This window comes from Campylobacter sp. US53, assembly GCF_004378995.1.
GTDB classification, from domain to species: Bacteria; Campylobacterota; Campylobacteria; order Campylobacterales; family Campylobacteraceae; genus Campylobacter_D; species Campylobacter_D jejuni.
Genome location: NZ_RYYH01000004.1, coordinates 1 through 56523, shown reverse-complemented (window position 1 = coordinate 56523; position 56523 = coordinate 1). Strand labels below are relative to the sequence as shown.

Here is a 56523-nt window from a genome sequence, read left to right as displayed (position 1 = left end):
CAATAGGTGCAAGAATAATTAAAACCTCAAAAATACTTTTAATCATAATGGCTTGAATAATACGCAAATCAAATTCAACACCAATAAAACTTTGATAGTATCTATATAAATTTACAATTCTCTCGCCCATAAAACTCATCATAAATAAAGTTATAGTTACTCCAATTATCAAAGTTACAATAGCTGCCGCATCTTGAGACTTTGGAACATTACCTTCTTTACGCGCATCTTCTATCTTTTTGGACGTGGGTTCTTCTGTTTTTTCTTGATCTTCGCCTGCCATATTTTAGCCTAAATAAAAATTTTAATATGTGTGTAAAATTATAGTAGAAAATTTATGAATTTCAATTAAAGAATAAAAATGAAGAAAAAGCCTCGTAAAGAGGCTTTATACTAAGAAATTAAAGTTTAGCTTCGTTTTTGCCAAGATATTCAGCCACGCCTTTAGGGTTAGCTTTCATACCTTCATCACCCTTATTCCATCCTGCAGGACAAACTTCACCATGCTCATTTGTAAAAAGCATAGTATCAACCATTCTTAACATTTCATCTATATTTCTACCTAGTGGTAAATCATTAACCACAGCATGGCGAACTGTTCCATCAGCATCAAGCAAGAACGAACCACGAAGGGCAACTGCTTCTGCATAAAGTACATCAAAATTTCTAGCAATCTGCTTAGTTAAGTCAGCAACAAGCGGAAATTTAACCTGACCAATACCACCTTGATTTACTGGAGTATTTTTCCAAGCAAAATGTGAAAATTCATTATCTCCTGAAATTCCAATTACTTCAATGCCACGGTTTTTAAATTCTTGATATCTTTTGTCAAAAGCTATAATTTCTGAAGGACAAACAAAAGTAAAATCTTTTGGATAAAAGAATACTACCGCTCCTTTTGGACCTATATTTTTATAAAGATTAAAATCTTGAACAATTTCATTGTTTCCCAATACTGCTGGAGCAGTAAAATCTAAAGCTTTTTTAGTAACTATCATATTTTCTCCTAAATAATAAATTTTATTGATAACGAAATTATATCGTTTAAATCTTTATTTTTTTTTAAATATCTAAGAATAATATTAAAAATTTAAGAAAGTTATAATTATTATCAAATAATGTAAATTTTTGATTATCAAAATTTACCTTATTTAAGAATTTTATGCTAAAATCTTTTAAATCTTAATATTAAAAAGGAGAAAAAATGGCTGTAAAAATTACAGATATATGTATTGCTTGTGGTTCTTGTATTGATGAGTGTCCAGTGAGTGCTATCGTTGATGATGCTAACAATCCAGAAGGTGAAGATAGATATTATGTTTATGCAAACAAATGCGTTGAATGCGTAGGACATAATGATCAACCAGCTTGTGCCAGTGCTTGCCCAACAGATGGATGTATAGTTTGGAGTGCTGTAGAATCAGGACAACCAAGTCGTGATAATATTGGCGCTGATATGAGAAGTGGGGACACTCCAGTTTTTGCATAATTTTAAAAAATTAAAAAGCTAGAGATTCCTAGCTTTTTCTTTATAATTTAACTTTCTTTAAACAAATTCAAGTATAATTTTAAGCTTTATTAAAATAAGGAGTTATTACAAAGATGGAAAAAACTTTATCTATAATTAAACCTGATGCTGTTAAAAAAGGTGTTATAGGAAAAATTTTAGATCGTTTTGAAAGCAATGGATTAAGAATCGCTGCAATGAAAAAAGTTCAACTTAGTAAAGAGCAAGCTGAAAATTTTTATGCTGTTCATAAAGAAAGACCTTTTTTTAAAGACTTAGTTGAATTTATGATTAGCGGTCCTGTTGTTGTTTCTGTACTAGAAGGAGAAGGTGCTGTATTAAAAAATAGAGATTTAATGGGAGCGACAAATCCTAAAGAAGCTAAAGCAGGAACAATTAGAGCCGATTTTGCTGAGAGTATTGATGCTAATGCTGTTCATGGAAGTGACAGCTTGGAAAATGCAAAAATAGAAATTGATTTTTTCTTTAAACCAAATGAAATTTGCTAAATGAAAATCCCTTTTTCTAAGATTAATACAAAGGAATATCCTTTTAAACTTAATCTTGAAAATATGATTTTTGAGGGAAATTTAGTAAAAATAAATCCTAAGCTTGTTAAAATAAATGCTATTATGCAAGGTTTTATCTATAGACCTTGTGATAGTTGTGGAACTGAGTTAAAACTTGAAATTAAAGAAAATTTAGAACTTTTTGCAAGTGATGGTATTTTTAAAGATGAAGCAAACGAATTGAGCAATACTATAGAATTTTTCGATGGACATATTGATTTAATAGAAGTTGCTATCAGCGAGCTTGAAGCTTATTTAAGTGATTATTTTTATTGCATAAATTGCAATAATTAATTAAATTTTATAAAGGAGAAAAAATGGCAGTACCAAAGAGAAGAGTGAGCAAAACTCGTGCAGCTAAACGCAGAACTCACTATAAAGTTAGTCTTCCTATGCCTATAAAAGACAAAGATGGAAGCTACAAAATGCCTCACCGTGCGAATCCAACAACTAAGGAATATTAAAATCAATGATTAACATTGCCATTGATGCAATGGGTGGTGATTTTGGAGAAAAACCCATTATAGAAGGCGTTTTAAAGGCGCTAGAAGCAAAACCTTTTAACGCTATCTTAGTGGGAAATTCTAAAATTCTAAAACCTTTAATACCAAAAAAATTAGAACAATATATACAATACGAAGAAGCTAGTGAAATTTTTTCGATGAATGAAAATGCCACAGATGCTTTAAAAAATAAAGAAACAACCATATATAAAGCTATTAATTTATTAAAAGAAAAAAAAGTAGATGCTGTAGTTTCAGCGGGTCATAGTGGAGCAAGTATGTCTTTGGCTACCTTAAGGCTTGGAAGACTTAAAGGCATTTCAAGACCTGCTATTGCCACTTTAATGCCAAATATCATTAACAAAACTTTACTTTTGGATGTTGGAGCTAATACAGATTGTAAAGCTGAAAATTTATTTCAATTTGCCATAATGGGTGAAGTTTATGCTAGAGCAATCATGCAAATTCAAAAACCACGCCTTGCTTTACTTTCTAATGGTGAAGAAGAATGCAAAGGTAATGAACTTACCAAAGAAAGTCATCAGCTTATGAAAAAAATTCCAAATTTTATAGGTAATGCTGAAGGTAGAGATATTTTCAATGGTGAAATAGATGTTTTAGTCTGTGATGGTTTTGATGGAAATGTTATCTTAAAGGCTTGTGAAGGTGTGGCAACAGCTATTTTTCAACTTCTAAAAAACGAAGTAAAGCAATCTTTTATTTCTAAAATAGGTGCTTTACTCATGAAGCCATCTTTTAAAAAATTAAAAAAACACACAGATTGGCAAGAATATGGCGGAGCACCCCTTCTTGGAGTTAATGGCTGCGTGATCATAAGTCATGGAAAAAGCGATTCTAGAGCTATTAAAAATGCAATTTTTCAAGCTATAAATTTTAGCCAATCTCATATCAATGAACTTATAGAAAATGAACTTGGGAAATACAATGCTTAAAGCCAGTCTTAAAAGTATAGCTTCTTATATTCCAGAAAAAATTTTAAGCAATGCTGATCTTGAAAAAATGGTAGATACCACCGATGAATGGATCACTAGACGCACAGGTATTAAAGAAAGGCGCATTGCTAGTGAAAATGAAAATACTAGCGATTTGGGCACAAAAGCTGCATTAAAAGCCATAGAAAGAGCAAATTTAAAACCTGAAGATATTGATGCTATTCTTGTAGCCACTTTAAGTCCTGATTATTTTACTATGCCTTCAACCGCTTGTAAAATTGCTTCAAATTTAGGACTTGTAAATATTAGCGCTTTTGATATTTCAGCAGCTTGTTCTGGTTTTATCTATTTGCTTGAACAAGCTAAAGCCTTAGTAGAAAGTGGTTTGAAAAAAAATGTTTTAATCATAGGAGCTGAAAAAACAAGTTCAATTATGGATTACAATGACAGAAGTATTTGCATACTCTTTGGAGACGGTGCAGGTGCTGGAGTTGTAAGTTTGGATAATGAAAATCATATCCTTGATGTACATACTGCAAGCAATGGTAATTATGGAGATCTTTTAATGACTCAAAGATCGCAAAAATCAAGCCTATGTCAAACACTTTCTATGCAAATGAAAGGCAATGAAGTTTTTAAAATAGCAGTAAACACGCTTAGTAATGATGTTGTAGAAATTTTAACCAAAAATAACATTTTAGCACAAGAAATTGATCTTTTTATTCCTCATCAAGCTAATCTACGCATCATTAAAGCCGTCCAAGAAAAACTCAATCTAAGCGATGAAAAATGTGTGATCACTGTACAAAAATATGGCAATACTTCAGCTGCTTCTATACCTATGGCAATGAATGATGCCTATGAAGAAGGTCGGCTTAAAAAAGGGGATCTGATCTTGCTAGATGCTTTTGGCGGTGGTTTTACTTGGGGATCTGCACTTTTAAAATTTGGAGGAGAGAATTTTTAATTCTCTCTTAGCTTTCCAAAAGCTTGAATTTCTACCAAATAACCCTCTGCTAAAGCACTTCCTACACAAGCTCTAACAGGTTTAGGATAATTTTTAATCCAAGCATCATAAATTTCATTCATTGCATCAAAATCTTGCATATTATCTAACCAGATTTGAATTTGAATCAAATCTCCTTTGTTTGCACCTATTTTTTCAAACAAAGCATCAAGTTCTGCAAGCGCTTCTTTAGTTTGTTTTTTAATATCTCCGCTAGGTTCAAAAGCCACTTGTCCTGCAGTCTTAAAATATTTATCAAAAACAATAATTTGCGACATTCTATCGCACTCATCAAAACGCTTTATCATGCATATTTTCCTTGAAATTCTTTCATAAATTCACACAAGGTTTTTACCTGATCCAAATTAAGCGCATTATAAATACTTGCACGAATTCCTCCTAAAATTCTATGTCCTTTAAGTCCTATCATTCCAGCTTCTTCGGCTTCCTTTACAAAAAGAGACTCTAAATCTTTATTTTTAGCAATATTAAAACTCACATTCATTAAAGATCTATCCTTTTTATCTGCATGTCCTTTATAAAATCCATTACTTAAATCAATACACTCATAAAGCATAGCAGCTTTTTGAGAATTTTTCTCATGTGCTTTATCAAGTCCGCCTTGATTTAAAAGCCAATCCATTTCAAGATTAAACATATAAATAGCAAAGGTTGGAGGCGTGTTAAACAAGGACTGATTCTCAGCATGAGTCAAATAATTTAACATGCTAGGAATTTGTTTATTTTTAGATCTTTCTAACATATCTTTACGGATAAAAATACAACTTAAACCCGAAATTCCAGCATTTTTTTGCACTCCGCCATAAAAAAGAGCAATATTTGAAAAATCTACTTTTCTAGAAAAAAAATCACTCGATGCATCCACAATCAAAGGAGTTTTAGTTTTAGGATAATTTTGATATTGAGTGCCGTAAATAGTATTGTTAGAACAAATATAAGCATAATCAGCATTATCGCTAAATTCCACTCTAGGAATATGATTAAAATTACTTTCCTCGCTACTTGCTACGGTTTTAACATTGACACCTAAAATTTGTGCTTCTTTAATCGCTTTTTTTGTCCAAACTCCTGTATTTGCATATTCACAAACCCCATTTAAAGCTAAATTCATAGGAATCATAGCAAATTGCAAACTTGCTCCACCTTGTAAAAATAATACTTCATAATCATCATTTAACCCGTAAAGTTTTTTAGCTTTCTCTTGTGCTCCAAAATGCACTTCTTCAAATACTTTTGTGCGGTGAGAAATTTCCATTATAGAATAACCCCTACCCTGATAATCACAGAGTTCTTTTTGAGCTTGCTCTAAAATTTCTAAAGGTAAAGTCGATGGCCCTGCACTGAAATTAATTTTTCTCATAATTTATCCTTATAAAATTTTTGCTTCTTTTTGAGAAGTTTGAGAACTTAAAATAACGATATCATCACTCTTAAGATCTTCTAAATTTGCTATTTTACCATTTTTTCTGATACAAATAAACTTTTTGCTTTTATTAAAAAAATTCTCATGTTGCAAATAAGCATTTTGCAATTTATCTAATTTTAATTCATTATAACGCATTTGATTTGCCAGTAGATGATTTAATTGCTTTTCTATATTATGGCTTTGTTTTATTTTTTCATCTATTATTTTTGGCAAAGAATTAAATTTGAAAAATTTGCTTAAATTTAAAAGCAAATTTTCATAATTTTGTATTTTATGATTCCAAAGTTGCATTAATTTTTCTTCCATTAAATCCAAACTTTGCTCTATATCCAGCTTAGAATAAAACAAAGTATCTATAGCAGCTGAGGGCGTTGGAGCTCTAAAATCTGCAACAAAATCACTAATAACATAATCAATCTCATGTCCTATGGCTGAAATAATAGGAGTTTTTGCTTTAAAAATCTCTCTTGCTAAATTTTCATCATTAAAACAAAAAAGATCTTCCCTGCTTCCTCCACCACGTGCTATAATAAGAACATCTAAATCCATATCATCGGCTTTTTTTAAAGCTTGTATAAGAGAAAAAGGAGCATTATTTCCTTGAGTTAAAGCATCAAAAATATAAATTTTTGCCAAAAAATATTCTTTTTGATGAATAAGTTTTAGCATATCTTGCAAAGCAGCAGAAGTTTTTGAAGTGATAATGCCTACTTTTTTAGGAAATTTTGGCAAAGATTTTTTAAAGCGTGGATCAAAAAGTCCTTCTTTTTGCAAACGCTCTTTTAAAGCCAAAAACTGTGCCTCCAAATCCCCAAAACCTGCTTTTTTCATACTAGTAGCGATAAATTGATAACGACCGCTTTCAGGATATAAACTCACACTTCCACAAAGCTCTAAAAAATCCCCCACCGCTGGTTTAAACGCGACTTTTAAATTAGCTCCTTTAAACATAGCACAAGCAATGCTTGATCTTTCATCTTTTAAATCAAAATACCAATGCCCTGAACCATGTAAAGTAATTTTTGAAATTTCTCCACTTAAAACTATATCATCAAAATGTGTTTCTAATAAAGCCTTTGCCTTAAGATTTAATTCTGTTGGTGTCATAGTTTTTTTGCTATAAACATTGAACTCACGCCAAAGCTAAAACTTTTATAATCAAGCATTTCAAAACCAGCATTTTTAAGTTCCAAGATGAACTCTTCCTTACTTAAAAATCCCTCAATAGAGTTTGGCAAATACTCATAAGCACTTTTATTTTTACTGATTATCCCACCTATACTTGGTAAAATATTTTTAAGATAAAAATCTCTACAAGCTGCTATAAATCCACCCTTTTCTCTTTTTGTAAATTCCAAAACTACCAAAATACCATCTTTTTGAAGTACTCTAGCAAATTCACTTAAGGCTTTTTGTCTTTCTACAACATTGCGAATGCCATAACTAATGCTTAAAATATCTAAACTTTGACTTTCTAAAGGTAAATTTTGCGCCCCTGCTTCTATAAATTCGACATTTGGAAATTTTTCTTTTGCAACATTTAGCATGCCACTACTTGGATCAATACCTTTAATATTTAAAATATTTTTTTCCATTTTTAAAGCACTCTCTTGCCAAATCTCTATCATATCCCCTGTGCCACAGGCAATATCAGCGATTTTTAAATCTTTTTTTAAATACAAACTCATCACTCTTTGACAAGCTTTTTTGCGCCACGCTACATCAGCTCCAAAGCTTAAAATTCTATTTGCCTTATCATAAGTAGGTGCAATTTGATTAAACATTTCTATAATTTTTTCTTGTTTTTGCATTTTTATCCTTTGTAAATTTTCAAATTTTTACTTGATTTTTTAAGCAATTTGCAAAATTTATTTTTATTATTGATTATTTTCGAAAAAATATTTTTATCCCTATCTTTGCAATATTTTTCATAAAGTTTGTTTAAATTTTTTATCTCTAAAAAACGATAAAAATATTCTAAAAATATTGCCAATTCAAAAAAACTATTTTCAAAAAGCTCTAAATCAAAATTTTTTAGTATATTTTTTCTAAATAAAATAATTTTTTTTCTAAGTTCTAACGCAACAAGTTGTTTAAAAAACCTATCTTTGCAATCGCCTTCATAAAAAGAATTTTCCTTTATGAAAAAATCAAAATCATTAAACAAATCTTGGATTTTTTCATCGCTTAAAAATAGCAATAAATCTTGATTTGAATTTTCACTTGCTAAAATATCTTGAGTTTTTTTCGTTATATCTTTAAACTTTAAAGCCAAAATATTACTCAAATTTTTATCTAAAATAGTATTCATGCTTGATAAAACTATATACAAGCTTCTTGAATAAAATAAAAATTCGCATAAACTTTGCTTATCTTTTCTCTCTAAAGATAAAGTCCAATAAAATTTTAATTTTTTAAATAAATAAAATAAAAAAATTCTAAATCCATCATAAGCATTAATATAATTTGGAAAATCCAAGCTAAAATTCTGATTTTTTTCTATAATTTTAAAACATTTCTCTATATCAAAATTTTGATATTCAAAACCATATAAAACAATATGTTTAGAATTTAAATCATGATGTAATTCTTTTTGAATTTTAAAATCTTTAGGAATTTTAAATTCATTGGAACTATCCAAAGTTGGAAAAAATATTTTTAAAATACAAATTTTAGGCTCTTCATAAATATCAATATAACTTTTTAAAGAGCAAAATTTAAATTCGAAGCGTTCTTTTTTAATACTCTTTCCTATAATCTTTTTTCGAGCTTTTTCAAATTTTTTTTTAGAAATTTTCTCTTCTTGATTCTGTTCTAAAATTGAATTATTAAATTTTGTAATTTTATAAAATTCATTGCAAAAACTTTGAAATTTAACACTATGATTTGAAGTTATTTGAGTATAAAAAGTTTCAAATTTAGAATTTCGAAAAGGTATATTATCTTTTTTTAAATTCTCTAAAAGAGTGCAATCAGATAGTAAAAAGTTTTTTTGAATTTCATAAACCATTAAAATAACCCTTAAAATATATGGGTTATTTTAACCTTATTTTGCTTAATGACACTTTTTGCAACTATCAACATAAGCACAAACAGACAGATGATTGACGAAATTGCCTATCTTTTTTTCTAAATGCTCTTGATATTCATAAAGCTTAGCATCTTTAAAACTTAAATCCTCTATACCACCACATTTGGCGCAAACAACATGAATATGTTCTTCTTCATAAATATCGTAACAAGTTTTTTGATTTAAAACATTGATTTCAACAACTAAACCTTGTTCTTGTAAAGTATTAAGATTTTTATAAACCGTCGCTAAAGAGATTGAAGGGTATTCTTTTTTAATTTCTGTATATAATTCATCAATATTAGGATGCTCATGTCTTTTTAAAATTTTTAAAACACATAGTCTTTGCGGAGTAGCTTTTAACTCATGTTTTTTAAGCATTTGTAGTAATTCCATTTTATTTATTCCTTGCTTTTTTAAGTAAAAATAATAATAAAATTTTTATTAAAAGAAGTTTATATTAAATAATATTTTTTATTATTTAATGATAAAATTTTAAAACTTTCGTCAACAAACTATTGACATCTTTTTCTAGATTTTTTTCCACCTCACTTGTTTTTCCATGTTCAATAAATTTGTCTTCATATTCAAAGCTAACAACTTTTACATGCAAATCATATTTTTGTAAAAAATTATTAATTAAACTTTCTATACCGCCAATTTTAACATTTTCACTAAAAATAAACCAAATTTTACTTTTTTTAGCAAGCTCACACAAAAGCTCTTCATCTAAAGGTTTAGCAAAAATTAAATCAATCAAATTAGCATTATTATTCATTTCTTGCAAGGCTCTTAAGACTTGCCACGCTTTTGCCACACCTTGTCCATAACCTAAAAAAGCAATTTCACTATTATTTTTTACAAGCCATTGTGCCTTACCAAGTTTTATCTCACAAGGATTAAATTCTTTATCCAAAATAAAACTCCCTCTAGGATAACGAAAAGCAATAGGTCCTTGATGTAAATAAGCATACTCCATTATATTTTGCATCATTTGTTCATCTCTTGGGGCTAAAAGAGTGAAATTTGGCAAAGGAGCTAAAAAACTAAGATCAAAAACACCTTGATGCGTCTCCCCATCTTCGCCTACTATCCCTGCTCTATCCATAGCAAAAACCACATTTAAATTCATAATCGCACAATCATGGATCACTTGATCATAAGCACGCTGCAAAAAGGTGCTATATATTGTAATAAAAGGTTTAAATCCTTCTTTTGCCATAGCGGCCATAGAAGTTACTGCATGCTGTTCTGCAATAGCCACATCCCAAAAACGATTTGGATATTTTTCTATAAGCTTATCAAGACCTGTTCCACTTGGCATAGCCGCCGTAACCCCAACAATATTTTCATATTTTGAGGCTAAATCAAGCAAATTCTTAGAAAAAATTTCAGTAGCAGATTTTTTAGTATCACTTTTTTTAACACTCTCTCCACTATCTATATCAAAGGCTCCCACCCCGTGCCATTTAGCATGTTTTCCTTCAGCTAAAGCATAGCCTTTACCCTTTATGGTTTGAGCATGTATCACACAAGGCTTTTGCATAGCTTTTGCTTGTTTTAATGCAGAAATAATTTCACCTAAATTATGTCCATCAATAGGCCCTATATATTCAAGCCCTAATTCTTCAAACAAAAGCCCAGGAGTAATAAGTTTAAAACTCTCTTCAAAACGCTTAGCCATATAAGTAGCACTATCAGGCAATATATCCAACATTTTAGCAATACGCTTTTTAAAACTTTGATAAAACTGCGTTGCCATAGCCTGAGAAAGATACTTTGAAATTGCTCCAATTGGTTTTGAGATACTCATTTCATTATCATTTAAAAGTATTACGCAAGGAAATTTAGAATCACCCAATTCATTTAAAGCCTCATAGGCCATACCCGCACTTAAAGCACCATCTCCAATCAAAGCAACAGGAATACGCTTTTCACCCTTTAAAGCAATGGCCTTACAAGCACCTACTGCCAAAGAAATAGAGGTGCTAGAATGCCCTGCTACAAAATAATCTCCCTCGCTAGGTTTTGTATAACCACTTAGACCATTGATTTGTCTTAAAGTATCAAATATTTCTTCTTTTCCGCTTAAAAGCTTGTGTGTATAAGACTGATGCGACACATCAAAAATAAAAGGATCTTTTTTTGCATCAAAAACCAAATGCATTGCTATACTAAGTTCTACAGCACCCAAATTTGAACTTAAATGCCCACCATTTTTACTCACAACTTGTATGATTTTTTCACGCATAGATACTGCTAAATTTTCTAATTCTTTTAAACTTAGCTTTTCTAACTCTTCTTGAGTATGGGCAAATTTTTTACTCATTATTCACCATTTTTTTAATTTTAGTTAGACGAGAGTTAAGATTGGATTCTATATTGCCTGCGTCACTTATAATAACAACACTTCCTTTGCTAATTGCATCATCAAGACTTATTTTAATATGAGCATTCTGATCAAATTGCTCTTTTAAATACTCATAATCCTCTGCATTAACCTTAAGCTCAATTGCACTAGCACCCTTAAGCTCGCCGATTAAATCTTTGGCCAAAGCATAAGCTATCTTACTTGAATTTAGTTCAAGCTCTTTTAAGATTACTTCTTTAGCGATATCTATAGCAGTATCTGCTAATTCTTTCTCATTTTTTTCTATGAAATTTTCAAGATTTTCGCAAGCATTATCGAGTTTGGCTATACTTTTTAAATACTTATCTTTAAAATCACTCAATTCCTTTTGAAATTCTTCTTTTGCTTTCTCATAACCTTCTTTGGCAAATTTTTCTTTAGCATTTTCAAGTTCTGAATTTAAGCGGTTATTAAATTCATTCTCTTGGCTTTCTATTTGCATTTGAAGTTTAATAATATTGCTTGACATTTCATCTGTTTTTTTAAGCAAATCTTCAACAAAGCTTGGTTGAAATGTTGGAATTTGAGTTTCCATAACAGCTTGCGTAGGGGCAATGGCTTGATTTTCTTCGACTGGTTTTTCATCATTTAAAGATATATTAGCATTTTCTTCATCTGGAGTTTGAGTATGTTTTTTTTCACCTGTATGATTATCAAATTCTGAAATAACTTTAAAACGATATCCTTCAACAACATGCTGATCAGAAGCCCCACCAGAAATTACATTGCTACGATTAACCATCTCTCACCTACTCTATCATTTCATCCGCATCGCCTGTTTGAACAAGACCTTGTTCTGCAAGTTTTTGCACCACTTCAACAACCTTTCTTTGCGCATCTTCAACATCTTTAACACGCACAGCACCCAAAAAACCCATTTCTTCAAGAAAAGCTTCGCTTGCACGCGTAGACATATTGGCTAAGAATTTTTGCTTTAACTCTTCACTTGCACCTTTTAAACCTATCATTAAATCACGCTTATCGGCTACTTTTAAAATTTCTCTTATAGCTTGAGTGCTAAGTTTTTGTATATCATCGAAAGTAAACATAAGCTCTTTAATAGTCTCTGCTAAGCGTTCATCACTTTGTTCAATATAAGTAATGGTTGATTTGCTTGCTTTTTGACCCAAACGATTAAGCACTTCTGCTACCGCTCTTGGGCCGCCCACTTCAACCTTATAAGAGGTAAGACTTTCAAGCTTGCTTTCTAACACTGCAGAAACTCTTTTAATAATACTTGGAGAAATATCGCCAAGATTTGCCATTCTTATAACCACCTCAGCCCTTAATTCATCACTAAAATACTCTAAAGTTTCTGCCGCATGAATAGAATCCATGTGTGCCAAAATAAGAGCGATGGTTTGTGGGTGCTCTTTGGTAATAAAGTCTGCAAGTTGCTGTGGTTTAATTTGTGCCAAATAAGCAAAATTTTGATTATTCTCCATACTTTTAGTAAGTTTTTCAAGAATTTTATTTGCAATCTCTGGCCCAAAAGTACGAAAAAGTATTTCTTTAGCATATTCCAAACCACCACTTTTAATATATTGATTTGATTGAAGCAGAGTGTAAAATTCTTCTAAAACCGCAGTAGCTACAGATCTATCAACATTTTTAGCCATAGCAATATAACGTGAAATTTCTGTAATTACATCAATTTCCATATGTGAAAACACAGAAGTTGTTGCATCTTCGCCAAGTTGTATAAGAAATATCGCTACCTTCTCAGGCATCGATAAATCATCATAGACCATTTTTTGTTCTTCACTTAGCTTTATCATCACATATCCTTTTCGCCAAATTCGCTATCATTTTGAATTAAGTTTTGCAAAAGTGCAGCAATTTCCTCACTTTTATCACTTACCAAACCACGCAATTTTTCAAGTAAAACCTCATACTGGATAGAATCTTCATTGAAGTTATCCCCAAAACCAAGTTGTTCTTCAACTTTCTTCCTTGCTGCATTCATTTTTTCCAAAGTATCTTCAACATCATCTAAAACAGCATTTGGACCTTGCTGCATTTCTTCTTGCGCTGCGACATCTTCAAGCATTTTTTGAGTAAATGGAGCAATGACTTTTTTGTAAAAAATAAAAAGTAAAATCGCTGCAATAAAATACTTAACCGGCGGAATAAATGGCTCAACAAAACGATTGTAAAAAGTTTTAACTTTACTCTCAACTCTAATCGACTCACGATGAAATGGCAAATTTTGCACTACAACACTATCACCTCTAGTAGCGCTAAAATTAATAGTATTTTTAACTATACTCTCAACACTTGCAAGCTCTTCTTTAGTCAATGGGACATATTCACTTTTCACATCCCCATTTTCATCAACCACATCTTGATATTTTCCATCTATAGTAACAGCTGCTGAAGTGCGTAAAACTGTTGCAAATTGTTTTTTGGTATTTGTGATAGTTTTAGAAAGTTCATTATTTGTAGTAACTTGATTTTTTTTATAAGTGTCAATTTGACCTTTATTGTCAAGTCCTTCAACAGGACCTATATTAGAAACAGCACCTGGAACACCCTGAATTTCTGGATCTTTTCTACCTGTTCTTTCTTCGTTTAAAGTCTGCTCACTACGCACTATAGGATTTGGATCATAAATTTCACTTTGAGATTCTTGCTTGGAAAAATCAAAATCTATATTTACACTCACTTTTACTTTATCCATACCACCTGCAAAAGGAGCTAAATTTTCTATAATCTTATCTTCTAAAGCTTTTTCTTGATCACTTTTAAATTTAATTTGCGCACGAACTAAGTCATCTTCATATGCTTCTTGCTCATCTAAAGGCACACCACTTTGATCACTAATCTTAACATTTTCTTTAGTAAGTTTTGGAACTGCCGCTGAAACAATATTTTTTATACCATCAATTTGTTTTCTAGTAAGCTTTAAGCCTTCGCGAACATTAACAACAACTGAAGCTGTAGGCGGAATTTGCCTTTCAGTAAAAACACTATCTTTAGGAAATGCTATGTGTACAACAGCGCTACGAATAGGTTCTAAAGTCTCAATAGTTCTTGCAAGTTCGCCTTCTATGGCTCTTTGGTATTTTACCTTTTGCTCTTCATTTGTAGCTCCAAAAGCTTGAGTATCAAAAGCTTCAAAACCCACGCGACTATCTTTTATAAGACCTTCGCTTGCAATAAACATTCTTTGACGATAAACCTGATCTTGTGGAACTAAAATTTTATTTTCACTTTCTAATTTATAGGGAATATTATTTTGTTCAAGTTTAGCTACAATTGCAGCAGAAGAACTTGGGCTTACATTTTCAACTAAAACTGCATATCCATTATTTGCATTACTACCACTTCCACGAAATAAAGCTAAAAAAACCAAAAACCCAACCACTACTACAATAGATGCAGCAATCACTATACGCTGCTTGCGAGTTAAATTTTGATAAAGTTGCCCAATTTGATGAAGCATATTTTTAAAATCCATTAATTCTCATCCCTTAGTTTAGCGAATTTTGCATATTTTTATTTGATTTATCTATCTTAAAATCTTATCAAATTCTGTAAAAAATTTTTCATTTTCATAAGATGTTCCTATAGTAATGCGTATAGCATTTAAACCATAGCTTTTTAAATTTCTTATTATTATACCCTTTTTAAGCAATTTTTCAGACAAATCTGTACTATTTTTTTCATCAAAAAAATAAGTGATGAAATTTGTATAACTATCAATGATTTTAATATCATATTTTTTAGCAAATTCTTTATAAAGCTCCATTTGAGAAAAATTATTCTCTAAAGTTTTTTTAGTAAATTCATCATCATCTATTGCTGCAACTGCTGCTTTTAAAGCAAGATTACTCACATTAAAAGGCGCACGAAGCTTGTAAAATGCACTAATAATATTAGCATTAGCTATACCATAACCAATGCGTAAGCCTCCTAATCCATAAAGTTTAGAAAAAGTTCCTAAATAAAGTACATTGTCAAATTCTTTAATCAATTCACAAGGTTTTAAATGTTTTTTGCTATCTTTAAAACTTGCAAATTCATTATAAGCTGCATCAATCACAACTAAACAATCCTCATCCACACCTTTAATAAACTTGGTCACTTCACTTGCATCCAAACACTCGCCTAAAGGATTGTTTGGTAAGCATAAGAAAATGAGTTTAATTTCATCTTTGTGTGCTTCATAAAGCTTTTTAAACTCATTTAAATCATGAGTAATGCTTTGAGTTTTATAGCACTTTGCACCGCATTGTTTGGCATAAATTTCATACATAGCAAAGGTAACTCCAGCTTGCAAAAAAGCATTTTTAGAATTTAACTTAGCATGTATAGCAAATTCAATCACTTGATCACTACCTGCACCAATGATAATATTTTCATTTTGAACTTTATATTTTTGAGCCAATGTGCTTTTAAGTTCTATCATACTATCATCAGGGTAAAGATGAGCTTTGTTTGCATTTTGTCTTAAACATTCTATGGCTTTTGGTGGTGTACCAAAAGGATTTTCATTACTTGCTAATTTTATCACTTCTTTAACGCCATATTCTTTAGCAATAACTTCTATATCTTTGCCAGGTTCATAATTGCTTAAATGATTTAAAAATTCATTAAATTTCATCTTTTTCTCCTGATAAATAAGATCCAAGCCAAACAATCTCTTGTATATCTTTTAAGGCTTTTTTTACATTTTCATCATCAATATGCCCTTCAAAATCTATATAAAAACTGTGTAAAAATTCTTTTGATTTTACAGGACGAGATTCAAGCTTAGTAAGATTGATATTTTCTTTTTTAAACTGCTCTAATAAAAAGCTAAGCCCACCAGGTTTATGTGCTGTGTGTGCTAAAATAGAAGTTTTACAATTTGGCATTTTAGGATTTTTAATATCGCTTAAAATTAAAAATCTTGTTTTATTGGCTGCATTATCTTCTATTTTATCAAAAAGTACGGGCACATTATAAAGTTTAGCCGCTATTTTAGAACAAATTGCTGCTGCATATTTATCTTGCGAAGCTAGGTAAGCTGCATTAGCTGTAGATTTTGAAGGAACAAATTCTATAGCACTAAGTTCATGACTTTCTAAAAATTTACGACATTGATTATAACCTTGCGGATGCGAATAAATGCGTTTGATTTCTTTTAAATTTTCATTAATTCCTACAAAAGAATGATGAATATCCATATAAATTTCGCCAAAAATTTTAAGCTCATTATACTTACCTAGACAATCTAAAGTAATGCCCACTGCACCTTCGGTATTATTTTCTATAGGTACAACACCGTATTTTGCTTCTTTGTTACTTAACTCTTTAAAAACATCTTCGATATTGGCCAAGGCTATATAACGACTCATCGCACCAAAACGACTTCTTGCTGCTTGATGCGTATAAGTTCCTTCAGGCCCTAAATAAGCTACAATTTGAGGCATTTCTAAATTTCTTGAAACTGCAAAAATTTCTTGATAAATTGCCTCTATGGCATTTTGATCTAAAAGTCCTAAATTTGCATTTTTTAAACGATTGATAATGGCTCTTTCACGCTCAGGACGATAAATACTTCCCCCACTACTTTGTTTAAGCTCACCTATACTTTTAACATAAGTCATTCTTTCATTTAAAAGATCTAAAATTTTATCATCAACCGCATCGATTTTATTTCTAAATTCTTCTAAATTTGGCATTTTAGATCCTTTAAAAACTCAAAAACACTAGGGTAAACTCCATCAAGCAAATCCGTATCAAGCCCTTTTGTGTCGCTTATCTTGCCGCTTAAAACTAGCAAGGTTTTCATGCCAAGTTCTTTTGCCTTAAGCAAGTCACCCCTAAAATCATCACTAATGATTTTAATATCTTCAAAATCGATTTTTGAATTTTGTCTTCTTATCAAATTTAAAGCTTCTTTATAAAAAACAATGCTAGGCTTACCCACAACCTCGTATTCAAAATCAATAGCATTTTTAAGCATAGCCATAATGCTACCTACACCAGGATAAGGCCTACCATCTTTTTTATAAATACTAGTTTCGTGCATAGCTATAAATCTAACTTCTCTTTTAGCCAATTCTATCATAGTGGCAAAATCTTTAAATTTAAAATCATCATAGCTAGCCACAAGCACAGCACTAGGATTTACAAAATCGAGCTCAAAACCAAGATTTTCAAGACTTTTTACAAACTCATCTGCACCAAAAGCCGCAACTTTACAAGGTCTTAAAAGGTGTTTTAAAACGCTGAAAGGATCAATATAAGCATTTTCTTTTATAGCCAATCCTTTTTGCTGTAATTTTTCTAAAAAATCAAGTTTTTTTGTATTGTTAGTAATGGTAAGATAAGGAAGATTTTTTGCATTTAAAAAATCAATCAATTCTTTAGCACCATGGATTAAAGATTTATCATGATCAGAAATTAAAGTCCCTTGAACATCTAAAAAAAACATTTTAAGCCTTTAAAAATTTCTCTTCTAAAGCGATTTGATCTTCAAAATTTTCTCTTTGACGAATCAATCTTACCTGTCCTTCTTCAAGGGCTAATTCGCAAGCTTTATTACGAGTATTGTAATTACTACTCATACTAAAACCATAAGCTCCAGTATTTTTAATAACCATTATATCACCACTTTGAGTGCTAGGTAAAGACCTTGCTTTAGCAAAAAAGTCTCCACTCTCACAAATTCCACCTACAACATCACATAAACTCTCTTGAGCTTGATTATAAGGTAAGATTATTTCATGATAAGCCTCGTATAAACTTGGGCGTATAAGATCATTCATCGCTCCATCTACTACAACAAAACGCTTGGTTTTATTTTGTTTTTCATAAAGCACTGAACAAACAAATTCTCCACTTTTAGCAACTAAATACCTTCCAGGCTCCATTCCTATGGTTAAATCAAGCCCATGAAGTTGTGCTAATATACCTTGTGCATAATTATAAAGATCAGGTTCACACTCATCTTTTTCATAAGCTACACCCAAACCACCGCCTATATCAAAAAATTTAAGGTCGATTTGCAAGGCTTTTAACTCTCTTACAAGTTTTGCAACAATGCCTGCTGCTTCATGAATGGGAGAAATATCTAAAAGTTGCGAACCTATATGAAAATGCACTCCAACGGGCTCTAAAAAAGATGAATTTTTTGCATAAAGATACATTTTTCTTGCTATATCAATTTCAACACCAAATTTATTTTCATTTAATCCTGTAGAAATATAAGGGTGAGTTTTTGCATCAACATTTGGATTAACACGGATACTGATTCTTGCCTTTAGATTAAGTTCTTTAGCCACACTTTCTAAAAGCATCATTTCAGCTTCGCTTTCAAGGTTAATATATAAAATATCATATTCTAAAGCTTGTCTTAACTCTTCTTTGGTTTTTCCTACTCCACTAAAAATAATCTTATAAGCTTTTGCTCCTGCTTTTAAGGCACGCTTTACCTCGCCTATACTTACACAATCAAATCCACTATCTAAATTTGCAAGCATTTGCAACAAACTTAAATTTGAATTGGCTTTTACAGCGTAAAAAATTTGAGATTTTCTAGCCTTAAAAGCCTCTTTGAGATTTAAAAAACGCTCTTTTATGAAATCAAAATTGTAAATATAAAAAGGAGTATTAAATTCTTGCTTTAATTGTTTATAATCCATATTTAACCTTTAATTTTTATAATTTTACTACACAAAGCTTAATTTATCGATGCTTATAATACATATAAGCACTTAAACAACCCAAAATTATAATAGGCACTACAATGCCAATTTCACTTGCAATCACACTATTTTCGCTTAATCTAGTAAGCAAAAACAAGACTCCCCAAATCATCAAAGTCACTACAAAAGCTATAAAAGTTACAAAAGCAAGATTAAAAAATCTTGCTATTACAGGAAAAAAATAATACATAATAAGCATTAAAAATGGTGCAAAAAAAGGAGTAAAAACAAATTTATAAAGATTGATTTTAAGAGCATCTGTATTGACATTTTGCGCCTTAAAAAGCTCAAAACTTTCAAGTGCGTCAGATATTGAATAATCACTATTACTAGCAACCCCTTCTATAATCTTTGGTTTAAAACCCTCAAGTGATTTAAGCTCGAAGAAATCTTGTATCTTTAAACCATCATTAGCAAGTTCATAATTTTTAGGTAATAATGTAATATTACCATCTCGCAAAATCCAACTTTCACCTTCAAAATGGGCATTTTTAGCACTTACAAAAGAGCTTAAATTTAAATCATTGATATTAAAAATTTTTATATTTTGAGCACTATTTTGTCCATTGTTTATCTTTGAAATATAAACAAAATTATTGTTAAATTTCAAAAACACTTCTCCACTTTGATTCATAATAGTGCCATTTTTTAAAATATTTCTCTTATAATCATTTGCATAAGCAAAAGAAGTAAAATTCAATCCTATATAAATACAACAAAAAAATAAAGCCCATAAAAAAGGAAATAAAATAACATAATTTCTGCTCAGTCCTAACGCATAAAGACTTACAAATTCATTTGCTCTGATCATAGAAATCAAAGAAACTACCAAAGCAAAAATCAAAGAAATGGGTAATACATAAGGCACTGCCGAGAAAGATAAAAACATAACATAAAGCAAATCAAGATTTGCGGCTTTTGGTAGATCTTTAAAATTTAAGAGCAAATCAATACCGCAATAAAAACCAAGCAAAGAAAAAAATATAATAAAAAAATTTTTTAAATAAATCCCTGAAATAAAACGAAAAAATATCCACATCTTAAGCCTTTAGGCTGTATTTGGATGATATAGCAGACAAATCATCATTTTCAATAAGCTCAAGCAAAGCTTTTTTTGTATGCTCTAAAACTTTGCTTAAAGTTATTTCTTCTTCGGATTTAAATTTACCTAAAACATGGGAAATCACATTTTCACCCTTTCCCACTCCTATACGCACTCTTTCATAATCATTTCCACATAAAGTATCTATGCTTTTAAGCCCATTATGTCCACCACTTGAACCACCTTTTTTAAAGCGCAAGGCTCCTAAATTTATATCTATATCATCATGGATAACTATCATTCTTTCGCATTTATAAAAATCATTCACTGCTTTTACACTAAGTCCTGAATTATTCATATAAGTGCTAGGTTTAAGAAGAATTAAAGAAGAACCTATTTTAAAAAGTTCTCCTTTAAATTTAGAGTTTGTAAGATTTGTAAAATTGCTTTCTTTTAAAAGCAAGTCAATTAGCATAAAACCGACATTATGACGGGTATTTTCATACTCTACGCCTATATTGCCAAGCCCTACGACTAAAATCATCTAGCTTTTTCTACACCTACAACCGCTACTCTATCAGCATCAATCATAGTTACTCCCGCAGGAACTACAATATCACGAACTAGTAAAGCATCACCCACATCAAGTTTACTTACATCAAGTTCGAAGAAATTTGGTAAATTTTCAGCTGCACATTTTACTTTTAATCTTCTTTTTGATTGGATTAAAACACCTTTATTTTTAAGACCTATAGCTGTTCCTGTGATTTTAACTGGAACCATGTATTTAGAAATCACACCTTTTTGCGCAACTTTTAAATCCACATGTTTAAGTTCTGCAGTTACAGGATCTTTTTGATAATCCACAACTACAACACTTAAAGTTTGAGAACCTACTTTTACATCAAAAATTAAAGTAGTTTTTTTACGAACTTCCTTAATAAACTCATTTACTTTAAAAGCGGCATTGATGTTTTCTAATCCTTTTCCATAGATGTTTGCGATTAGATAACCATCTCTTTTTAAAGCTTTAGCAGCTTTTCTACCGATACTCTCTCTAACAATACCTTCTAACATCTTTTGTCCTTTCTTAAAAAATGAGCTTTGATTATATCTAATTTTGACTTATGGAAAAGTAAATTTATAGCTTCTTTTAATTTCTTTAAGATATAATTTGTTTTATAAATTATGTTAATTTAAGGCTTCATGTGAATGAAAAATTCAATATCAATATAGCTTGGTTTTTAATAATCTTAGGCGGGATTATAGAATGTTTTTGGGTAAGTGGACTTAAGTATTCTACAGAAATTTGGCACTATATTTTAACAGCCATTGGGGTTTGTATTTCTTTTACTTGTTTTTTAAAAGCTTGTGAAAGACTTGAAGTAAGCATTACTTATAGTGTTTTTGTAGGCATTGGCACTATAGGAGTGGTTTTAAATGAAATGTTTATTTTTAATGAGGCTGTTTCTATAGTTAAACTTGTGCTTATAGCGATTTTACTTTTAAGCATTATAGCCCTTAAATGGGTAAGCAAGGAAGCTTAGTTATGGAATGGTTTTATTTGTTTTTAGCTACTACTTGTGAAATTTTTGGCGTGGCGATCATGAAAGAACTTGTAAATACTAAAAATAAGCTTTATCTTTTGGCTTTGATAGTGTGCTTTGGGTTTTCTTTTACTTTTTTAAGCTTAAGTATGCAAAATATCGCTATGAGTGTTGCTTATGCTATATGGACAGGAGCTGGAACCGCTGGTGGGGTAATGATAGGAGTGCTTTTTTATAAAGAAAGTAAAAGTTTTTTAAAACTTTTTTTAATCGCTGTGATTATTGCTTGTACAGTGGGTTTAAAATTTCTTTCTTGAGGATTTTTTGTGCAAATTTATGTAAGTGGAATACATACTGATGTAGGAAAAACACATTTTAGCGCAGCTTTTTGTGCGAATTTTAACTATGATTATTTTAAACTCATTCAAGCAGGAACTCCAACAGATAGCGAGTTTATTGCAAAATTTAGCCCAAAAACAAAGATTTTTAAAGAAGGTATTTTTTTGCAAACTCCAGCTTCCCCTCATCTTGGAAAAATCAAAGAAAAGCTTGATTATAAAGCCTTAGATATCATTTTACCAAAAAGTGAGAACCTACTTATTGAGCTTGCGGGTGGGCTTTTTTCTCCTATGGATGAAAATTACACTATGATTGATTTTGTGAATATTTTTAAACACCCTACGATTTTAGTAGCAAAATACTATCTTGGAAGTATTAATCATATTTTGCTTAGTATTGAAGCTTTAAAGCAAAGAAATATCAATATTTTAGCCCTTGTGATGATGGGCAAAAAAGATACCTTTCAAGATGATTTTATAAAAAATTATGCAAAAATTCCCATAATTAATCTTGATTTTTTTGATGAAAATAGCATTTTAAATAAAGATTTTAAAGAGCAAATGCAAGAAATTTTGCAACTTAAAATTCCTTAAAAATTTGTTCTAAACTCTCTACTACATAAACGATTTGTTCTTTTGTGATGATGTAAGGAGGCATAAAATAAATCGTATTTGCTAAAGGTCTTAAAAGCAAACCTTTTTCTAAGGCTTTTTGAAATACAAAAAGTCCCACACGTTCGTATTTAGAGCTTAAAATATCAAAAGCACTGATCATTCCACAAGTTCTAAAATTTCCTAAAAAATCAAATTTTTTAAGTTTTGAAAATTCTTGCTGAATAAAGGTGCTTAAAATTTGATTTTTTTCTAAAATATTTTCATTTTCAAAGATATCTAAAACCGCATTAGCTGCTGCACAAGCTAGAGTGTTTCCTGTGTAGCTATGAGAGTGTAAAAAGGCTTTTTGCTCACTATAGGGTGCATAAAAGGCATTGTAAATTTCATCCTTTGTAAGCACTACAGAAAGAGGCATAAATCCTCCTGTAATTCCCTTTGAAAGACAGATAAAATCGGGACTTTGTTTGCATTGATGTAAGGCAAACAAAGTTCCTGTGCGTCCAAAACCCACTGCAATTTCATCAAAAATCACTTGCACATTAAAATCATGGCAAAGCTTGATCGCTTCATCGATAAAACCAGCTTCATACATGTGCATATTTCCCGCACATTGCACCAAAGGTTCAAGTATAAAAGCGCAAATTTCACTCGAGTGTTTTTCTAAAATATCTTTTAAAATTTCAAGCTCTTTAGTATAGTCTTTACCTTGTGGCACAGGAGTGCTTAAACACTCTAAAAGTAAGGCTTTGTAAGTATCTTTATAAAGCGCAACATCGCCCACACTTAAAGCCCCTAAGGTTTCGCCATGATAGGAATTGCTTAGGGATAAAAATTTATTTTTTTTCAAACCTTTATTTAAATGATAATGAAAACTCATCTTAAGTGCTACTTCAATGGCGCTTGAGCCATTATCTGCATAAAAACATTTATTAAAATCACGCCCCACTTTTTTACAAAGTCTAGCTGAAAGTTTGATGATAGGTTCATGTGTAAAACCTGCTAAAATCACATGCTCAAGCTCATCAACTTGTTTTTTGATGGCATTTGCGATTTTTTCATTGCAATGACCAAAAAGATTTACCCACCAAGAACTTACACAATCCATATAAGCCTTATCATCAAAATCATAAAGCCATACGCCTTTTGCTTTTTTTATAGGGATTAAAGGTAGGGTTTCGTGATCTTTCATTTGTGTGCAAGGGTGCCAAATGTGTTTTAAATCGAGATTTTTTAAGATTTGATTTTGCATTATAACTTCTTTTTTAAAAATATTTTGGCAAAATAATACTTTAAATTTTTAAATTTACAGGAAAAAAATGAAGCTTGAAAAAATTTTGCAAGATCTAGAGCAAAATCACAATCTAAGAACTCTAACACCTTTAAAACATGAAAATAAATTTGTTTATAAGCAAGATCACAAACTTTTAAATTTAGCAGGAAATGATTATCTTTATTTGGCGTCTTCTAAAGAGTTAAAAGCTGAGTTTTTAAACACCCTAAAAGAGCAAGATTTGTTTTTTTCAAGTTCGAGTTCAAGAAGTTTGAGTGGAAATTTTGAAATTTATGAAGAATTAGAAAGTTTTTTAAAGACTAAATTTAAAGATAAGCAAATTTTGCATTTTAATAGTGGCTATCATTTAAATATCTCTTGTATAGCAACACTTTCTAGCGTTTATAAGACGCTTTTTTTAGCCGATAAATTTATTCATGCGAGTATGATTGATGGCTTAAAACTTGGTGGGGCTGATTTTTTTCGTTTTCATCATAAGGATATGAATCATTTAGAGGGTTTGATCCAAAAATATTATGAAAATTATGAAAATATCATCGTTTTAAGCGAAGCTTTGTTTAGTATGGATGGGGATTTTAGCGATTTTAAAACTCTGTGTGAGCTTAAAAAGCGTTATAATAAAATCAAGCTTTACATAGATGAAGCACACAGCGTGGGTTGTTTTGATGAGGAGGGTTTGGGGCTTGTTAAAAAATTAGCCTTAGAAAATGAAGTGGATTTTTTGGTTTTTACCTTTGGTAAAGCCCTTGCTTCTATAGGTGCTTGTATGATATGCGAGGAAAAATATAAGAAATTTTTCATCAACAAAGCTAGAGCTTTTATTTATTCTACAGCCTTGCCACCTATTAATATAGCTTGGACGCAATTTATTTTTAAAAAAATGCCTTATTTTAAGAAAGAAAGAGAAAAATTAGAGCTTTTAAGCACTTTTTTTAAAAGTAAATTGCAAGAAAAAAATCACACTGTTTTAGGCGATGCTTATATCATTTGCTTGCTTTTAGGTGAAAATAAAAAAGCCTTAGAAATTTCACAAAAACTTCAAAAAGCTGGATTTTTTGCTCCTGCGATTAAAGAACCTACTGTGCCAAAAAATACAGCTAGAATTCGTTTTTCTTTGCACGCAGGACTTAACACAGAAGAACTTGAAAGGATAATAGAGCTTTTATGAAATATGAATTTTTATGCAAAAATCCTGATTCAAAAAAACTTATAGTGGTATTTGGAGGATTTGCTTCACATCCTAGTCATTTTTCGCATTTAAAAAGCGATAAAAATGTGATTTTATTTTATGATTATGAAAATTTTGATTTAAATTTTAATTTCAAAGCTTTTGATGAGCTTTTTTTAATCGCTTTTTCTATGGGGGTTTGTGTGGCAAATAGACTTTTAAAAGAGCTTAATTTTAAACAAAAAATAGCCATAAATGGCACAAATTTAGGTATAGATAAATCAAAAGGAATTCATCCTACAATTTTCAAAAAAACCCTGCAAAATTTTAAATTAGAACATTTTAAAAAGGCTTTATTTAAAGAACGCAAAAGCTTAGCCAAAGATTTTATTTTTAAAGATGAAAAAGCTTTGAAAATAGAACTTGAAAAACTTTTTGACTTTGCTTTAATAAAACAAGAGGAAAATTTTCTTTGGGATAAGGTTTATTCAAGTAAAGAAGATGAAATTTTTCCGCCAAATACCTTGAAAAATAGTTTTAAAAATTTGATTTTTTTAGATGAACCGCATTTTGCTTTTTTTCATTTTAAAACTTGGGATGAAATTTGAATTTTTTAAAAGCAAAAGATTATGAAAAACATGCAAAAGTGCAAGATTTCATGGGTTTAAAACTTTGTGAAATTTTAAAAGATTTAAAAATTTCACATTTTGAAAAAGTGTTTGAATTTGGTTGTGGCAGGGGTGAATTGAGCAAAAAACTTCAAAATTTCATTACTTTTGATGAGTATTTAAAAAACGATATTTTAGATTTTAAAGAAAATTCTAATATTTTAATTTTTGATATGAATGAAATTGCAAAACAAGATTTAAGTAAAGAGAAATTTGATCTTATCGTTTCAAATGCAACTTTGCAATGGCTTGATTTAAAACGCATTTTACCAAGTCTTAGGGATATGCTAAATCAAAATGGGATTTTACTTCTTTCTACTTTTGCAGAACAAAATTTAAAAGAAATCAAACAAAGCACGGGTTTTGGTTTAAATTATTTTAGCTTAAATGAATTAGAGCAAAATTTTAAAGTCTATTTTAATGAAGTAAAAATCACTCAAGAACTCGTAGAATTAAGCTTTGATAATGCTTTAGATGTTTTTAGACATTTAAAATTAAGCGGGGTAAATTCTTTAGGATTTTATCCTTTAAATAAAGGTTTTTTAAAAGAATTTGAAGAAAAATTTCAAAACAAACTCACTTATCATCCTGTATTTATTTTATGCAAAAATGATATAAAATGAATTTTTTGTGTTATAATCCAAAAATTAAATTTTTACACTAGGAAAACTAAATGAAAAAGTTTATAGTATTTTTTGGGATTTTGTTTTTTGTTTCGTGTTTAAATGCGCAAAATTTAAGCATTTTCGTAGCTTCTTCAGCTTCAAAAGCAATGAGTGAAGTTAAAGATGAGTTTTTGAAAACACATCCAGAAGATAAAATAGAATTGGTTTTTGGTGCTTCTGGAAAATATTATGAGCTTTTAAAACAAGGAAGAGAATTTGATCTTTTTTTTTCAGCGGATACTAAATATGCTAAGGCTATTTATGATGATAAAAATGCCTTAATAAAGCCAAAAGTTTATGTTTTAGGGGTTTTGGCTTTGTATAGTTTGGATGAAAATTTACTCCAAGGAGGCGTTGAAAATTTAAAAGAAAAGGCAGGTAAAATCACGCATCTAAGCATAGCCAATCCTAAAGTAGCTCCTTATGGAGTAGCGGCTAAAGAAGTGCTTGAAAATTTGGATTTAAATAAGCTTTTTAAGGATAAAATCGTTTTAGGCGAAAATATCTCAGTGCCTGTTTTACATGTAGATAGTAAAAATGCAGATATGGCTATAGTGGCTTATTCTTTGGTTTCTCCTATCAATCATCCTAAAGGTAACACAAGTATTATCAATCCAAAGTATTTTAGCCCTTTAGAGCAAAGTTATGTCATCACAAAATATGCTAAGGATAAAAAATTAGCCTTTGAATTTAGCGAATTTATTGGCTCTTCAAAAGCAAAAGAAATTTTTAAAAAATACGGATTTAGCACACCATGAACCTTATAAAAGGGCAAATTTGTGAACTTTTAAATCAAGAGGATATAGTTTTGTTAAAATACTTTCTAAAGAAGTGATTTTTAATGTTTTAATGCTTGAATTAAAATCTTTAGAAAATTTAAAAATTGGTGCGAGTGTAGAACTTCTTTTTAAAGAGCATGAGCTTTGTTTTAGCACAAGCAAAACTCTTTTAAGTGTTGAAAATTCTTTTTTAGCTAAAATTACAAAAATTAAAAAAGGCGAACTTTTGTATCAGGTATTTTTTGATTTTAAGGGTAATGAGCTTTCTAGTATCATCACCAAAGAAAAAGCCTTAGAACTTGAACTTTGTGAAAATCAAGAATGGCTTTGTTTTGTAAAAGCAAATGATATTGTATTAAGGAGTCATAATGCTTGATCCAGCTTTTTTACAAACCCTTTATCTTACCTTTAAACTTGCTTTTATCACGACTTTTATTCTTTTTTTTATCGGTGTATTTTTAGCTTATTTGTTAAGTTTTATGTGTTTTCCTTTTAAAACAATCCTTCAAAGCTTTATTTCTTTACCTTTGATTTTACCTCCTAGTGTTTTGGGATTTTATTTGCTTGTAACTTTTTCGGCTAATAGTTTTTTAGGGCAAGTTTTAAAAGAATATTTTAATCTTTCTTTGGTTTTTAGTTTTGAAGGTCTTGTTTTTGCTTCTTTGATTTTTTCTTTGCCTTTTATGGTAAATCCTTTGCAAAGTGCCTTTTCATCGATCAATTCAAATTTACTCGATGCTTCTTATAGTTTAGGTAAAAGTAAAATTTATACTCTTTTTAGAGTAATTTTACCTAATTCTAAAGCAGGAATTTTTAGTGCTTGTGCAATGAGTTTTGCCCATACTGTGGGTGAATTTGGAGTCGTGATGATGATAGGAGGACATAAACAAGGTGAAACTTTAGTAGCTAGTATAGCTATTTATGATGAACTTGAAATCTTAAACTATAGCTTGGCACATCAATATGCTTTTATATTGTTTATGTTTTCTTTTTTAGTGCTTTTTAGTCTTTATTTTGTCAATAAAAAAATGAGTTTTCAATGATAAAAATTGATATCAATCATCCTATAAATACTGCTAAAGGAAGACTGGATTTAAATTTTAAAAAAGATATAGAATCAGGAAAAATTACTGCACTTTTTGGCGAAAGTGGAGCAGGAAAAACCACTCTTTTAAAAATCATAGCAGGGCTTATAAAGCCTAAATTGGGGCGTATAGAAGTAGATAATGAACTTTGGTTTGATTCTTCAAAAAATTTTAGTTTAGCTTTGCAAAAAAGAAAAATTGGTTTTGTTTTTCAAGATTATGCGCTTTTTCCAAATATGAATGTAAAAGAAAATATCGCCTATGCCACTAGTTCTAAGGCAAAGGTTAGCGAGCTTTTAGCCTTAATGGGTCTTGAAAATTTGGCTAAAATTTATCCTAAACATTTAAGTGGAGGACAAGCGCAAAGAGTAGCCTTAGCAAGAGCTTTAGCAAGGGAACCAAAAATTTTGCTTTTAGATGAGCCTTTGAGTGCTTTGGATTTTAAAATGCGTGCCAATTTACAAGATGAATTGGTTAAAATTTTAGAGTATTTTAAGATAAGTACTTTATTGGTAAGTCATGATTTGGCTGAAATTTATAAGTTAAGTCATAGGATCTTAGAACTTAAAAATGGAAAAATCATTAAGGATTTTCCTAAAAATGAATTTTTTACTCATTCAAGTATTAGTGCAAAATTGCGTTTGAGTGCAACTTTGCTAGAAATTAAAAAAAGTGATATTTTAGTGGTCTTAACCTTGCTTTTAAATCAAGATATTATTAAAATCACTCTTAGCGAAGAGGAATTTTTAAAAGCTTATCAAGATATAAAAATAGGCGATACTCTCATACTTTCAGTAAAAGCTTTTAATCCTATTATTGTTGAAAAAATTAGCTAAATACTTATTTAATAATTCTTCCCTTATTTTAATATTTTTAATGTCCTTTATATCAACATTTAAAGCAAAAGATAAAATTTTGTTTTCAGTCTTTACAAATCCAACAATCCAAGCTAAATTGATATTATCATTAAAACCTGTTTTAGCATAAATTTTTTGGATTTTATCTTCCTTAAAAAGAATAATTTCTTTAACTTCTTCTTGAATTTTTTTAGAAAAAGGTAAAGAATTTTGCGAAAGTTTAAAAAGTAAATCAGCTTGATTTTTTGCAGAAATTTGTAAAGAATTATCGAGCCAAAAGGTATCGATTTTTGAAATTTTTGCATTTCCATAAGAAAGTTTATTTAAGCTTTCTTGCATGGTTTTAAGTCCTATTTTTCTTGCCAATTCTTTAAAAGCAGGCACTTGAGAGCGTTTTATAGCTGAGCTTAAACTAGCATCTTGTTTCCAAGAGGGCAAAAATACTTTTTCGCCCTTATAATGATAAAAAATTTCCTTTGTATCTCTAACTACACCATTATCAAGTGCAATTAAAGCATTAAAAATTTTAAAAGTTGAAGCAGGAGAAAAGGCTTGTTTAGCTCTTTTAAAATCATTACTTGCATAATTTTTTCCATCAAAGACTATAAAAGTCCCACTTGTATTACAATCTTTAAAAAAATTACCAAGTATTTTATCCTCTCCAATGGCTATATTCAAAAACAATATAAATACAATAAAATTTCTCATTGCTCTTTATATTTTGATAAGACTTTTCTCATTGCTAAACTTGCTAAAGCCAAACCAAAAGAAGCTGTCACACCCATAAAAGAACCTAAATCTTTACAATGTGCTTCTTCATCAGAAAATACCACATCAAAATTTCCCTTAAAGCCTGATTTTCTAAGTTCATAACGAAATTTTTTCGCTAAAGCATCACCGTGAGTTTTAAAAATACTTGTAGTTTTAATGCGTGTTGGATCAAGCTTTCTAGCTCCACCTGTTGAAGAGATAAAAATTTGTTTTTTAAAATCTATAAGATGAGCCAAAGCTACTTTTGCAGGGATATCATCAATGGCATCTATGATAAGATCAAACTCGCTTAAATCAAAATTTTCTAAAAAATCTTCATCGATTTTGCTGACTATACCTTTAGCCTTATAAATTCTTTCAAATACTTTAGCTTTTTCTTCGCCTATATTTTCGCTATGAATTTGGCGATTTTGATTGGTGATTTCAAATTTATCCGCATCGATTAAAGTAAGGTTTTTAAAACCGCTACGATAAAGTGCATCAACGCAAATTCCACCCACTCCACCAAGTCCGCAAACCAAAACTTTTGTTTGTGAAATTTTTTGAAATTTTTCTTCTCCAACTAGCCATTTTATACGTGTAAATCTATCATTCATCATTTGCCTTTAACCATTTTTTAACTTTTTTCATTTTTTCATAAGCTGTAAGATCCAGCATTATAGGGGTTATTGTAGCGTAGCCTTTTTTAAGTAAGACAATATCGCTATTTTTCTCATCTTCAAAGTCTAAATTCGCTGCTGCAAGCCAATAATACTCAACTCCTCTTGGATTGACATTTGAGTGGGCTTCAAAATTATAAACCCTTTTGCCTGCTTTACAAATTTTAATGCCTTTGATTTTTGATTTTGCAGGAAAATTGATATTTAAAAATTCTTTTTTTTCCAAAGGAAAACCTTTATCAAAAATATTTTGAATGATTTTTTTGGTAATTTTTAAAGCATTTTTATAGTCTAGTTCTTTTTCGCTTTTTTTATAAAATTGAGAAAGAGCGATAGCAGGAATTCCTTGTAAAACCGCCTCCATAGCTCCTGCACAAGTTCCTGAGTAGGTAATATCTTCACCTACGTTTGCTCCTTTGTTAATCCCACTGATTACAAGATCAGGCAAGCGTGTTTTATAAAGTGCGTGAAGTGCAAGATAAATACAATCTGCTGGAGTGCCATCATCAAGTTTGTAAAATCTTTTTCCTACTTTAACAAAGCGTAAGGGTTTAGTTAGAGTTATGGAATGTGAACAAGCTGATTTTTCAGTAGCAGGAGCTACTATGGTGATCTTGGCTTTAAATTCTTTTTTTAACATCTTAATGAGTTTTTTAAGTCCTTCGCTTTCATAGCCATCGTCATTGGTAATTAAAATTCTTTTCATTCTTACCCTTTTTTTAAGTATTTTAACATAAAAAGCCTTAAGTACAAGTATAGATTAAATTTCTACTACTAATTTTACTAATACTTTTATATTCCTTATCTCTAATTCAATTTAATAAAGCTAATCCATAAAATCAGCATAGGAATTAGACTTTGATTTTTGCTATTTAGTTTAAAATTTTCACCTATAAATGTAAATAATTTCTCTAACATTCAACCATATAATAAAAAATATAATAATTATCTATACTTTTTAATTTTAATACAATATCTTGTTAAAATCCAGGAACACTTAATTTCAATCTTCCTAGTTTTAGAGATTATAAACACTAATATCAACTCTCTATAAATAGTACTTTCAAAACTCAAATTATCTCAATCACAAAGCCTTTAGTCTATTATCAATTTTCTTTATTTTGCTTCAAAACTTTACTTAATTTCATTTATTACCAAACTGTCTGCATTATTTATAAATATTGATATCACTTACTATTTTTATTCTTTACATATATTTAAAAAATTAAATAAATTATAAATTTTATATCTTTTTAAAAAATATATTAATATACTTACAATATTTTTGCTTCAAGGAGAAAAAATGCAAAAAATTAATCTTGTAATAATATTAAGCTTGTTGTTATTATTTTTTATTGGATGTTCCCCTAAAGAACTCAATCCTTTAGGGCGTTCTTATGGTAAATTATATGATAGCGATCCTCTTAAAATAGGAAAAAAACCTACAATACCAGCTAAACAAGAAATTCCTGCATTAATTGATGACACAAACCTAATTCCAGCAGATATCCCGTTAGAACCACCTTTAATAAAATTAAATACTTTTAAAGATAATAGTAGTAGTATTAAAGGACCTTTGCCAAGATTAAAATCAAATGGCGAATTTAATGATGCATCTGTATATGAAAATAGAGGATATCCAAGCGATTTCGTGACTATTATGGGTCCTTCAGGAGCTGCTTTAACTGTTTGGGCATTAAGACCGGGAAATTGGATATGGGGTTATAATCTATACTCAAGCATACCTTTTGGAGATGCAAATATATGGCAACTTATAGAATTTCCTAATAATAAGGTTATGATTAAAAATGCCAAAACACTAACTTGTTTAAATGCTTATGGGGAAGGAATTGTTCATTATCCTTGCGATCAAAGTAATTATGCACAATTTTGGAAACTTTATCCTATGAGCAATGGAGCTTACCAAATTCAAAATTTTGCAACTCAAAAATGTATTCAAACTCCCATACAAGATGTGATGCATGAATTCAATTTCTCTTTTTATGATATATATACAACAGACTGTTTAAAATCAGGTGAAAAAAATCTAGATAGACAATGGTATATAACAGCACCTACTTTTGCTTCTCATAGACCGTATAGATAAAATGGAGTTTAATATGAAAAAAATATTTTTATTGGTTTTTAGTATAAATTTACTTTTTGGAGCCTTGGAAGATTATAATGTTGGAACATGGAATTTACAAGGCTCTTCAGCAGCAACAGAGAGCAAATGGAATATTAGCATTAGACAACTTGTCACAGGAGATAATCCTATGGATATTCTTGCTATTCAAGAAGCAGGGGTTCTCCCTACTACTGCAGTAATGACACAAAGACAAGTTCAACCTGTTGGAATAGGTATTCCTATTCACGAATATGAATGGAATTTAGGCACCTCATCTCGTCCAAATTCTGTTTTTATATATTACTCAAGAATAGACGTAGGCGCAAATAGAGTTAATATGGCTATAGTCAGCAGAAGACAAGCTGATGAAGTTATAGTTTTACCTCCTCCAACTGTAAGCTCACGACCTATTATAGGAATTCGTATAGGAAATGATGCTTTTTTTAGTATCCATGCTTTAGCAAGAGGTGGTAATGATGCAGGAGCTATAGTAACAGCTATAGATGCTCATTTTAGAAATATGCCTCAAATAAACTGGATGATTATGGGCGATTTTAATAGAAATCCAGGATTATTAGCACCCTTGCTAGATGCTGATTTAAGATCAAGAATCTCTTTTGTTACCCCTTCTTCTTTTACACAAGCAAGCGGCGATGTTCTTGATTATGCCATTACTGGAAATTCTGATATAAGTAGAAGATATAGTCCGCCATCAATACTTGCTATACTAGCTTTTGCAGGTCTTAGAACCTTTTTAGCATCAGACCACTTTCCAGTAAATTTTAGAAAATTTTAAAGGTAATACCATGAAAAAAATTTTTGTTTTAATTTTTATTTTTTTAAGTTTATCTAGATCAATTGAACAACCAGGCGACTTGTCTGATTTTACCCCTATGTTTGCCATAAGATCTTTAGAAACAGGAATTAGTTTAAGTCCATTCAGAGAAACTTCTCAGAAACTTGAAGATCAAAATTGGATTCTAAGAGAAATTATACTTAATGACAAATTAAAACAAAGGGATGAATTAGCAAAAGAGTTACCTTTTGGTTATGTGCAATTTGTTAATCCAAGCGATAGTGATTTATGTTTAGCAATACTAGAAAGTGGGTTTTTTGGAGGAAAATCTTGTACAAAAGATTTAGAAGATGAAAAATTAGAAACTGTATTCTCTATTATGCCGACAACAGGACCAGCAGTTCAAATTAGATCTTTAGTTGAAGGAGGAAGAGAGTGTATGGTAACATTTTATAATCCAAATGTCGCTATAGAAAATCGCTTTGGCATACAACCTTGCACTTTGGATCCAGCTTTATTTTTAGATTTAAATGAATTAATGTTTTTTACTCCAGCTATTATAGAAGCAACCCCTATTTATTAATTATACATTTGTAAACCAAAAATTTCGGTTTACAATATTATTAAAATAATACCAAATCTATTCTAATTTATATCTATGATTTTAATAATAAACAATACTTCATTTACAATTTTATTTTATAAAAAATTAATATTTATTATACATTAGTAATATTTTTATTACATTATAACTATTTATTAACATATAATTTCTAAAATCTCACCTTCAATCAATAAAAATTTATCATAAAAGGAAATACTATGAAAAAAATTATTACTTTATTTGGTGCATGTGCCTTAGCTTTTAGTATGGCAAATGCAGATGTAAATCTTTACGGACCAGGTGGCCCACACACGGCCTTAAAAGATATAGCAAGTAAATATAGCGAAAAAACAGGCGTTAAAGTAAATGTAAATTTTGGCCCTCAAGCGACTTGGTTTGAAAAGGCTAAAAAAGATGCAGATATTTTATTTGGCGCTTCAGATCAATCGGCTTTAGCTATAGCAAGTGATTTTGGAAAAGATTTTAATGTGAGTAAAATCAAGCCTTTGTATTTTAGAGAAGCCATCATACTTACTCAAAAAGGCAATCCTTTAAAAATCAAAGGTTTAAAAGATTTGGCTAATAAAAAAGTAAGAATCGTTGTACCCGAAGGTGCTGGAAAGAGCAATACTTCTGGAACTGGAGTTTGGGAAGATATGATAGGTAAAACTCAAGATATAAAAACCATACAAAATTTTAGAAACAATATCGTAGCTTTTGTTCCAAATAGTGGAAGTGCAAGAAAGCTTTTCGCACAAGATCAAGCCGATGCTTGGATCACTTGGATTGACTGGTCAAAAAGCAATCCTGACATAGGAACTGCCGTAGCTATAGAAAAAGATTTGGTTGTTTATAGAACTTTTAATGTGGTAGCTAAAGAAGGTGCGAGCAAAGAAACACAAGATTTTATTGCTTATTTAAGTTCTAAGGAAGCTAAAGAAATTTTTAAAAAATACGGCTGGAGAGAATAAACCTTCATACACGCTTTTTAGCGTGTATTCTTCCATAACTTCTTTTAATTAAGCCAAAATAAGATAAAATGTTTAAAATATTGATAAGGAAATTTTTTGAAAACCTTTTTAGTTTGTGCTTTAGAGCCTTCAGCAAATTTGCATTTAAAAGAAGTTTTAAAAGCTTATAAAAAAGATTTTGGTGAATTTGAGCTTCATGGGATTTATGATGAGAGTTTATGCAAAGAATTTGATTTAAATTCTAAACCACTTTATAGCTCACATGAATTTAGTGCTATGGGTTTTATAGAAGTTTTACCTTTGATTTTCAAAGCAAAAGAAGCTATAAAAAAACTTGTAAATTTAAGTTTTACTCAAAAAATAGATGGGATTTTATGCATAGATTCGCCCGCTTTTAACATACCTTTTGCCAAGGCTTTAAAAAAAGCAGGTAGTAAAATTCCACGCATTTATTATATTTTACCTCAAGTTTGGGCATGGAAAAAAGGTCGCATACCTATCATAGAAAGTCATTTTGATATTTTAGCTTCTATTTTACCCTTTGATAATCAGTTTTTTAACAAAAGCACTTATGTAGGCCATCCACTCTTAGATGAGATAAAAGAATTTAAAAATCAAGAAGATATTAATCATACACTTTCAAAAAAAGATGATGAAAAAACTATAGCCTTTTTACCAGGTTCAAGGCGTAGTGAAATTAGGCGTTTGATACCTATTTTTAAAGAACTCTCGCAAAAATTTAAGGGTGAAAAAATTCTTTGCGTTCCCCCGTTTAATCTTGAAAAATTAGAAATTTATGGTGATATTAGTGAATTTAAAATAGAAAGTAACACTCCAAAAGTGCTTAAAAAAGCTGATTTTGCCTTTATTTGTAGTGGAACGGCTACTTTAGAAGCAGCTTTAGTGGGAACTCCTTTTGTTCTTACTTACAAAGCAAAGGCTATTGATATTTTTATCGCAAAACTTTTTGTAAAATTAAAACACATAGGACTTGCAAATATTTTTTGTGATTTCGCTGGAAAAGAAGCTTTAAATCCTGAATTTTTACAAGATAAAGTCAATGTTTTAAATTTATATGAAGCTTATAATAAATATGATTATAAGGCATTTTTTGCTAAAGTTGATTTTTTAAAAGAATATTTACAATTTGGAAGTGCTAAAAATTTAGCAAAAATCCTAAGCGAAATATAAAAGGATAAATCATGCAAAAAGAACCAATGAGTCAATTTGGCTATGATAAGTTAGCCGCAGAATTAAAAGATTTAAAAGACAATCAACGCCCTGCCGTTGTAATAGAAATCGATACAGCAAGGAGTCATGGGGATTTGAAAGAAAATGCGGAATACCATGCTGCAAGAGAAAAACAAGCTTTGATAGAAAGTCGTATTGCAGAGCTTAGTGACTTGCTAGCAAGAGCTCAAGTGATCGATCCTTCAAGCTATGAACATGATAGTGTGAAATTTGGTTCAAGTGTTGTGATCATGGATTTGGATACAGAAAAAGAAAGTAAATATACTTTAGTAGGAATTTGCGAAGGAGATTTAGATAAGGGTTATATTTCCATCGCATCTCCAATAGCAAAAGCTATGCTTGGGAAAAAAGAAGGAGATGATTTTAAAGTGCGTTTGCCAAAAGGTGAGAGTGAATTTGAAATCCTTTCTATAAATTATGAGCCTTTGAAATTTTAAGGATAAAAAATTTTACTACAAAATGGAGCGATTTTAATCGCGGATGCTCATGAAAATGAACAAAGAAAGGGATTTTGGGAATTTTTACAAGCCTTAAAGAAAGGTAAAATTTCCACCCCTCAACTCATACTTATGGGCGATATTTTCGATTTGCTTATAGGCGAAATCTCTGCTACACATGAATTTGCTAAACCTTACATAGAACTTTTAGAAGAATTGGCCTTAAAAATTGAAATTATCTACTTAGAAGGCAATCATGATTTTAATCTTTCTTGTTTTTTTAAAAGGGTAAAAATTTTTAACTTACAAGAGCAGCCCATAAAGCTTAATTTGCATACAAGTAAAGGTAATAATCTTGTTTTAAATAATGCTTTTATAAAATTAGCCCACGGAGATATTTTTTTACCACCTCTTTTACAATTTACTCTTAAAACATTAAGAAATCATTATTTGCTTATATTTTTGAATTTTTTAAATATTATTACTTGTAATTTTATTTCAAATAAAATTCTTCAAAATCAAAACAAAAAAAACCTTTTTTATCAAATAAAAGATTTTGAAAATTTAGCGAAAAAAAGATATGAAAGATATGAAAATTTAGGATTTTGGGTATGTGAAGGACACTATCATCAAAATCATCAAATCAACAAAGAAAACATTAAATATCTTAACTTAGCTAGTTTTGCATATGAGAGAAGTTTTTTTGTAGTAGAATATCAGCAAGAAATCAAATTTCGAGAACAGAAATTGAGGGGTCAAAATGTTTGATGAAAATATCGTGAAAACGGGTTCAAATGAAATGGAGCTTGTCGATTTCCGTATCTTTAAGCAAGGACACGATAAAGTCTATGAAGGAATTTATGGTGTAAATGTTTCTAAGGTAAGGGAGATTATAAAAATCCCAAGCCTTACAGAACTTCCAGGTGTACCTGATTATATCGAAGGTATCTTTGATCTTCGTGGCGTGGTTATACCTGTAGTCAATCTTGCCAAATGGATGCAAATCACTGAGCCAGAAAGCACTATGCTAAAACCTAGAGTTATTATTACTGAATTTAGCAATATTCTTATTGGTTTTATAGTTCACGAAGCAAAAAGAATTCGTAGAATAAACTGGAAAGATATAGAACCAGCAACTTTTTCTACAGGATCAGGTGCTTTAGATAAAGGTAAAATCACAGGTGTAACACGCATTGAAAATGATGAAGTGTTGCTAATTTTAGATCTTGAAAGTGTTGTTGAAGATTTAGGAATTTACGCTCCAAAAACAGATATAGATTTTGGAAAAATAGAAAAATTTACTGGAACAGCACTTATACTTGATGACAGCATGACCGCTAGAAAACGCATCAAAGAAATGATGCAACAGATGGGCTTTCAAGTTGTTGAAGCTAAGGACGGCGTAGAGGGCATAAACAAATTAGAAGAATTAAGCCAAGTTTATGGTGAAAGTTTAAATGATACTTTAAAAATTATAGTAAGTGATGTCGAAATGCCGCAAATGGATGGTTTCCACTTTGCTGCACGCATTAAAGAAGATCCAAGATTTAAAGATATTCCTATAGTCTTTAACTCGTCTTTATCAAATGAATTTATGAATGAGAAAGGTGTTCAAGAAGCTGGTGGAGAAGGCTATCTTGTCAAATTTAACGCTAGCGATTTCTTCAATGAAATTGCAAAGGTTATTAAAAAACATCAATCTCAAGAACAGGGGTAAAATATGGAAGATATGCAAGAAATACTTGAAGACTTTTTGGTTGAAGCTTTTGAGCTTGTTGAGCAAATCGACCATGATTTAGTAGAGCTTGAATCAAATCCAGAAGATTTAGAATTATTAAATAGAATTTTCCGTGTTGCACATACGGTTAAAGGATCATCAAGTTTCTTAAATTTTGATGTTTTAACAAAGTTAACTCACCACATGGAAGATGTTTTAAACAAAGCAAGACATGGCGAGTTAAAAATAACTCCAGATATCATGGATGTAGTTTTAGAGTCTATTGATAGAATGAAAACTTTGCTTAATTCCATTCGTGATAATGGCAACGATACTGCTATTGGTATGGATATAGAACCAATTTGCGCAAGATTAACAGCTATTTCAGAGGGAGAGTCTCCTGTTGCGGCAAAAGATTCAAATGAAAAATCTACTCCACAAGCAGAACCAGAAGCACCAAAACAAGAAACAACTACTCCTGAACCTGAAGTAGATGTTAATCAATTAAGTGATTCTGAAGTTGAAGCTGAAATAGAAAGACTTTTAAAAGTTAGAAAAGCTGAAGATCAAGCTCGTCGCGCACAAAAGAAACAAACAACAAATGCGGTACCTAAACCGACTAACAATACAGCAAATAAACCTGCGGAAAGTGGAGAGAAAAAAGTTCCTGCTTCAGGTAGTAATGCTAGCAGTATGGATCAAACCATACGCGTGGAGGTAAAAAGATTAGATCACTTAATGAATCTAATTGGGGAGCTTGTTTTAGGTAAAAACCGTTTGCTTAAAATTTACGATGATGTTGAAGAGCGTTATGAAGGAGAAAAATTCCTTGAAGAACTTAATCAGGTTGTAAGTCAATTAAGTATTATTACAACTGATGTTCAGCTTGCTGTAATGAAAACAAGAATGCAACCTATAGCAAAAGTTTTCAATAAATTCCCAAGAGTTGTTCGTGATTTGAGTCGTGAATTAGGAAAGCAAATAGAACTTGAAATTACAGGTGAAGAAACTGAACTTGATAAATCTATTGTAGAGGAAATTGGCGATCCTATCATGCATATGATTAGAAATTCATGTGACCATGGTGTTGAGGATCCAGCAACTCGTGCAGCGAATGGAAAACCTGAAAAAGGTATAGTCCAACTTAAAGCTTATAATGAGGGCAATCACATCGTTGTAGAAATTACAGATGATGGTAAAGGACTTGATCCAAATGGCTTAAAAGCAAAAGCTATAGAGAAAAATTTGATTACCGAAAGAGAAGCAGATCAAATGACAGACAAAGAAGCTTTTGCTTTGATTTTCAAACCTGGTTTTTCAACTGCGGCTAAAGTAACAAATGTTTCAGGTCGTGGCGTAGGAATGGATGTTGTTAAAACCAACATCGAAAAACTAAATGGGGTAATTGAAATTGATAGTGAGTTAGGTAAAGGAAGTTCATTTAAACTTAAAATTCCTCTTACCTTGGCAATCATTCAATCTTTACTTGTAGGAACTCAAGAGGAATTCTATGCAATTCCACTTGCAAGCGTTCTTGAAACAGTTAGAGTGCCAATTGATGATATCTATACTATCGAAGGTAAAAATGTATTACGCTTAAGAGATGAAGTGCTTTCCCTTGTGAGACTTTCAGATGTATTTGGAGTTAAACAAGTCCTTGAAAGCGGTGATCAAACTTATGTCGTTGTTATAGGGGTAGCAGAAAGCAAGCTTGGTATTATAGTAGATACTCTTGTAGGACAAGAAGAAATAGTTATTAAATCTATGGGTGATTATTTACAAAATATCCAAGGTATAGCAGGAGCTACAATCCGTGGTGATGGTAGAGTGACATTAATCATCGATGTAGGTGCTATGATGGATATGGCCAAAGAAATTAAAGTTGATATTAAAGCGCAATTAGAATCAAGTGCGAAAAAACCTAAAGAACAACCAAGTGACTATAAAGTCTTAATTGTAGATGATTCTAAAATGGATAGAACTTTAATGCAAAAAGCTTTAGAACCGCTAGGAGTTAGTTTAATTGAAGCAACAAATGGTGTTGAAGCATTGAATATTATAAAATCTGGCGAACATGATATTGATGCAATGCTTATAGATATCGAAATGCCAAGAATGGATGGATACACCTTAGCTGGTGAAATTAGAAAGTATTCTAAATATCGTAACTTACCACTCATTGCAGTTACTTCAAGAACAAGTAAAACTGATCGCTTAAGAGGTGTTGAAGTGGGTATGACTGAATATATCACTAAACCTTATTCTCCAGAATACTTGGAAAATGTGGTTAGAAAAAATTTGAAACTAGGATAAGAATATGAGTAATGAAAAATTAGAGCAAATTTTGCAAAAACAGCAAACTCAGATGGCTGGTCCTGATGTCGATCAAAGAGAAGATGATATCATCCAACTTGTCGGCTTTGTAGTTGGAGATGAGGAATATGCGATTCCAATTCTTAATATACAAGAAATCATTAAACCTATAGAATATACTAGAGTTCCTAGTGTACCTGATTATGTTCTAGGGGTTTTTAATATGCGTGGTAATGTTATGCCACTCATTGATCTAGCTCAACGCTTTCATTTAGGAAGTTCTAAAATGACACCTCAAACAAGATATATTGTTTTAAGAGGTGAGACAAATGGAACTGGAGTTGGGGGAAATGCTGGTTTTGTTATAGATAGATTAACTGAAGCAATTAAAATTCACAGAAACAGAATCGATCCACCACCTGAAACTTTAGTTAAAGACAAAGGTATGATTTATGGTATAGGAAAAAGAGATGAAAATATCTTAACTATACTCAAAGTAGAAGCTTTACTTAAGCGCGAATTTTAATGATTAAACTTTGTGTTTTTGACTTTGACGCTACTTTAATGGATGGTGAAACCATCGATATTTTAGCTACAGCGCATGGCAAGGGTAATCAAACAAGCGAAATTACCCGCCATGCCATGACTGGAGAGCTTGATTTTTTCGAAAGTCTTCAAAAACGAGTAAGCCTTTTAAAAGGTATGTCTTATAAAAAAGTTTTAGAATTAGGTAGCACACTTCCACTAATGCATGGAGCACATGAACTTATCCAATATTTAAAATCTAAAAATATACAAATTGTTATTTTTAGCGGTGGTTTTCATGAAGGCATAGATCCTGCTATGCAAAAACTTGGAATTAACCTTGGTTTTGCAAATTATCTGCATCATAAAAATGACATTTTAACAGGGCTAGTTGGTGGGGAAATGATGTTTTCAAATTCAAAAGGCTTAATGCTACAACGATTAAAAAGCTTTTTAAATTTGAAAACAGATGAAGTGATGTGTGTTGGCGATGGGGCAAATGATTTGGCAATGTTTAACGAAAGTGGATTAAAGATTGCATTTTGTGCTAAAGAAATTTTACGTTCCAAAGCTGATATTTGCATAGATATAAAAGACTTAAAAGAAATAATAAAGGTAATATAATGAAAAATTTTTCTCTTTGGTGTGATTTTATAGAAAATAGTTTTTTAGATAATGAATTTTTAAATTTATTATCACATGGAATTAATGGTGCTACTTCAAATCCTGCTATTTTTAAAAATGCTATTTTAAATTCTCCAATTTATAAAGATAAAATTCTTAAATTAAAAGGAAAAAAAACAAAAGATATTTATGAAGAATTAGCAATTTCTGATATTCAAAAAGCAGCTGATAAATTAGCTCCTCTTTTTTATCAAAAAAACGATGGATTTATAAGTATTGAAATAGATCCAAGACTTCATGATAACACGACTCTTAGTTTAGGCGAAGCTAAAAGACTTTATAGTGCTATTAACAAAGAAAATGTAATGATTAAAATTCCAGCTACAAAAGCTTCTTATGAAGTAATGTATGAACTTATGAAAAATGGTATTAGCGTCAATGCTACCTTAATTTTTTCTCTTGAACAAAGTCAAAAATGTTTTGAAGCTTTAAATGCAGGTTTAGTCGAATTTAGAAAAAACAATATAGCCTTAAAAGAACAAAATACTAGAACACCACAAGCTGTTATAAGTATTTTTGTAAGTCGTTTTGATAGACTTTTAAATCCTAAAGCCAAAGAGCAAAATCGTATTGGAATTTTAAATGCAAATTTAGCTTATAACAATATCTACTCAAAAAATGAACCTAATATTCGCACCTTGTTTGCAAGCACTGGAGTTAAAGGAGATGATCTGCCAAAAGACTATTATATCAAAGAACTTCTTTTTGAGAATTCTGTTAATACTGCTCCTCTTGATGCAATAGAGGCATTTAAAGGAAAAATGGATTTTAAAAAACCTTTAATGAATTTTGAAATTTATACAGAACTTAATCAAATCATTTCTCAAAGTGAACGAGAAAAAGCTTGCAATGATTTGTTAAGCGATGGCATAGAGCAATTTTGTATTGCTTTTGAAGATATTTTAAAAGCTCTTTAATTAACGTATTTTTATCATTTTATTCTTTGAAAGTTTTAATATTTTTGATGGGATATTTTCGAAAAATTTCTCATCAAGTATTATATCAGCAACACTTCTAGCCCATTCTTCATCAAATTCTTTTCCATGCTTGTTTGCCGAAGATGAATAAAAATAGCCATTTTTACTTAAAAAATTCGCATGTTTACACTCTTTCACAATACGAATGGCCTGATTATTTGGATAAATAAAAGTTGTTTTTTTAGAACGACGTACTAAATTTTTAAAAGATTTTGGAATTCTTGCCAAACTTTTTAACTCGCAAAATTTCGCAGAAGTGATTAAGCAAGGTTGATTTTTATCTCTACCTTTTAAAGCATTAATCTCTTCTAAATTTTTACTTAAAAATCCTACCGTAGTATCTGTTTGAGCTAAATAAATCAATATTTAAGCCACTCTTGCAAACTCTTTACATCTAGGCAAGATTTACTCTGTATAGCTTTAATCGATTTTGCACCTGCTAAAGCTGATCGTAAATTTGTAAAATAAGGTATTTTAAAACGAATAATATTTTCACGAATTTTTTTCGTATCACCTTTAAAACTGTGATTATCACTTGTATTGATAACTAAGTGAATTTCTCCATTTTTCAATTTATCTTCAACATTGGGGCGTCCTTCTGAAATTTTATGCACAAGCTCACACTCAAAACCACTTTCTAAAATTTCCTTGCAAGTCCCCCCAGTTGCCATAAGCTTAAAGCCAAGCTTTACATATTCTGCGGCGATTTTTTTGGTATATTTTTTATCCTTATCTTTTAAGGAGATAAATACCACGCCTTGCTCTGGAAGATGATTAAACGATGCGATTTGACTTTTTGCGTAAGAATTTGCAAAATCCTTGCTTATACCCATAACTTCACCCGTTGAACGCATTTCAGGGCCTAATTCTAAATCACTTCCGCTAAGTTTTGCAAATGGAAATACTGCTTCTTTTACGCTCATATATTTTGGAGTTTTAGGGCGTAAAATTTTAGTATCAAAATTAACCACTTTGAAAGTATCATAAAATTTTAAAGCTTCTTTTAAATTTCCTTGCCACATCACACGCGTTGCCACTTTTGCTAAAGGAATACCCGTAGCTTTACTAACAAAAGGCACAGTACGACTAGCTCTAGGATTTACTTCTATCATATAAAGCTCATTATTATGTAAAGCAAATTGTATATTTAAAAGCCCTACAACTCCTAAATTTAAAGCAATATCTGCTGTTTTTTGTGCAATAAATTCTTGCATTTTTTCATCGATATTACAAGGTGGTAAAGAACAAGCACTATCACCTGAATGAATTCCTGCTTCTTCTATATGCTCCATAATTCCTGCCACATAAACATCTTTGCCATCACAAATCGCATCAACATCAATTTCTGTAGCATTGTCTAAAAACTGATCGATCAAAACAGGACTTTTATCGCTTACATCCACAGCTTCTTGCATATAGAGTCTAAGTTCAGCCTCATCATTTACCACACGCATCGCACGCCCACCTAAAACATAACTTGGTCTTACAAGCACAGGATATCCTATATCACTAGCCTTAAGCACTGCTTCTTCCACGCTTATTGCAGTGGAATTTTTTGGCTGATTGATGCCTAATTTTGTAATAAATTCGGCAAATTTCTTTCTATCTTCTGCCATATCAATTACTCTTGCACTAGTACCTATAATTTTAGCTCCAAAAGCACTCAAACGCTTAGCAAATTTCAAAGGAGTTTGTCCACCAAAATGCACAATCACTCCATCAGGTTTTTCACGCTCAATCACCACTCTTAAATGTTCAAAATCAATAGGCTCGAAATACAAAATATCGCTTGTATCGTAGTCAGTCGAAACGGTTTCAGGATTGCAATTATACATAATAGTTTTAATACCCATATCTTTAAGCGCAAAAGAAGCATGTACGCAAGCATAGTCAAATTCTATACCTTGTCCTATGCGGTTTGGCCCCCCGCCTATAATCATCACTTTTTTTTCTTTTTTATCCTTAGCATCGTTTTTACTTTGAGTGAGTTCGCTTACATTAATACTTGAATAAAGATAAGGAGTTAAGGCTTCAAATTCACCCGCACAAGTATCCACTTCACTAAATTCTGCGATGATTTTTTGCTTCATTCTTGCATAATAAATATCATTTTGGCTTAATTCTAAATTATCTTTCAAATTTACAAGCAGGGCTATCATTTTATCTGAAAAGCCCATAGTTTTTGCTTTTCTCAAAAGAGCTTTATTGTTTAAAATATCCATATCAATTTGCTCTTCAAAATCTACAATTTCTTTAATCTGTGTTAAAAACCAAGGATCTATTTTACAAAGCTCATAAAGTTCTTCTACGCTAAAACCTTCCCTAAAAGCTTGAGCAACATAAAGCAAACGCTTTTCATTGGCATTGCGAATTTTAAAAACAAGATCATTTCTATCTTCAAATTTTACTCTATCAAAACCACTCAAAGAACGCTCAAGAGAACAAAGTGCTTTTTGTATACTTTCTTTAAAAGTGCGTCCTATAGCCATTACCTCACCCACACTTTTCATAGCTGTACCTAAAGTTGTGTTTGCTCCTGGAAATTTTTCAAAAGTAAAGCGAGGAATTTTTGTTACGATATAATCAATCACAGGCTCGAAAGATGCAGGAGTTCCTGTAATATCGTTTTTAATCTCATCTAAACTAAAGCCTACTGCCAAAAGTGTCGCAACCTTTGCTATAGGATAGCCCGTTGCCTTAGAAGCTAAAGCACTTGATCTTGAAACTCTTGGATTCATTTCTATAACTATCATTCTTCCATTTTTTGGGTTGATAGCAAACTGCACATTACTTCCGCCTGTATCTACGCCAATTTCACGCAAAATAGCAAAAGAAGCATTACGCATAACTTGATATTCTTTATCCGTCAAAGTTAATGCTGGAGCTATTGTAATACTATCTCCTGTATGAACTCCCATAGGATCGATATTTTCTATACTACAAACTATGATACAATTATCCGCTCTATCGCGTATAACTTCCATTTCATATTCTTTCCAACCCAACAAACTTTCTTCAATCAAAATTTCATGGATAGGCGATAAAGCTAAAGCAGTATTGGCAAGTTCTTTAAATTCGTCCATATTATAAACCACACCACTTCCAGCACCTCCTAAAGTATAAGAAGCACGGATCATCAAAGGAAAGCCAATTTCATCTACAGCTTTTAAAGCTTCATCATAATTATACGCATACATCGATTTTGGTAAATCCATGCCGATTTTTTTCATACATTCTTTAAAGACCTGACGATCTTCACCTTTTTTAATCACCTCAGGGTTTGCACCTAAAAATTTCACATCTCCTAAAAGTCCACTTTCATAAACTTCCATAGCAACATTTAACGCTACTTGTCCACCCATGGTTGGTAAAATTGCATCAATTTTTTCTTTTTTAATAATACTTAAAATACTTTCTTTTGTTATGGGTTCTATATAAGTCGCATCTGCAAATTCGGGATCTGTCATGATGGTTGCAGGATTTGAGTTAATTAATACTACACGATATCCTAATTCTTTTAAAGTCTTTGCGGCTTGAGTTCCAGAATAATCAAATTCACAAGCTTGTCCTATCACAATAGGACCACTTCCTATAAGTAAAATACTTTTAATATCTGTTCGTTTTGGCATAAATTTTCCTAAGAGCATAAATTTGGGCTGATTATAACAAAAATTAGTTTTATAAACTTTGAAATTATCGATATAATTTTAAAAAATAAACACTCTGCTTTTAATCTAGGAAATAATACATAAAGAAATTTAAGATTTTTTATAAAATTCTCATTCGATTATAAAAATTTATTTGATAATTTAATAAAATTTTTAGCATTAAACAAAGTTATAATAATTAGCAAAAATATAGAAATTTTTTTAAAAAGTCTAATCCTTGACTTATAAATTATCTACTACATATAAATAAGCAGGAATACTAATCTTAACATAAGGCTTTACTTCTACACTTTGATACATATCTTCATCATCAATTCTATTCACAATCCCAACAGGTATATCTGAAAAGAAAATATTATCAAGTCCACTTGTTAAAATTTCATCTCCGATATTAATTTTTGCCCATTTTGGAATAAATTTAACCACAATCCTGCCATCTTCACCTTGGATTAAACCTGGAGCTTTGGATTTTCCTATATAAACAGAAAAAACACACTGATCATCACCTTGTAAAAGAGCCATTGCTCTACCATTTTTATTAATAGCTATACCTGCGGTATATCCTTGATATATCAAACCACGATTTTTACCAACGGGAATTTTGCTCCAATCTAACCATAATTTTTTATAATCATTCAATTGAACATAAGAAATAACTCTAGTTAAAGAAACTTGAGGTAAATATTTTGTAGAATTTTGATCCTCTAAAATACGATTTAATTGATTTGCAAAACTAGTTACCTTTACAGCAATATCTTCTAATTCTTTATTTCTAGCTTTTAGTTGCTGAATTTGATTTGCTTGATTAAAGTGTTCTGAAATTTTTTCTCCTAAATAATCTTTAATATTATAAAAATTACCTATAACAAAATCATTAACACGGAGAACATTTTGCTTAATAAGTCCTCCATAATAAAAAGATATAAAAACCAAAAAGGCTAAGACAAGAACATAAAAAATCTTATTCTTCATTGGTTAATTGTTGTAATAATGAAATTTCCTCTAAAGCTTTACCTGTTCCTTTTGCTACAGCTAAAAGCGGTTCATCTGCGATATAAACTGGCAAACGTACAATTTCACTTAAGTATTTATCAAGACCACGAATCAATGCTCCGCCACCTGTTAAAACTACACCATTTTCTACTATATCACTTGCTAAATCAGGCGGCATCATTTCAAGAACCATTTTTAAAGCATCAGCAATTTCTTTTAAATACTCACGCATCGCTTCTCTTACATCTTCGCTTGTAAGTTCAATACGACTTAAAAGTCCACTTACTTGATCGCGTCCTTTTACCACCATAGAAAGCTCTTTTGGAAGTTGTATTGCTGAACCTATAGTGATTTTGATCTCTTCGCCTGTTCTTTCACCTATGATAAGATTGTATTTTTCTTTTACATAATTAACTATACTCATATCAAGCTTATCTCCAGCCGTACGAATAGACTTTGAAATCACAAGTCCACCCAAAGAAATCACTCCAATCTCAGTAGTTCCACCCCCTATATCTACTACCAAATTTCCTTTAGGCTCTTGTATAGGTAAACTTGCACCAATAGCTGCTGCCATAGGCTCTTCAATCAAAAATACCTCTCTTGCACCTGCGCTTAAAGCACTTTCTCTTACCGCTTTTCTTTCTACTTGAGTTAAACCATAAGGAACAGAAATGATAATTCTAGGGCGTAAAAAACTTTTTCTACGGTGTGTTTTTTCTATAAAATAGCGGATCATTTTTTCAGTCATATCAAAATCTGCAATCACGCCATCTTTCATAGGACGAATAGCTTCGATATTGCCTGGAGTTTTTCCCACCATATCTTTAGCTTCTTTACCTACGGCTAAAATTTTTGCTTTGGAACCATACCTTTCTCTTTCAACTGCCACAACAGAAGGCTCATTTATCACTATACCCTTATCTTTTACCAAAACTAGCGTATTAGCTGTTCCTAAATCAATCCCCATATCACTAGAAAAAAATCCTATAAGCTGATCTAATATCATTTCTATCCTTTTTAACTTATTTTTCTTTTTATTAATAATGCCTTTGCATTGTCTTTAACAACTTCTTTGGTTATTACAATATCATAGTCTTTATACTCTGGTAACTCAAACATTAAATCTATCATCATTTCTTCTATAATACTTCTAAGCCCCCTAGCCCCTGTTTTTCTCTCCAATGCAAGTTGTGCGATAGCTCTTAGAGCATCTTCCTCAAATTTTAAATTCACTCCATCAATAGCAAAAAGCTTTTGATATTGCTTAATAATGGCATTTTTAGGCTCAGTTAAAATTCTTACCATATCTTCTTCATTAAGCTCATTTAAAGATGCAATCACATGCAAACGACCTATAAGCTCAGGAATCAAACCAAAATGCACCAAATCATCAGGTTCAATTTTCTCAAGTAAAGCTTTATTTTCTTCTTTTGCATCATCAAAAAAGCCCACAACTTTATCGCCAAGTTTTCTTTTTAAGATAGTTTCCAAACCATCAAAAGCTCCACCACAAACAAATAAAATATTTGAAGTGTCAATTTGTATAAACTCTTGATTTGGATGTTTTCTTCCCCCTTTTGGTGGAATATTTACCAAACTTCCTTCGATAATCTTAAGTAAAGCTTGCTGCACACCCTCTCCACTTACATCACGAGTAATAGAACGATTTTCACTCATTCTAGCAATTTTATCAATCTCATCAATAAAAACTATACCTTTTTGAGCTCTTTGCACATCTCCATCTGCAGCTTGTAAAAGACGTGTTAAAATATTTTCCACATCCTCACCTACATATCCTGCTTCAGTTAAAGAAGTTGCATCACAAATTGCTATAGGTACATCTAAAAATTTAGCTAAAGTTTGCGCCAATAAAGTTTTTCCACTTCCTGTTGGCCCAACAAGTAAAATATTTGACTTAAAAAGCTCTGTATCATCATCTTGAAGTTCGGCTTTAAAAAGTCTTTTATAATGATTGTATACTCCAACACTAAAAACTTTTTTAGCTCTATCTTGTCCTATGACATAACGATCTAGATAAGCTTTTAATTCTTTTGGAGTGATATCTTTAAATTCTGTATTATGGCTTTGTTTAGGTTCTTTAAATTCTTTTTCTTCTCCATAAATAATACTATAAGCACCTTCAACGCAATATTCACAAATAAAAGCATCATCATTTTCATTTGCTAAAATTCTTCTTTGTGGATTCTCCACTTCATTGCAAAAACTACATTTTCTAGGCATTATTTTTACCCCTATAGATAGGAATTCCGCGCTTTGTTTCTAATATAAAATGGCACATTTTTTTAACATTTTCACTTTCTTGATTTTCAAGCAAATTTTTAGCATTTTCTTTTAAATCTCCTTGTCTAAATAAAGTTTTAAAAGCTCTGCTAAGTCTATCTACTTCATCTTTATCAAAACGACGACGAATACCTACTAAATTTAAACTTCTAATACTTGCACGATTTCCTTCTGCTAAACAAAACGGTACTATATCCTGAGAAAGTGCACTTGCTCCTGCTATCATACAACCCTCACCTACTTTGACAAATTGATGAATAGGTGTAAGCCCGCCTACAACCGTAAAATCTCCAAGCTCTACATGTCCTGCTAAAGTTGCATTATTAGCTAAAATAATATTATTACCTAAAAGACAATCATGAGCAATATGACAATAAGCCATAATAAAAGCATTATCGCCTATACGAGTAAAACCATCTCCTTTAGCTGTACCTGAATTTATCGTTGCAAATTCTCTAATAGTTGCATTTTTTCCTATAACAACACCGCTTTTTTGCTCTTCTTTATAAGATATATCCTGAGGAATATCACCTACTATAGCATAAGAAAATACACGAGAATGATCACCTATAGTTGTATCTGAAAGAATTCGAGCACCTTGTTTGATGACAACATCATTACCTATTTTAGCATCTTTGCTTACATAGGCATAAGCTTCTATTACAACATCGTCACCAAGTTGTGCACCCTCTTCAATCACCGCACTTGGATGAATTTTTTTCATTATTTATCCACTATCATAGCTTTAAGCTCGGCCTCTGCAACTAAATTTCCATCTACAAAAGCTTGCCCTTTAAAAATCCACATATTACCACGATTTTTAACCACGCTCATTTCATAATCAAGCCTATCTCCAGGACGCACAGGATTTCTAAATTTTGCTCCATCTATGCCTGTGAAATAAACCACTTTACTTTTTGGATCCACTTTATCTTCCATACTTTCAAAAGCTAAAACTCCACCTGTTTGAGCCATACCTTCTAAAATCAAAACTCCAGGATAAATAGGATGCCCTGGAAAATGTCCCATAAAAACATGGTCACTTATACTGATGTTTTTATATCCTCGCACCACTTCTTTAACTTTTAATTCTGTAATTTTATCTACTAGTAAAAAAGGATAACGGTGTGGTAAGATTTCTTGAATTTGCATTACATCTATCATTATTAAATTAACCTTGAAAACAATTAAAAATTTTATTATATAAAAAAATCATTAAAAATTACATTAACAAAAAAAGTTTTTCTTAATAAATTTCTTAAATTTCTACAAGCACCTCTTGATTATCATGATAAATTTCACTTTTTGCTATCACTTCATATCTTGAAGGTAAAATATTTTCAAGGATGATAATAGGGCTAAGATTATAAGTTCCAAACAATTTATTGCGCCATTTAATTTCTGCTTGCACACTCAAAGGTCTTTTTAAAAAATCTTCAAAATTTTTCCATTTATTTTTAAAAAATGTATTAAAACGCCAAAATTCTACAAAAACCATTTCATCTTTGGTGCTTCTATAAAAACCTTCTTTTAAATTCTGTTTTAAGCTTTCTTCATTTAAAGAAAATCTTGTATAAGCGTTTTTAAAATGCGAATAAAATAAAATATGAGATTTAACAGGCTTTTTATCTAATTTTATCAAAGCGCTTAAAAGACGATAATTTAAAAATTTCTCTCTTAAAATTTCAAATTTTATACCCTTTTTTTCCCATAAAACTACTTTTTTATAAAGAGCTATTCTTGCTTCTATACTTGCAGGTAAAATTTGCTTATTTACAGAAGACATTAATTCATCAATGAAATTCTTATCTTGTTTTTGTTTTTTAAGTCCATAAATACAACCACAATAATTTTGATGATAGAGCATTTCTTTTTTTGCTAAAGCAAACTGCCTTTGAGTGCCGCCATTTTTACGAAAATCAGGAGCTAAAAACTCTACCCCATAAGGCTCACATTCTTTTTGTAAAGCATTTTTTAACTGTTCTAAATCTTTTTTAGGGCTAGTTAAAAGCGTAGTAGTAAGCTTTTTTTCTCCTATTTTAGCAGCAAATTTAACACTAGATCCCATTCTTACATCAAAGCAAATTTCACACCTTGCACCCTTTTCAGGCTCATCTTCATAACCACGCACAGCATTAAGCCATTTTTCATACTCATACTCACCTTTATAAAGCTTGATACCAAGTTTATCACAAGATCTTTTTACATCTAAAAATCTTAGTTCGTATTCGCTTAAAGGATGGATATTTGGATCATAAAAATATCCTATGATTTTTTCATTAGGATAAGTTTTTCTAAGTTCTTCAATAAAATAATGACTATCTACGCTACAACAAATATGTACTAGCATTAAAGACTTTCAAGCACTTTTAAAGCATGATCTTTTACACGAACATTACTATAAATTTGGGCAATCTTACCTGTTTCATCGATAACAAAAGTAGAACGAATAAGACCTTCGTATTCTTTTCCGTAATTTTTCTTAAGCCCCCAAGCTCCATAAACTTTAGCAACTTCTTTTTCACTATCGCTAAGTAAAGTATGTTTTAAATCAAATTTAGAGATAAATTTTTCATGACTTGCCACGCTATCAGGACTGATACCAATAATCACTGCATTTTTACCACCAAATTTATCATAATTTGCACTAAAATCACAAGCTTCTGTAGTGCAACCTGGGGTATTATCTTTTGGATAAAAATACAAAATCACCTTTTTGCCAATAAAATCTTTTAATGCTATTTTTACCCCATCTTGATTTAAAAGCTCAAACTGAGGCGCTTTATCTCCTATGTTTAAACTCATTTACTTGCCTTTGCTTTAATAGCTTCAACGCTTTCTCCGCCAAAGCCTATGTCATAATTTTCCACATCTTCTAAAACCACCACAACTCTTTCTCTACTTTTATTATATTTCGTGCTTAAAAGTTCGGTAATATCAGCTATAAGTTCCGCTTTTTGTTCCTTGCTTAAAGACGGCTTTGCTAATTTAATATTTACCAATGGCATAATTTCTCCTTTTTAACGATAATTTTTCATAATTATTTCAAAAAATACCTAATATTTTTTTTAACAAAAAACCTTAATTTAATAAAAGCTTATTGTTAGTATATTTTTGATAAAATCCCGATTTATTCTTAAAATAATATTTTTTAAGAAATAAACAACTATAAAAGGTAAAAAATGATCTCAGCAGATAAAATTTGGATGGATGGAAAATTAGTTGATTTTAAAGATGCAACTTTGCACTTTTTAACCCATTCTTTGCATTATGGCAATGCTGTTTTTGAAGGAACTAGAGCCTATAAAACAGATAAAGGCTTAGCAATTTTCAGACTTGAAGATCACACCAAAAGACTTTTAGAGTCTGCAAAAATTACTCTTTTAAATTGTCCTTTTTCTCAAAAAGATCTTGAAAATGCACAAATTGAACTCTTAAAAGCAAACAATTTTCAAAGCAATGTCTATATCCGTCCTTTGATTTTTTTAGGTGATGGAGTTATGGGACTTTATCATATAAAAGCTCCTGTAAGAGTTGGGATTGCAGCTTGGGAATGGGGTGCTTACCTTGGAGAAGAAGGTTTAGAAAAAGGCATAAAAGTAAAAATTTCGTCTTTTGCAAGAAATAGTGTTAAATCATGCATGGGAAAAGCTAAAGCAAGTGCGAATTATCTTAACTCTCAAATTGCAAAATTTGAAGCTATTGAAGCAGGCTATGAAGAAGCTTTGATGCTTGATGAAGAAGGTTTTATCGCAGAAGGAACAGGAGAATGTTTCTTTATTGTAAAAGATGGGGTTTTAATCACGCCTCCAAATGATTTTTCTTTAAAAAGCATTACTCAAGATACAGTGCTTAAAATCGCTCATGATCTTGGTGTCACTGTGCTTCGCCAAAGAATTTCAAGAGATGAAGTTTATACTGCCGATGAAGCATTTTTTACCGGAACAGCCGCTGAAATCACTCCTATTAACAATATCGATGCAAGAATAATAGGAAATGGTTTAAGAGGATCTGTAACTAAAAAACTTCAAGATGCTTATTTTGATGTAGTTTATGGACGCAATGAAAAATACGCATCTATGCTAACTTATATTTAAAAAAGGAAATAAATGCCAGCTGATTTGAATGATTATTTCAATAAAAAAAATGGAAATTCTAACAATAACGGAAACAACAACCGTCAAAATTTCAATTTCAAAGCACCAGAATTTAATTTTAAAGGTTTTGGAAAATTCTCTCCATTTGTTTATGGAGTGATTATTATTATCTTATTTTTAATCGTTGCAAAACCTTTTATGGTGATAAATTCTGGGGAAATGGGGATTAAATCAACAACAGGTAAATATGACCCAAATCCATTAGAACCAGGACTTCACTTTTTCTTACCTTTTGTACAAAAAATAACCATAATCGATACTAGAGTAAGACAAATCAACTATGCTTCTATAGAGGGAAGTAATGAAAATTTATCTTCAGGTTCAGGTGTTATTAATAAAAATAGTATTTCTGTACTTGATTCTCGTGGATTGCCTGTATCTATTGATGTTACAGTGCAATACCGTTTAAATCCTTTGCAAGTTCCTCAAACCATAGCTACTTGGAGCTTAAATTGGGAAAATAAAATTATCGATCCAGTTGTTCGTGATGTAGTGCGAAGTGTTGTAGGAAAATATACAGCCGAAGAACTTCCTACTAATCGTAATACAATAGCCGCTCAAATAGAAGAAGGTATAAGAAAAACCATAGAAGCCCAACCAAACGAACCTGTAGAACTTCGCGCTGTACAACTTAGAGAAATTATTTTACCTTCAAAAGTAAAAGAACAAATCGAACGCGTGCAAATTGCAAAACAAGAGGCTGAAAGAACTAAATATGAAGTAGAAAGAGCTAATCAAGAAGCCTTAAAAAAAGCTGCTTTAGCTGAAGGGGAAGCAAATGCAACCATAATCAGTGCCAAAGGTAAAGCTATGGCTGTTAAAATAGAAGCAGATGCACAAGCTTATTCTAACAAAGAAATCGCAAACAGCTTAAACACTCCTTTGCTAAATTTAAAGCAAATTGAAACTCAAAAAGAATTTAATGAAGCTTTAAAAGTCAATCAAGATGCTAAAATTTTCTTAACTCCAGGTGGAGCAGTGCCAAACATTTGGGTTGATACCAAAGATGCTAAAAAGCAAAGTTCTGCCAACATGAACTAAAAGGATACGCAAGTGGAAAAACTAAGAGAAATCGTGCTTTTTTACACTACTCATTTATATTTAGTAGATTATATGCTGATTTTATTAGTTTTTTTTCTCTTCACTTGTGTTTTACTTCTTTGTGTATTTTTACGCCATAGACCTATAGCAGCACTTTTTATTATTGCATTTGATATTATTATTTGTTTTTTAGTTTATATCTATGGGTATAAACTAATAGACAATGAAATAAGAACTCGAAAAACCGCTATTACAGATCAAAAAATAATACAAAGCTCAAATGATTTAATTGTTGATTTTAACATTACAAATAATTCAAAAAATAATTTTAAAGAATGCAAAATTACAGCTAAAATTTTTGCAGATAAAATACCTAATGATAATATCATAGAAGAATATAAAAAGAAATTTATCCCTTTTAGACAAAAAAGTAGAGAAATTAAAGATCTAAAGAAAAATGCAACCCAATTTCAAAGAATTGCTTTTGAAAATTTTAACTATGAAAATAACTATACCATACGCTTAGTTTCGGAGTGTTTTTAATGCATTTTACAATTTTTCATATTATAGCTTTTATTATTTTACTTATTTGCTTTGCCTTGATTTGTATTTTAATCTTTCTAAAAGTCGAACAGAAAGAAATGGCTTTGATTTCTTATACCATAGCTACTATTTTTATCGCACTTTTGATATATTCTATTTTTCTAACAATCAATCAATTCACCACTCAAGCCGATCTTAGCAAACTAACCTACACAAGAGATCTGAGACATGAAAGTGTTATCGTAAGCGGAAAGGTCCAAAATCTTACTAAATTTGAAATCAGAAAATGCTATTTGATGCTTAGCATATTAAACCAAAAAAAAGCAGGGGGAGAAATTTTCAATGATAAAAATATCCGCAATGCCAAAATGCAAAATACAAGTGTTTCTTACACTATAGAAATTATAGACAAACTTCCAGGTAATGCTTATAAAGAATTTAGAGCGAGTGTTCCTTTTCCTCCAAGTTTTGATAACCCTGAATTTTATCACACTCTAAAATGTATTTGATTTAAAAAATATACTTAATATTAACAATTAGAATTTGTCTATATCACAATTTCATTAAATCTTAAAGAATTAAACATATATTATTTTATAGAGATAACTAGCTTTTTAGCTAGTTATCTAAGATTAAAACCTCTTCTTCTTAACATCTTCTAAGATATTATTAGCTATATCACTTACTGTACTAGAAATAATAGCTGATTCATTAGCAATCTCAACATTATCTTTAGTAGTTTGATCAATTTGTGCTACGCTATCATT

Annotated in this window: 64 protein-coding genes and 2 pseudogenes (1 of these 66 only partly in view); 32 read left to right on the top strand and 34 right to left on the bottom strand. The window is 30.7% G+C overall.

Annotated features, from left to right (window positions below; genetic code table 11):
* Both flhB and ELQ05_RS04215 read right to left on the bottom strand, forming a co-directional pair.
* On the bottom strand, positions 1-283 hold the beginning of the coding sequence (gene flhB / locus ELQ05_RS04220) for a flagellar biosynthesis protein FlhB (RefSeq protein WP_070316716.1). The gene continues 806 nt to the left of window position 1, outside the view; the window shows 283 of its 1089 coding nt (coding positions 1-283); the start codon lies at positions 281-283; the stop codon falls past the left edge of the window.
* Positions 284-401: 118 nt separating this feature from the next.
* Positions 402-998, bottom strand: coding sequence for a peroxiredoxin (locus ELQ05_RS04215; RefSeq protein ID WP_002854219.1), 597 nt, complete (start codon positions 996-998; stop codon positions 402-404).
* 206 nt (positions 999-1204) lie between these two features.
* On the opposite strand from ELQ05_RS04215, the gene ELQ05_RS04210 reads away from it, so the two are divergent.
* From ELQ05_RS04210 to ELQ05_RS04185, 6 genes are all read left to right on the top strand, one after another.
* Positions 1205-1489, top strand: a complete 285-nt coding sequence (locus tag ELQ05_RS04210) for a DUF362 domain-containing protein (RefSeq protein WP_002854354.1) — start codon at positions 1205-1207, stop codon at positions 1487-1489.
* Between the two features lie 113 nt (positions 1490-1602).
* Entirely contained in the window at positions 1603-2016 is a 414-nt protein-coding gene (gene ndk, locus ELQ05_RS04205; protein ID WP_002854376.1) for a nucleoside-diphosphate kinase, read from the top strand.
* A complete protein-coding gene (locus tag ELQ05_RS04200; RefSeq protein ID WP_070316715.1) occupies positions 2017-2370 on the top strand; it encodes a hypothetical protein in 354 nt (117 codons plus the stop codon).
* A 23-nt stretch (positions 2371-2393) separates the two neighbouring features.
* Entirely contained in the window at positions 2394-2540 is a 147-nt protein-coding gene (gene rpmF, locus ELQ05_RS04195; protein WP_002858674.1) for a 50S ribosomal protein L32, read from the top strand.
* A 5-nt stretch (positions 2541-2545) separates the two neighbouring features.
* Positions 2546-3532 (top strand): phosphate acyltransferase PlsX, encoded by a 987-nt coding sequence (gene plsX, locus ELQ05_RS04190; RefSeq protein WP_002854249.1) that lies wholly within the window; start codon positions 2546-2548, stop codon positions 3530-3532.
* Complete coding sequence (locus ELQ05_RS04185) at positions 3525-4499, top strand: beta-ketoacyl-ACP synthase III (protein ID WP_070316714.1); 975 nt, start codon at positions 3525-3527, stop codon at positions 4497-4499. Before plsX ends, ELQ05_RS04185 begins: the two co-directional genes overlap by 8 nt.
* Here ELQ05_RS04185 and ELQ05_RS04180 read toward each other — a convergent pair.
* The 17 genes from ELQ05_RS04180 to ELQ05_RS04100 all read right to left on the bottom strand — a co-directional run bounded on the left by ELQ05_RS04180 (position 4496) and on the right by ELQ05_RS04100 (position 21281).
* Positions 4496-4846 carry a RidA family protein gene (locus ELQ05_RS04180; protein WP_070316713.1) on the bottom strand — a complete coding sequence of 117 codons (351 nt, stop codon included), beginning with the start codon at positions 4844-4846 and terminating at the stop codon, positions 4496-4498. The two genes, ELQ05_RS04185 and ELQ05_RS04180, sit on opposite strands and share 4 nt — an antisense overlap.
* Entirely contained in the window at positions 4843-5919 is a 1077-nt protein-coding gene (serC, locus tag ELQ05_RS04175) for a phosphoserine transaminase (RefSeq protein WP_134239963.1), read from the bottom strand. Before serC ends, ELQ05_RS04180 begins: the two co-directional genes overlap by 4 nt.
* A 9-nt stretch (positions 5920-5928) precedes the next feature.
* The gene (xseA, locus tag ELQ05_RS04170) at positions 5929-7092 is read right to left on the bottom strand and encodes an exodeoxyribonuclease VII large subunit (RefSeq protein ID WP_044305779.1); all 1164 of its coding nucleotides are present in this window, start codon (positions 7090-7092) and stop codon (positions 5929-5931) included.
* Complete coding sequence (ubiE, locus tag ELQ05_RS04165) at positions 7089-7796, bottom strand: bifunctional demethylmenaquinone methyltransferase/2-methoxy-6-polyprenyl-1,4-benzoquinol methylase UbiE (RefSeq protein ID WP_002872421.1); 708 nt, start codon at positions 7794-7796, stop codon at positions 7089-7091. Before ubiE ends, xseA begins: the two co-directional genes overlap by 4 nt.
* 2 nt (positions 7797-7798) lie before the next feature.
* Positions 7799-8995 carry a hypothetical protein gene (locus tag ELQ05_RS04160; protein WP_002892855.1) on the bottom strand — a complete coding sequence of 399 codons (1197 nt, stop codon included), beginning with the start codon at positions 8993-8995 and terminating at the stop codon, positions 7799-7801.
* A gap of 45 nt (positions 8996-9040) precedes the next feature.
* Positions 9041-9451 carry a peroxide-responsive transcriptional repressor PerR gene (gene perR, locus ELQ05_RS04155; RefSeq protein WP_134239962.1) on the bottom strand — a complete coding sequence of 137 codons (411 nt, stop codon included), beginning with the start codon at positions 9449-9451 and terminating at the stop codon, positions 9041-9043.
* Between the two features lie 85 nt (positions 9452-9536).
* A complete protein-coding gene (gene dxs / locus ELQ05_RS04150) occupies positions 9537-11384 on the bottom strand; it encodes a 1-deoxy-D-xylulose-5-phosphate synthase (RefSeq protein ID WP_070316710.1) in 1848 nt (615 codons plus the stop codon).
* On the bottom strand, positions 11377-12207 hold the full coding sequence (gene fliH, locus ELQ05_RS04145; protein WP_002876898.1) for a flagellar assembly protein FliH: 831 nt from the start codon (positions 12205-12207) through the stop codon (positions 11377-11379). The genes dxs and fliH overlap by 8 nt, the downstream gene beginning before the upstream one ends.
* Before the next feature lie 7 nt (positions 12208-12214).
* Complete coding sequence (fliG, locus tag ELQ05_RS04140) at positions 12215-13243, bottom strand: flagellar motor switch protein FliG (RefSeq protein ID WP_002854670.1); 1029 nt, start codon at positions 13241-13243, stop codon at positions 12215-12217.
* A complete protein-coding gene (fliF, locus tag ELQ05_RS04135; RefSeq protein WP_070316709.1) occupies positions 13243-14925 on the bottom strand; it encodes a flagellar basal-body MS-ring/collar protein FliF in 1683 nt (560 codons plus the stop codon). Before fliF ends, fliG begins: the two co-directional genes overlap by 1 nt.
* A gap of 51 nt (positions 14926-14976) precedes the next feature.
* Positions 14977-16071, bottom strand: coding sequence for a histidinol-phosphate transaminase (gene hisC / locus ELQ05_RS04130; protein ID WP_134239961.1), 1095 nt, complete (start codon positions 16069-16071; stop codon positions 14977-14979).
* Entirely contained in the window at positions 16061-17134 is a 1074-nt protein-coding gene (pheA, locus tag ELQ05_RS04125) for a prephenate dehydratase (RefSeq protein WP_126393744.1), read from the bottom strand. Before pheA ends, hisC begins: the two co-directional genes overlap by 11 nt.
* Positions 17122-17889 (bottom strand): HAD-IIA family hydrolase, encoded by a 768-nt coding sequence (locus ELQ05_RS04120; protein ID WP_134239960.1) that lies wholly within the window; start codon positions 17887-17889, stop codon positions 17122-17124. The genes pheA and ELQ05_RS04120 overlap by 13 nt, the downstream gene beginning before the upstream one ends.
* 1 nt (position 17890) lies before the next feature.
* Positions 17891-19099, bottom strand: coding sequence for a diaminopimelate decarboxylase (lysA, locus tag ELQ05_RS04115; RefSeq protein WP_134224768.1), 1209 nt, complete (start codon positions 19097-19099; stop codon positions 17891-17893).
* Between the two features lie 43 nt (positions 19100-19142).
* Entirely contained in the window at positions 19143-20201 is a 1059-nt protein-coding gene (locus ELQ05_RS04110) for an LptF/LptG family permease (RefSeq protein ID WP_070316702.1), read from the bottom strand.
* 1 nt (position 20202) lies between these two features.
* The gene (gene pth / locus ELQ05_RS04105) at positions 20203-20748 is read right to left on the bottom strand and encodes an aminoacyl-tRNA hydrolase (RefSeq protein WP_070316701.1); all 546 of its coding nucleotides are present in this window, start codon (positions 20746-20748) and stop codon (positions 20203-20205) included.
* Positions 20745-21281: a 50S ribosomal protein L25/general stress protein Ctc gene (locus ELQ05_RS04100; protein WP_002791314.1), complete on the bottom strand. Its 537-nt coding sequence runs from the start codon at positions 21279-21281 to the stop codon at positions 20745-20747. Before ELQ05_RS04100 ends, pth begins: the two co-directional genes overlap by 4 nt.
* 131 nt (positions 21282-21412) lie before the next feature.
* On the opposite strand from ELQ05_RS04100, the gene ELQ05_RS04095 reads away from it, so the two are divergent.
* From ELQ05_RS04095 to ELQ05_RS04085, 3 genes are read left to right on the top strand one after another with little or no spacing between them, the layout of a single operon-like run.
* Positions 21413-21751 carry a multidrug efflux SMR transporter gene (locus tag ELQ05_RS04095; protein ID WP_002806996.1) on the top strand — a complete coding sequence of 113 codons (339 nt, stop codon included), beginning with the start codon at positions 21413-21415 and terminating at the stop codon, positions 21749-21751.
* A 2-nt stretch (positions 21752-21753) separates the two neighbouring features.
* Positions 21754-22068, top strand: a complete 315-nt coding sequence (locus ELQ05_RS04090; protein WP_002934064.1) for a multidrug efflux SMR transporter — start codon at positions 21754-21756, stop codon at positions 22066-22068.
* Between the two features lie 9 nt (positions 22069-22077).
* Entirely contained in the window at positions 22078-22683 is a 606-nt protein-coding gene (locus tag ELQ05_RS04085; RefSeq protein ID WP_002934069.1) for a dethiobiotin synthase, read from the top strand.
* Here the strand turns inward: ELQ05_RS04085 and ELQ05_RS04080 are convergent.
* Positions 22670-23953, bottom strand: coding sequence for an adenosylmethionine--8-amino-7-oxononanoate transaminase (locus ELQ05_RS04080; protein WP_002934070.1), 1284 nt, complete (start codon positions 23951-23953; stop codon positions 22670-22672). The two genes, ELQ05_RS04085 and ELQ05_RS04080, sit on opposite strands and share 14 nt — an antisense overlap.
* 67 nt (positions 23954-24020) lie before the next feature.
* On the opposite strand from ELQ05_RS04080, the gene ELQ05_RS04075 reads away from it, so the two are divergent.
* The 7 genes and pseudogenes from ELQ05_RS04075 to ELQ05_RS04045 all read left to right on the top strand — a co-directional run bounded on the left by ELQ05_RS04075 (position 24021) and on the right by ELQ05_RS04045 (position 29196).
* Positions 24021-25163, top strand: a complete 1143-nt coding sequence (locus ELQ05_RS04075) for a pyridoxal phosphate-dependent aminotransferase family protein (RefSeq protein ID WP_002934072.1) — start codon at positions 24021-24023, stop codon at positions 25161-25163.
* Positions 25160-25771 carry a pimeloyl-ACP methyl esterase BioG family protein gene (locus tag ELQ05_RS04070; RefSeq protein ID WP_002934075.1) on the top strand — a complete coding sequence of 204 codons (612 nt, stop codon included), beginning with the start codon at positions 25160-25162 and terminating at the stop codon, positions 25769-25771. The genes ELQ05_RS04075 and ELQ05_RS04070 overlap by 4 nt, the downstream gene beginning before the upstream one ends.
* The gene (bioC, locus tag ELQ05_RS04065) at positions 25768-26454 is read left to right on the top strand and encodes a malonyl-ACP O-methyltransferase BioC (RefSeq protein WP_002934076.1); all 687 of its coding nucleotides are present in this window, start codon (positions 25768-25770) and stop codon (positions 26452-26454) included. The genes ELQ05_RS04070 and bioC overlap by 4 nt, the downstream gene beginning before the upstream one ends.
* A 50-nt stretch (positions 26455-26504) precedes the next feature.
* A complete protein-coding gene (modA, locus tag ELQ05_RS04060) occupies positions 26505-27254 on the top strand; it encodes a molybdate ABC transporter substrate-binding protein (RefSeq protein WP_002934077.1) in 750 nt (249 codons plus the stop codon).
* Positions 27251-27651: pseudogene (locus ELQ05_RS04055) on the top strand (molybdopterin-binding protein). Before modA ends, ELQ05_RS04055 begins: the two are co-directional and overlap by 4 nt.
* Positions 27644-28318 (top strand): molybdate ABC transporter permease subunit, encoded by a 675-nt coding sequence (gene modB, locus ELQ05_RS04050; RefSeq protein WP_002934079.1) that lies wholly within the window; start codon positions 27644-27646, stop codon positions 28316-28318. Before ELQ05_RS04055 ends, modB begins: the two are co-directional and overlap by 8 nt.
* Positions 28315-29196, top strand: coding sequence for a sulfate/molybdate ABC transporter ATP-binding protein (locus ELQ05_RS04045; RefSeq protein ID WP_002934080.1), 882 nt, complete (start codon positions 28315-28317; stop codon positions 29194-29196). Before modB ends, ELQ05_RS04045 begins: the two co-directional genes overlap by 4 nt.
* On the opposite strand, the gene ELQ05_RS04040 is transcribed toward ELQ05_RS04045, so the two are convergent.
* Genes ELQ05_RS04040 through surE form a run of 3 tightly spaced genes read right to left on the bottom strand, consistent with a single transcriptional unit; the run spans position 29152 to position 31353 of the window.
* Positions 29152-29925 carry an OXA-184 family class D beta-lactamase OXA-447 gene (locus ELQ05_RS04040; RefSeq protein WP_002934081.1) on the bottom strand — a complete coding sequence of 258 codons (774 nt, stop codon included), beginning with the start codon at positions 29923-29925 and terminating at the stop codon, positions 29152-29154. The two genes, ELQ05_RS04045 and ELQ05_RS04040, sit on opposite strands and share 45 nt — an antisense overlap.
* A complete protein-coding gene (locus tag ELQ05_RS04035) occupies positions 29922-30587 on the bottom strand; it encodes a ThiF family adenylyltransferase (protein WP_072225853.1) in 666 nt (221 codons plus the stop codon). Before ELQ05_RS04035 ends, ELQ05_RS04040 begins: the two co-directional genes overlap by 4 nt.
* The gene (surE, locus tag ELQ05_RS04030; RefSeq protein ID WP_070316699.1) at positions 30577-31353 is read right to left on the bottom strand and encodes a 5'/3'-nucleotidase SurE; all 777 of its coding nucleotides are present in this window, start codon (positions 31351-31353) and stop codon (positions 30577-30579) included. Before surE ends, ELQ05_RS04035 begins: the two co-directional genes overlap by 11 nt.
* Before the next feature lie 597 nt (positions 31354-31950).
* Between surE and ELQ05_RS04025 the strand changes: the two genes are divergently transcribed.
* From ELQ05_RS04025 to ELQ05_RS03970, 12 genes are all read left to right on the top strand, one after another.
* Complete coding sequence (locus ELQ05_RS04025; protein WP_070316698.1) at positions 31951-32754, top strand: RICIN domain-containing protein; 804 nt, start codon at positions 31951-31953, stop codon at positions 32752-32754.
* Between the two features lie 13 nt (positions 32755-32767).
* Complete coding sequence (locus tag ELQ05_RS04020; RefSeq protein WP_070316697.1) at positions 32768-33571, top strand: cytolethal distending toxin subunit B family protein; 804 nt, start codon at positions 32768-32770, stop codon at positions 33569-33571.
* 10 nt (positions 33572-33581) lie between these two features.
* Entirely contained in the window at positions 33582-34154 is a 573-nt protein-coding gene (locus ELQ05_RS04015; RefSeq protein WP_070316696.1) for a cytolethal distending toxin subunit A, read from the top strand.
* Positions 34155-34393: 239 nt separating this feature from the next.
* Positions 34394-35146, top strand: coding sequence for an AcfC family glycoprotein adhesin PEB3 (gene peb3 / locus ELQ05_RS04010; protein ID WP_052861590.1), 753 nt, complete (start codon positions 34394-34396; stop codon positions 35144-35146).
* 96 nt (positions 35147-35242) lie between these two features.
* Positions 35243-36337, top strand: a complete 1095-nt coding sequence (lpxB, locus tag ELQ05_RS04005; protein ID WP_088303867.1) for a lipid-A-disaccharide synthase — start codon at positions 35243-35245, stop codon at positions 36335-36337.
* Positions 36338-36348: 11 nt separating this feature from the next.
* Positions 36349-36834 carry a transcription elongation factor GreA gene (greA, locus tag ELQ05_RS04000; protein ID WP_002851733.1) on the top strand — a complete coding sequence of 162 codons (486 nt, stop codon included), beginning with the start codon at positions 36349-36351 and terminating at the stop codon, positions 36832-36834.
* A 9-nt stretch (positions 36835-36843) separates the two neighbouring features.
* Positions 36844-37602 carry a UDP-2,3-diacylglucosamine diphosphatase gene (locus ELQ05_RS03995; RefSeq protein WP_323469217.1) on the top strand — a complete coding sequence of 253 codons (759 nt, stop codon included), beginning with the start codon at positions 36844-36846 and terminating at the stop codon, positions 37600-37602.
* The gene (locus tag ELQ05_RS03990) at positions 37595-38551 is read left to right on the top strand and encodes a chemotaxis protein (RefSeq protein WP_088303868.1); all 957 of its coding nucleotides are present in this window, start codon (positions 37595-37597) and stop codon (positions 38549-38551) included. Before ELQ05_RS03995 ends, ELQ05_RS03990 begins: the two co-directional genes overlap by 8 nt.
* Before the next feature lie 3 nt (positions 38552-38554).
* On the top strand, positions 38555-40864 hold the full coding sequence (locus ELQ05_RS03985) for a chemotaxis protein CheW (protein WP_088303869.1): 2310 nt from the start codon (positions 38555-38557) through the stop codon (positions 40862-40864).
* Between the two features lie 4 nt (positions 40865-40868).
* Positions 40869-41390, top strand: a complete 522-nt coding sequence (locus tag ELQ05_RS03980; protein ID WP_002826355.1) for a chemotaxis protein CheW — start codon at positions 40869-40871, stop codon at positions 41388-41390.
* The gene (gene serB / locus ELQ05_RS03975) at positions 41390-42013 is read left to right on the top strand and encodes a phosphoserine phosphatase SerB (RefSeq protein ID WP_088303870.1); all 624 of its coding nucleotides are present in this window, start codon (positions 41390-41392) and stop codon (positions 42011-42013) included. The genes ELQ05_RS03980 and serB overlap by 1 nt, the downstream gene beginning before the upstream one ends.
* On the top strand, positions 42013-42990 hold the full coding sequence (locus tag ELQ05_RS03970) for a transaldolase (RefSeq protein ID WP_134239959.1): 978 nt from the start codon (positions 42013-42015) through the stop codon (positions 42988-42990). Before serB ends, ELQ05_RS03970 begins: the two co-directional genes overlap by 1 nt.
* On the opposite strand, the gene ELQ05_RS03965 is transcribed toward ELQ05_RS03970, so the two are convergent.
* From ELQ05_RS03965 to ELQ05_RS03920, 10 genes are all read right to left on the bottom strand, one after another.
* On the bottom strand, positions 42991-43413 hold the full coding sequence (locus ELQ05_RS03965) for a hypothetical protein (protein WP_002851686.1): 423 nt from the start codon (positions 43411-43413) through the stop codon (positions 42991-42993).
* On the bottom strand, positions 43410-46679 hold the full coding sequence (carB, locus tag ELQ05_RS03960) for a carbamoyl-phosphate synthase large subunit (protein WP_134239958.1): 3270 nt from the start codon (positions 46677-46679) through the stop codon (positions 43410-43412). The genes ELQ05_RS03965 and carB overlap by 4 nt, the downstream gene beginning before the upstream one ends.
* 261 nt (positions 46680-46940) lie before the next feature.
* The gene (gene mreC, locus ELQ05_RS03955) at positions 46941-47690 is read right to left on the bottom strand and encodes a rod shape-determining protein MreC (RefSeq protein WP_002877813.1); all 750 of its coding nucleotides are present in this window, start codon (positions 47688-47690) and stop codon (positions 46941-46943) included.
* Positions 47680-48720: a rod shape-determining protein gene (locus tag ELQ05_RS03950; protein WP_002851700.1), complete on the bottom strand. Its 1041-nt coding sequence runs from the start codon at positions 48718-48720 to the stop codon at positions 47680-47682. Before ELQ05_RS03950 ends, mreC begins: the two co-directional genes overlap by 11 nt.
* A gap of 11 nt (positions 48721-48731) precedes the next feature.
* Entirely contained in the window at positions 48732-49955 is a 1224-nt protein-coding gene (gene clpX / locus ELQ05_RS03945) for an ATP-dependent Clp protease ATP-binding subunit ClpX (RefSeq protein WP_070316689.1), read from the bottom strand.
* Positions 49948-50739 carry an acyl-ACP--UDP-N-acetylglucosamine O-acyltransferase gene (gene lpxA, locus ELQ05_RS03940; RefSeq protein WP_070316688.1) on the bottom strand — a complete coding sequence of 264 codons (792 nt, stop codon included), beginning with the start codon at positions 50737-50739 and terminating at the stop codon, positions 49948-49950. Before lpxA ends, clpX begins: the two co-directional genes overlap by 8 nt.
* A complete protein-coding gene (gene fabZ / locus ELQ05_RS03935) occupies positions 50739-51179 on the bottom strand; it encodes a 3-hydroxyacyl-ACP dehydratase FabZ (protein WP_002851782.1) in 441 nt (146 codons plus the stop codon). Before fabZ ends, lpxA begins: the two co-directional genes overlap by 1 nt.
* A 94-nt stretch (positions 51180-51273) precedes the next feature.
* Positions 51274-52365, bottom strand: coding sequence for an epoxyqueuosine reductase QueH (locus tag ELQ05_RS03930; RefSeq protein WP_044305744.1), 1092 nt, complete (start codon positions 52363-52365; stop codon positions 51274-51276).
* Entirely contained in the window at positions 52365-52820 is a 456-nt protein-coding gene (gene bcp / locus ELQ05_RS03925) for a thioredoxin-dependent thiol peroxidase (protein WP_134224785.1), read from the bottom strand. The genes ELQ05_RS03930 and bcp overlap by 1 nt, the downstream gene beginning before the upstream one ends.
* Complete coding sequence (locus ELQ05_RS03920) at positions 52817-53023, bottom strand: 4-oxalocrotonate tautomerase family protein (protein ID WP_070295301.1); 207 nt, start codon at positions 53021-53023, stop codon at positions 52817-52819. The genes bcp and ELQ05_RS03920 overlap by 4 nt, the downstream gene beginning before the upstream one ends.
* A 174-nt stretch (positions 53024-53197) precedes the next feature.
* Here ELQ05_RS03920 and ilvE point away from each other — a divergent pair, with 174 nt between their 5' ends.
* Genes ilvE through ELQ05_RS03900 form a run of 4 tightly spaced genes read left to right on the top strand, consistent with a single transcriptional unit; the run spans position 53198 to position 56265 of the window.
* On the top strand, positions 53198-54112 hold the full coding sequence (gene ilvE, locus ELQ05_RS03915) for a branched-chain-amino-acid transaminase (protein ID WP_070316686.1): 915 nt from the start codon (positions 53198-53200) through the stop codon (positions 54110-54112).
* A 12-nt stretch (positions 54113-54124) separates the two neighbouring features.
* A complete protein-coding gene (locus tag ELQ05_RS03910; protein WP_070316685.1) occupies positions 54125-55213 on the top strand; it encodes a prohibitin family protein in 1089 nt (362 codons plus the stop codon).
* Between the two features lie 12 nt (positions 55214-55225).
* Positions 55226-55756, top strand: a complete 531-nt coding sequence (locus tag ELQ05_RS03905) for a DUF2393 domain-containing protein (RefSeq protein WP_002934113.1) — start codon at positions 55226-55228, stop codon at positions 55754-55756.
* Positions 55756-56265: a DUF2393 family protein gene (locus ELQ05_RS03900; protein WP_070316684.1), complete on the top strand. Its 510-nt coding sequence runs from the start codon at positions 55756-55758 to the stop codon at positions 56263-56265. The genes ELQ05_RS03905 and ELQ05_RS03900 overlap by 1 nt, the downstream gene beginning before the upstream one ends.
* A gap of 123 nt (positions 56266-56388) precedes the next feature.
* Here ELQ05_RS03900 and ELQ05_RS03895 read toward each other — a convergent pair.
* Positions 56389-56523, bottom strand: a pseudogene (locus ELQ05_RS03895) (methyl-accepting chemotaxis protein); the annotation flags it as partial.

Bases quoted from the DNA above. Each gene is read 5' to 3' on its own strand.
- ELQ05_RS03950 (WP_002851700.1), bottom strand. From the start codon at position 48,720: ATGATATTAGATCAGCTTATAGGATTTTTTTCTAGTGATATGGGGATT.
- ELQ05_RS04020 (WP_070316697.1), top strand. From the start codon at position 32,768: ATGAAAAAAATATTTTTATTGGTTTTTAGTATAAATTTACTTTTTGGA.
- ubiE (WP_002872421.1), bottom strand. From the start codon at position 7,796: ATGCAAAAACAAGAAAAAATTATAGAAATGTTTAATCAAATTGCACCT.
- ELQ05_RS04015 (WP_070316696.1), top strand. From the start codon at position 33,582: ATGAAAAAAATTTTTGTTTTAATTTTTATTTTTTTAAGTTTATCTAGA.
- lpxA (WP_070316688.1), bottom strand. From the start codon at position 50,739: ATGAAAAAAATTCATCCAAGTGCGGTGATTGAAGAGGGTGCACAACTT.
- pth (WP_070316701.1), bottom strand. From the start codon at position 20,748: ATGATTTTAGTCGTAGGGCTTGGCAATATAGGCGTAGAGTATGAAAAT.
- perR (WP_134239962.1), bottom strand. From the start codon at position 9,451: ATGGAATTACTACAAATGCTTAAAAAACATGAGTTAAAAGCTACTCCG.
- ELQ05_RS04040 (WP_002934081.1), bottom strand. From the start codon at position 29,925: ATGAGAAATTTTATTGTATTTATATTGTTTTTGAATATAGCCATTGGA.
- ELQ05_RS03920 (WP_070295301.1), bottom strand. From the start codon at position 53,023: ATGCCATTGGTAAATATTAAATTAGCAAAGCCGTCTTTAAGCAAGGAA.
- ELQ05_RS04100 (WP_002791314.1), bottom strand. From the start codon at position 21,281: ATGTTAGAAGGTATTGTTAGAGAGAGTATCGGTAGAAAAGCTGCTAAA.
- rpmF (WP_002858674.1), top strand. From the start codon at position 2,394: ATGGCAGTACCAAAGAGAAGAGTGAGCAAAACTCGTGCAGCTAAACGC.
- serC (WP_134239963.1), bottom strand. From the start codon at position 5,919: ATGAGAAAAATTAATTTCAGTGCAGGGCCATCGACTTTACCTTTAGAA.
- lysA (WP_134224768.1), bottom strand. From the start codon at position 19,099: ATGGATTATAAACAATTAAAGCAAGAATTTAATACTCCTTTTTATATT.
- ELQ05_RS04110 (WP_070316702.1), bottom strand. From the start codon at position 20,201: ATGTGGATATTTTTTCGTTTTATTTCAGGGATTTATTTAAAAAATTTT.
- fliH (WP_002876898.1), bottom strand. From the start codon at position 12,207: ATGGTTAATCGTAGCAATGTAATTTCTGGTGGGGCTTCTGATCAGCAT.
- peb3 (WP_052861590.1), top strand. From the start codon at position 34,394: ATGAAAAAAATTATTACTTTATTTGGTGCATGTGCCTTAGCTTTTAGT.
- ELQ05_RS03900 (WP_070316684.1), top strand. From the start codon at position 55,756: ATGCATTTTACAATTTTTCATATTATAGCTTTTATTATTTTACTTATT.
- modA (WP_002934077.1), top strand. From the start codon at position 26,505: ATGAAAAAGTTTATAGTATTTTTTGGGATTTTGTTTTTTGTTTCGTGT.
- ELQ05_RS04215 (WP_002854219.1), bottom strand. From the start codon at position 998: ATGATAGTTACTAAAAAAGCTTTAGATTTTACTGCTCCAGCAGTATTG.
- ELQ05_RS04075 (WP_002934072.1), top strand. From the start codon at position 24,021: ATGAAGCTTGAAAAAATTTTGCAAGATCTAGAGCAAAATCACAATCTA.
- ELQ05_RS03990 (WP_088303868.1), top strand. From the start codon at position 37,595: ATGTTTGATGAAAATATCGTGAAAACGGGTTCAAATGAAATGGAGCTT.
- pheA (WP_126393744.1), bottom strand. From the start codon at position 17,134: ATGCCAAATTTAGAAGAATTTAGAAATAAAATCGATGCGGTTGATGAT.
- fliF (WP_070316709.1), bottom strand. From the start codon at position 14,925: ATGGATTTTAAAAATATGCTTCATCAAATTGGGCAACTTTATCAAAAT.
- ELQ05_RS03980 (WP_002826355.1), top strand. From the start codon at position 40,869: ATGAGTAATGAAAAATTAGAGCAAATTTTGCAAAAACAGCAAACTCAG.
- ELQ05_RS04200 (WP_070316715.1), top strand. From the start codon at position 2,017: ATGAAAATCCCTTTTTCTAAGATTAATACAAAGGAATATCCTTTTAAA.
- serB (WP_088303870.1), top strand. From the start codon at position 41,390: ATGATTAAACTTTGTGTTTTTGACTTTGACGCTACTTTAATGGATGGT.
- carB (WP_134239958.1), bottom strand. From the start codon at position 46,679: ATGCCAAAACGAACAGATATTAAAAGTATTTTACTTATAGGAAGTGGT.
- ELQ05_RS04070 (WP_002934075.1), top strand. From the start codon at position 25,160: ATGAAATATGAATTTTTATGCAAAAATCCTGATTCAAAAAAACTTATA.
- ELQ05_RS04120 (WP_134239960.1), bottom strand. From the start codon at position 17,889: ATGTTTTTTTTAGATGTTCAAGGGACTTTAATTTCTGATCATGATAAA.
- bcp (WP_134224785.1), bottom strand. From the start codon at position 52,820: ATGAGTTTAAACATAGGAGATAAAGCGCCTCAGTTTGAGCTTTTAAAT.
- plsX (WP_002854249.1), top strand. From the start codon at position 2,546: ATGATTAACATTGCCATTGATGCAATGGGTGGTGATTTTGGAGAAAAA.
- ELQ05_RS04080 (WP_002934070.1), bottom strand. From the start codon at position 23,953: ATGCAAAATCAAATCTTAAAAAATCTCGATTTAAAACACATTTGGCAC.
- fliG (WP_002854670.1), bottom strand. From the start codon at position 13,243: ATGATAAAGCTAAGTGAAGAACAAAAAATGGTCTATGATGATTTATCG.
- dxs (WP_070316710.1), bottom strand. From the start codon at position 11,384: ATGAGTAAAAAATTTGCCCATACTCAAGAAGAGTTAGAAAAGCTAAGT.
- clpX (WP_070316689.1), bottom strand. From the start codon at position 49,955: ATGCCTAGAAAATGTAGTTTTTGCAATGAAGTGGAGAATCCACAAAGA.
- ELQ05_RS03910 (WP_070316685.1), top strand. From the start codon at position 54,125: ATGCCAGCTGATTTGAATGATTATTTCAATAAAAAAAATGGAAATTCT.
- ELQ05_RS04185 (WP_070316714.1), top strand. From the start codon at position 3,525: ATGCTTAAAGCCAGTCTTAAAAGTATAGCTTCTTATATTCCAGAAAAA.
- ELQ05_RS03970 (WP_134239959.1), top strand. From the start codon at position 42,013: ATGAAAAATTTTTCTCTTTGGTGTGATTTTATAGAAAATAGTTTTTTA.
- fabZ (WP_002851782.1), bottom strand. From the start codon at position 51,179: ATGATAGATGTAATGCAAATTCAAGAAATCTTACCACACCGTTATCCT.
- ELQ05_RS04180 (WP_070316713.1), bottom strand. From the start codon at position 4,846: ATGATAAAGCGTTTTGATGAGTGCGATAGAATGTCGCAAATTATTGTT.
- xseA (WP_044305779.1), bottom strand. From the start codon at position 7,092: ATGACACCAACAGAATTAAATCTTAAGGCAAAGGCTTTATTAGAAACA.
- ELQ05_RS04045 (WP_002934080.1), top strand. From the start codon at position 28,315: ATGATAAAAATTGATATCAATCATCCTATAAATACTGCTAAAGGAAGA.
- surE (WP_070316699.1), bottom strand. From the start codon at position 31,353: ATGAAAAGAATTTTAATTACCAATGACGATGGCTATGAAAGCGAAGGA.
- modB (WP_002934079.1), top strand. From the start codon at position 27,644: ATGCTTGATCCAGCTTTTTTACAAACCCTTTATCTTACCTTTAAACTT.
- greA (WP_002851733.1), top strand. From the start codon at position 36,349: ATGCAAAAAGAACCAATGAGTCAATTTGGCTATGATAAGTTAGCCGCA.
- ELQ05_RS03930 (WP_044305744.1), bottom strand. From the start codon at position 52,365: ATGCTAGTACATATTTGTTGTAGCGTAGATAGTCATTATTTTATTGAA.
- ndk (WP_002854376.1), top strand. From the start codon at position 1,603: ATGGAAAAAACTTTATCTATAATTAAACCTGATGCTGTTAAAAAAGGT.
- ELQ05_RS04160 (WP_002892855.1), bottom strand. From the start codon at position 8,995: ATGGTTTATGAAATTCAAAAAAACTTTTTACTATCTGATTGCACTCTT.
- ELQ05_RS04090 (WP_002934064.1), top strand. From the start codon at position 21,754: ATGGAATGGTTTTATTTGTTTTTAGCTACTACTTGTGAAATTTTTGGC.
- hisC (WP_134239961.1), bottom strand. From the start codon at position 16,071: ATGAAATTTAATGAATTTTTAAATCATTTAAGCAATTATGAACCTGGC.
- ELQ05_RS04025 (WP_070316698.1), top strand. From the start codon at position 31,951: ATGCAAAAAATTAATCTTGTAATAATATTAAGCTTGTTGTTATTATTT.
- ELQ05_RS03985 (WP_088303869.1), top strand. From the start codon at position 38,555: ATGGAAGATATGCAAGAAATACTTGAAGACTTTTTGGTTGAAGCTTTT.
- ELQ05_RS04210 (WP_002854354.1), top strand. From the start codon at position 1,205: ATGGCTGTAAAAATTACAGATATATGTATTGCTTGTGGTTCTTGTATT.
- ELQ05_RS04035 (WP_072225853.1), bottom strand. From the start codon at position 30,587: ATGATGAATGATAGATTTACACGTATAAAATGGCTAGTTGGAGAAGAA.
- ilvE (WP_070316686.1), top strand. From the start codon at position 53,198: ATGATCTCAGCAGATAAAATTTGGATGGATGGAAAATTAGTTGATTTT.
- mreC (WP_002877813.1), bottom strand. From the start codon at position 47,690: ATGAAGAATAAGATTTTTTATGTTCTTGTCTTAGCCTTTTTGGTTTTT.